Raw genomic sequence first — 43,287 nt, forward strand, 5'->3', positions numbered from 1 at the left:
TGGGATAGTTACACCCAGTTCTTGTGCAGCTTCGATTTTCAATTGTTGCAGTGCTGAGTTTGCTTGAGGTACCACCAAGTTGTTAGAACGAGATCCTTGAGCCATATTTAAAATCTCCCTTCAATCTGTGTCTGTAATGTAATTGCAAGCTTGCAAGATTATTATGGCTCGCGCGCTTCAGGTTATACGGAATTTTATCAAATTTCTATATGGAGGTTTTTCCCAATGAGCAAAGGTTTATCGCTATGGTTTGCATTCTCTTCGATTATGTTGTTAGCGGTTACGGCCGTCATGATCTCTTACTCGGGCTGGTTGGCTTCGCTGCTGTTCGTTCTCTCCGTCGCCAACATCGGCTGGGGATTCGTTATTCGCGCAAAGAAAGAACGTCGGGAAGGTCGTACCACTTCGGAAACCGCTTCTTGACCCTGTAAACTTTTAGGTTAGGTAGTACGAAACAATAATAAAGAGGAGCCCTAGGGCTCCTCTTTATTATGTGAACAATTCATCTACTTTAGGTCACTTGCCTCGTTCTACTACAACGTACGTCTAGGAACAAACCCCATGCGTTCTTTAACCGCATGAAGTGTTTGGGATGCCACCGCTTCTGCGCGACGAGCTGAGGTTTCCAATATGTCGGCCAATTCGCCAGACTCGCGAATCTCACGATACCGTTCCTGTAGAGGTTCAATAACGGATACCACCACTTCAGCCAGTTCTTTTTTGAATGGACCATACATTTTGCCTTCATAGCGTTCCGCTACTTCTTTCAATGTCAGACCTGCGCATTCAGCGTAGATACTCATCAGGTTGCTGACTTCAGGTTTGTTTGCCGGATCATATACAACTTCAGTACCGGAATCGGTAGTTGCACGGCTAATTTTTTTGCGGATCACATCTGGTGGATCAAGCAAGGCAATGTAGCTGCCTGCATTGGGATTACTTTTGCTCATTTTGGAAGAAGCATCGTCCAGAGACATTACACGGGCACCCACCTGTGGAATATAAGGGTCTGGAATCGTGAAATACTCACCATAACGGTGGTTAAAGCGTCCTGCCAGATCGCGTGTCAGTTCCAAATGCTGCTTCTGGTCCTCGCCTACTGGAACAAGGTCAGCATTATACAGCAAAATATCAGCAGCCATTAATGAAGGATATACGAATAGTCCGGCGCCAACGGAATCTTTACCGGAGGATTTGTCCTTGAATTGAGTCATGCGTTCGAGTTCACCCATCGAAGTCAGGGTGGTCATCAACCAGCCCAATTCCGCGTGCTGGGGTACATGGGATTGGAGAAACACATTAGATTTTGTAGGATCGATTCCTGCTGCGATAAACAATGCAGCTACCGCCTCAGACTGCTCACGCAGCGCTGCCGGCTCTTGAGCTACCGTTACAGCGTGAAGATCAACCACCATGAAGTGACATTGGTAGTCATGCTGCAATTTCACAAAGTTTTTAATTGCCCCGATGTAGTTACCTAATGTGAGCTTGCCACTTGGCTGAATTCCGGAAAGTACTGTTTTCATTTCACATAACGCCTCCCTGTGTCTAGTTATGGATGACCAAATGGGAATATTTCTAAACCTTTGGTGGCCATCCAGCTGTTCTTCCTATTCTCAGCGGACGCAAAAAGACCCACATCCGCAAGGGACGTGAGACCGTGGTGCCACCCTTATTCGCATTTCTCCATTCCTCTAGACCTGATTAGATCATTTAGAAGAAATGCCTTCATTTCTCCGTAACGTGGAGGATACGTCCGATTCTACTAAGGATAGTCCAAGATCAGACTGCGCCTGTTCAAGCCAGCACTCAAGGGTCCATTCGGCAAAGAGTTCACACCGGTTCACATCACCCACCGGCTTTCTGTAGAGAGTCCTCTTGACTTACTTGTCCCTGTCATCGTTTTAATTATCATTCGTTGGATATAACACAGCTTTCAGAATTCCATCTTAATGCGTCGAGAGCAGAATGTCAAAATGGAAAGAGCTTTTTTTACCCACCACGCCGAAATCTGTTATGATGGAATTGCTTATCCTGATCACCAGCATTCATTCGGAATGCTAATCGGTAGGTGGCATGTACACAATGACACGCCTGCAATGGCAGAAATGAATAGCCTTTTGCAGACAGATTTCAAGTGGGAAAAGGAGCATCGATATGAAACAAGTGACCAAAGGCCAATGGAATGGTTACGACACGTATATCCTACATAGCCGTGAATTGGAGATTACCCTGCTACCGCGTCTTGGAAACAATATTATTTCGATTCGCGATCTCGTGCAGGGCCGCGATGTCGTTCGCAGTCCGGAAGAAGATGAACTTGCTTTTTATTTGCAGAAGCCGTATCACTTCGGCGTTCCGCTTCTTGTTCCACCAGGCCGCATTCATCGAGGAAAATTCGAATATGAGGGAGTCCATTACCAATTCGATCAGAATACGGCCAATGACAACCATATTCACGGCCTCCACCGCAACCAGTCCTGGTGTGTCAGCGACATCGAAGAAGATGAAGACGGTTGTGCAATTACAACGGAATTATTGACTGAAAATGAAGAACATTGGATGGCTCAGTTTCCGATTCCTCTGAAGCTTGAGATGACGTTCAGACTGCAAAACGCTGTGTTAAGCCAGCGTCTGCGCGTAACCAATCTGAGCTCCACTCCTGCTCCTTTTGGAATGGGATATCATACATGGTTTCTGCTTGACGGCAAACCTGCCGAATGGACACTTCAACTTCCTGTTTCCGGAATTTACGCTCAGAATGAAGAACAACTTCCCACAGGAGAGATTGAATCTCTCGGTGAATGGTCTGCTTTGAACGAAGGCATGAACATGCAGGGACGAAACTGGGATACTATTCTGAAAGCCGTCGAAGGACAATCAGCGGTAGCACACTTGCGCAGGCAGGATGGTTATATGTTGAAATATTCAGCGGATGAAGCATTTTTCAAACATTGGGTCCTCTTCACAAAGGGCGAATCCGATCAATTTCTGTGCATTGAACCCTACACCTGGCTTCCTGATGCACCCAATTTGCATTTAACAGACGAGCAAACGGGACTGATACGTCTGGAACCTGAACAGCCCGTTGAGCTTTTTACACGTATCGAGATTGTTCCGCCAACCGAGTAGTAATCTTGTACTCTCAAGGTCCTTCTATGGGACATAGCCCCTATATTTACCTTTTATTTGCGTAGCCGATCCATACTGGGTCGGCTTTTTTCATGTAATATCTCATCTCTTTTATCCAAATTATACCTTACGCCATATCATGCATATTTCCTCATTCTCTAACCATACTAACATCACCAAGCCATAAGGAGGTGACACACATGTACGGAGGTCAAAACCAAGGTAGCGGAAGCCGCTCCAACAATCTGGTTGTTCCTCAAGCAACGGCAGCTTTGCAACAATTGAAAATTGAAGCTGCACAAGAGCTGGGTGTAACAATTCCCCAAGACGGTTACTACGGTAACTACACTTCCCGTGAGACAGGTTCTCTGGGTGGTTACATCACTAAACGTCTGGTCCAAATCGCTGAGCAACAATTATCGGGTCGTTCGTAAGCTCGTAATTCGCGCTCGTATATGCAACAACAAAAAGCGGCCTTCCTCGGAAGTGCCGCTTTCCTGTGTGCTCATCACAATTAAGAAGTCGACTCCATGCCTGAATCCATGTATGTATTGGTTCTAGGATAACGAATCATCAGGTTCGCCATATTATAGTTGGACTCCATTGTGGCATCAACTAAAATCATGCCTTGTCTTACTGTAAAGTCATATGCAATTTCTCCATGAGTCCAATTGCGCTTGAACTTTAAAGTCTCCAGTGCCATTGCACGGAAAGAAGAGCGCTGGGTTTCGTTTAATCCACCGTCCTCCACTTCCATTTGTCCATCACGTCCAGTTATCGGATTATGTCGAATACCAAACTTTCCAATAACATTATTTCGTATTTGCACAAAAACTACACCTGAATCTAAACCTGATAATTCATAATCAAGCTCTTTGAACACCAGATCCAACTGTCGTGCTAATGAAAGCTGGTCAATTTTTACCATAACGCTCCTCCTTTATGCACTTCATCCTACAAAACAAGGACTTACGACTCATTATATGACAACATATGTGGTCATTCAACAAAGACAAACAAACTTGGGTAAATATAACTATAATTTGCACAATTAATTGCCATTTTGCGTCCTTCAAGCGAGTTATTTCTCTCAATTGCGACAAATTATTTAGCGGGAGCCCAACGTTAAGAAGTACAAAAAAAGACTACAAACCCGTGTGTGTTTACACAGGATTGCAGCCCCATTACATATATAGGAACACTATTTTGTGGATTCTGTCATTTCAAGAAATTGTTCAATATCGGCAATGACCAGGTTCGCTGCATTTTGCCAGAAATCAGGTTGTGTGAGATCCGTACCCAGATGTTTCTGAGCCAGTTCTTCTACCGTCATTCGGCCCGTATCCCGCAGCAAATCATCGTATTTATCGGCAAATGCGGTGCCTTCCTCCTGAGCTCTGGCGTAAATGCCTGCACTGAACATATATCCGAACGTATACGGGAAATTGTAGAATGGCACACCTGTCAGATAGAAATGAAGCTTGGATGCCCAGAAATGCGGATGATCGGATGCAAGTGCACCACAGAACGCTTCCTGCTGTGCTTCCACCATGAGCTTGGACAACTCATCTGCATTCACCAAACCTTTTTTGCGCTGCTCGTAGAACCGATTCTCGAACAGGAAACGAGCATGAATATTCATGAAGAACGCAACGCTTCGTTGAATCTTGTCTTCAAGCAGAGCGAGCTTCTCTTGCTCATCCGTTGCTGACTGAACCAGGGCATCCGCTACAATCAGTTCGGCAAAGGTAGAAGCTGTCTCCGCCACATTCATGGCGTAGCGTTGATTCAAGGCAGGCAGTTCTTCCATAATGTGCTGATGATATCCGTGACCGAGTTCATGGGCAAGTGTCGACACATTCGACGGCGTCCCAGAGAAAGTCATGAAAATACGTGTTGCTTTGCTGAGTGGCAATGAAGTACAGAATCCCCCTGGACGCTTGCCAGGACGGTCTTCCGCTTCAATCCAGCGTTTCTCAAACGCCATCTCTGCAAATTTGGAAAGTTTGGGACTAAACTTGGCGAATTGATCCACAATATTGATAGCAGCCTCATCATAGGTGATCTTTCCACCCGACTTGCCTACTGGTGCATCAACGTCACTCCAGCTGAGTTTCTCTACACCAAGCAGTTTCGCTTTGCGCTCCAAATATTGAACCAAAGCAGGTTTGGCACCGTTAATTACGCTCCACATCGTATCGAGCGTCTGACGCGACATCCGGTTAATCGCCAAAGGTTCCTTGAGAATGTCATCCCAACCGCGCTTCTCATACAATTTGAGACGGAAGCCGGCGAGATGATTCAATGTATCTGCGCAGAAGTCTTCGACATCAGTCCAGGCCTGTTCCCAGTTAGCGAATACGGTCTCGCGTACATTCCGGTCACTATCGCTCAGTTTATTGGCAGCCTGGCCTGCAGAAAGCATAACCGTCTCACCATTTTGTTCAAATGGAATGTTAACCTTGCTTACAATGGTGTTATAGAATTTGCCCCACCCATGGTAACCATCTACGCCGAGATCAAGTGCAAGACCTTCAAGCTCAGGAGACAGCTTCTCACGAGCTTGCGTGCGGCTCTCATTCAATGCAAAGGCAAGTGGCTGAACATCCTCCCGGGCAATCCATGCTTTCCATACAGAGTCTGTTGTCTCACTAAGCGTATTATCGAATTGAGACTTGGTACTGTTCAACATCGCGCTAAGAGAACTAATGGTTCCCTGAAGCTGAACTGCCTTTTTATCATTTTGGTTTTGTGAAGAAAGACAGGAGACAAATGCGGACCCTTCCGAGATTCGTACATAACAGCTTTGCAGCAGTTCCAGGATGGGATCGAACGCATTCGTTTCTTCCAGCGACTTGGGTGCAGGTGTTTCTTTCAAAAGAGCTTGCAGCTGGCGTACATCCTGCTCCAGCTCAATCAAATAAGCAGCGAACGACTCGGAGGCAGAACCTCCACTAAAAATAGACTCCAGATCCCAGACGGGTTGTAATGGTGTTTTCATTTAAATAAGGCACCTCTCTCAGTAGAATGGATAATTAACCTTGAATTAGAACTGGTTTTATAAGCGCTATATCTCTATACTAGAGAAATAGTTTAAGCTATTTTCAGGAGGTCATCGTATGAAACCTTTACAAGTCTCGGCTGACACAGCCGTCAAATTAGCAGAATCTCTGGGTGTTCCCCTCGAACATCTGATGCATATGCCCCAGCATATCTTAATGCAGAAAATCGCCGAACTAGCCAAAGAAGAAGCGGCTAAACCTGCCTCTACGGAAGGCGAGCAAGAATGATTCCCTTTGAGAACAGCTGGCCTTACGATATTGTAATGGGGGACATTTATGTACAGCAATGTCCGTACTGCCATGCGAACAATGTACTGCTGCCGCTCAAACCGAAGGAGCTTGTACTCATTCGTGAAGGCAAAAAGAAATTGCTGGTCTTTCCTTGTTGTAATACCAGTATGACTGTGATCGACAACGATAGTGATTACCTGCTATCCAGTCGTCCTGTCCGCAATTAGAGAACAACCGTCACTTATCAAATGGGGCTGCGTTTCGCAGCCTCTTTGTCTGCTTCAATCATCTCAGCAGGTAACTCCATTTTGCCCGAAATCATCTGTTCCCGCAGCAATGCCCACTGCTCCCGTGAAGCACGAATCATGGCAGCATCGGTAATGCGCTTGTCATGAATAACTCGACCGAACCATTTTACAGCCTCATGGAATCGACCTACCCTGCGGTTCAACTCCCCCAGCAGATACAGCAGCTTGGCTTCATTACCGCCAGTACCCTCCCGTTCAAAAACCTTTACATAAGCTTCAAGGCTAAATTCGAGAAAACGGTTTTCCTGGGTATGATCCTCCATATACCGATACAGCCAGGCAATATGCTGCAGCAGACCAGCGATGACACGATCTTTCTCCTGAATAACTTGAGCACACAGCAATCCAAGCTTGTATGAATCCATCGCCTGTTCAAGTGTTCGCGCTCCGCTATAGTCTCGTTTCACCCAACGATTGCCGATCTGCTCCTTGAAATCCTTGCGCTGTTTATCGTTTAATTGTTCCGTCGAATTCTCCGTCGAAGCGAATCCACACTCCGGACAAATTCGTACAACATAGAAATCCGGATTCTCCCGCTTGTAGTAAGCGCAAAAATCAGAATCCGTCCGGTATGGCCGTTTCAAGCTTGGTCTTACACGTGAGGTGTCATACTCGGTCTCGCAATAATGACATTTCACCTTTACCTTATACAGAGGCTCTAATTCCACTCCGTCCATCCCTCTCCCATATGCGTGTAATCGGAACTAAGGTGTATTCACAAAATGATGTGCTGGCCCCGACAATCGCTGCAGGACGAAAGAATGCAACGGCTCTTCCACACCGACTTGTGTCAACGCCTGATCCATACATGCGAGCCAAGCTTCTGCCCGTTCAACCGTTACTTCAAAATGCATATGGCGGGCACGCATCATCGGATGACCAAAAGCCTCGGAAAACAATGCAGGTCCACCGAAGAACTGAGACAAAAACATGTATTGCTTGTCGATTACCGGCTGAATATCCTCCGGAAAAAGAGGTGCCAGCTTCTCATTTTGCTGAACAATCGGATAAAAAGCTTCAACCAATGCGCGAACGCCTGCCTCCCCACCGAGATTGTCGTAGATGCTCAAACTAGGATTCATTCCGCTTTCCCCTCCTTTCAGGTGTCGAATTTTGACATATATTACACTCCCATGCTTAATTATGAAAGGAGATTGAAGAACAAGGCCACGAACACCTTTATCTTCATTCTATCAAAAAAATCCCAAAAGTCCTATATAACATGTAAGGGTTATGGTCCCACATCACCATGACTCGTACAGGTCTAACTTGTACTGAAGGCACAAAAAAAGCGCCAAACGTAAGGTTTGGCGCACCAGATATTTCATTAATAACTTCGCCAGTCCTCTTCCTCAGAGCGCACAAGCGAGGCACGTATAACATAAACAAAAGCACAAACCAGGATTCCGGTGACAAGACTCATAATCATCACTCCATCCGATATAATTCACCCTCTGGAAAATGAGGTGACGTTCAGGCGTTTTTATCATTTTAGCATACATCTCTTAAAAACACAGCCACTTTTGCAAGCGCTTTCTAAACATTAATTTGTACTGTTTGTCCGCTTTGTCTCATATATTGATGGCAAAGCACGAGCGATCTGCTGCACACTGACCATTCCAAAAATAAAGGAGAAGAATTCATGGCCACTTCACAACGAATCACCCATGTCCTCATCCCACTAGCTCTCCTGATCCTGTGTGTGTTGATGGTGCTGTTTCCTGCGGAAACCTGGCATGCAAGTGTACGTGGACTATCCATTTGGTGGGACGTGCTTTTCCCCTCCCTTTTTCCCTTTCTGGTATTATCCGAGCTACTTCTCGGCTTCGGCATAGTTCATTTTTTGGGTACCCTCTTAAATCCACTCATGCGTCCGCTTTTTCGCGTTCCCGGGAGCGGCGGCTTTGTGTTTGCCGTCAGTTGTGCTTCCGGTTATCCCACTGGAGCCAAATTGACCGCACAGTTGTGGGAACAGAAATTGGTTACTCGGGAAGAAGGTGAACGCCTCGTTGCTTTCACCACATCATCGGATCCCATCTTCATGATCGGAGCAGTTTCGGTTGGTTTTTTTCATAATGTAGCTATTGCTCCAATACTGGTTACATCGCATTATGGTGCTGCATTTCTTGTGGGCCTGCTTATGCGGTTCCATGGCAGCGGCTCAGTAAAGGATCAACCATCAATCATCGATTCAACCTCCGCCTCCGAAGAAGTTCATAGAAACAGGCTAATTCGAGCCATTTATGCAATGCATGAGGCAAGAAAGGCGGATGGACGGGCATTTGGTGAGTTGTTGCGCCAAGCAGTCTCCTCATCTCTTCGCCTTATTATTATCGTAGGAGGGTTAGTTGTATTCTTCTCCGTCATGATGGAGTTACTCGTGCAAACTGGATGGCTCGGCGGATTATACGCAATTACGGAACAATTGCTGCTATATACGGGATTCCCCCCAGCCTTATCCCACAGCCTCGTAGGTGGATTATTCGAAGTCACTTTGGGAGCTAAAGAAGCAGGAGGGGCGGGGATATCCATTCCACTCGTGTATAAAGCTGCTGCTGCTGCCTTCGTCCTCTCCTGGGGTGGATTATCCGTTCATGCCCAGATTATGAGTGTCCTGAGCAACACTCCAATGAGATATGGACCCTTTCTGTTTGCCAGAGCCATCCATGCTCTCATTGCACCCATACTTGTACTTTTGCTGTGGATGCCAATGATGGGTGATTTGGAATGGCCTGTTTTGTTCCAAACTGGTGTCATACCAGAATTATCTTCGTACACACCAGACTGGGGACAGATCCTGTTTTCAGGAGCGGCTGTATTTGGAGGCGTAATCCTTTTACTGCTGATGCTTTCTCTGATGAGTCCCTTTTTCTTAGCCAGCCGTATGAAAAAATGAGCCATCCTGTGCGTTCATATTCAACTGAATATCAATCCAACATTGTGTTCTTCCCTGGAATTGATTATCATCGGTAGTATAATGACCACAAAGGAGCTTTCATCTTGAGATACTATGTTCAAGACCGCGGAGACCAGTTATCGATTGATCTCAGTCAGCAGTTTCATGCGCTGGCCAAAGAGGAAGGGTTTAAGCTGGATGCAGAATCGCCGGAGATTGTCATCTCCATCGGAGGCGATGGTACGATGCTGCAAGCATTTCACAATTTCATCGACCGCATCCCGGACATCGCTTTTGTTGGGGTTCATACAGGCCATCTCGGCTTTTATGCCGATTGGAAGAAGGAAGAATTACGGGAATTGGTTCGATTGATGAGTGGCAAAGGAGACCCTGAACGACTCAAACCCCGAATTGTGGAGTATCCGCTACTGGAGCTTGAGATTCGTAAAAAGTCAGGCAACACTTCTTATATCGCATTGAACGAATTTACGTTAAAAGGTGTAGACGGTACAGTCGTTGCTCAGGTCGACATTAATGACGTTACGTTTGAGATGTTCCGGGGAGATGGGATCTGTGTATCTACACCTTCGGGCAGTACGGCATACAACAAGGCGCTTGGTGGCGCCATGGTGCATCCTACGATCGAGGCTATTCAAATCGCCGAGATCGCTTCAATTAATAACCGCGTCTATCGGACGCTGGGTTCACCGGTTATTTTGCCCAAGCACCATCACTGTGATATCTTCTCACGCAAGGATCAGCGGTTATTGCTTACCATTGACCACGTAAACGTTATGGTGGAAGATCTCATATCCGTACGCTGCCAGGTGGCCCGTCACAAGGTCAGCTTTGCCCGTTTCCGGCCCTATCCGTTTTGGAACAGGGTTCGTACAGCTTTTTTGGACTAAACATGCTCAAAAGAAAAAGCGGTCCTTTTCAGGAACCGCTTTTTGCTTTGGCTTGAGGCTGATCTTTGCTCTTGTGAAGCACAAAGTACGCACAGCCAAAGTTGCAATATTCATTGATGTAGTCCACCATGCTGGAGATCGTGGAATCCTTTGTTGCTTTAGGATGGTTGTCCCGGTAAAAACCTTTCAACCGCAGCTGGCTATAACCCCAGTCCCCAATAATGTAATCGTACCGCTCCAGCACTTCGCTGTAACGGTCACGGAAAACTTCAGGATTCCAGCCTTCTTTGTGGTTCTGCACGATTTCATAATTCTTTCCGCCGATTTGAACAATAACAGGTTCTTTGGGTTTGTCCTGGGCCGATTCTTGGACCAATTCCTGGACCTGTTCTGTGCTATTTTCTTCTTCCAATCCGGTATCCTCCATCATGCGTGTGTTGCCGCCTGTTCAGCATGTTTTGTAGCAGATTTTACCTGTTCGTGCGCACGGTAGGAACTACGTACCATCGGTGCAGATTCAACGTGGCTGAATCCACGCTTTAGTCCTTCCTGCTTCAATGCTGCGAACTCTTCTGGCGGATAGTACTTCTCCACAAACAGATGTTTCTCTGATGGCTGCAAGTATTGACCAATCGTCATAATATCACAATCCACAGCGCGCAAATCATCCATCGTTTGCAAAATTTCATGATATTCCTCACCTACACCAAGCATGATGCTCGATTTCGTCGGGATATTTGGCTGCATTTCCTTGGCGCGAGCAAGCAGTTCGAGTGAACGCTTATATTTCGCCTTGGCACGGACTCTGTCCGATAACCGCTCTACTGTCTCGATGTTATGATTCAAGATGTCCGGTTTGGCATCCATCACAATCTGCAAGGAATCCCGATCACCCAAAAAGTCCGGAATCAGCACTTCTACGCTGCATAAAGGCAAACGGCGACGAACCGCCTTTACCGTCTCTGCAAAGATCGTCGCTCCTCCATCTTTCAGATCGTCGCGTGCCACGCTCGTAATTACGCAGTGCTGCAGATTCATCTGTTCTGCCGCTTCTGCCACGCGTTCTGGTTCCTGCAAATCAAGTTCCGTTGGCAAGCCGGTATTCACCGCGCAAAAACGGCATGCCCGTGTGCAAATGTCGCCCAAAATCATAAAAGTAGCCGTCCGATTGGCCCAACATTCGTAAATATTCGGGCACCGTGCTTCCTCACATACTGTATGCAGCGTTTTGGAACGCATCATCGTTTTCATTTCCTGATAGTTATCGCCGGTTGTCAATTTGATCCGAATCCAGTCCGGTTTCGGTTCTTTAACACGTTTAGCCAATGCATAAACCTTCTTTCTACTGAAGTTAGGCTGTTGCTCGGAACATATTATACCATGAAAGCGCTGGAAAAACCCCCATTTGTCACATCTCATTCATGGTGGATAAAATGAAGACTTTTGAAGAACGCTAGGTTATAGCTTGGTTCACCGGGCACCATGTGCATCATCTCATTGGAAAGGGGGCTGCTTCCCTGTGCAAGATCGCTTTACATCGCGGTTAACTTATTCCTTTTGGATCAAAACATTGCTAGCAGGCACACTGCTTCTCCCATTCTTGCCTGTTGATGTTTACGGTGAACCCACCGCCGCTGATTCCAAACCTCAGGCTGTAAAGCAAAAACCAGCGGACATTTTCGCTTCGCGCCGACATCTGTATGAAAGCATTGGTCAGATGACCCAAATTCCCTGGTACAGGCTCGCGGCAATCGATCAATATGAACGAACTATCTCGCGTGCACATCCGAAGGATCGTAAACATCCCGAACGGCTGACCGGAATATTTATGACCTCCCCAGCTTGGAGAGGCTGGCTAAATCCTGACGAGACAGATCAACAACCGGGTTCCATTGTCTTTTTTAATGGATATGGTCGTGACGGTTCCGGTGACGGTGTAGCAGATGCCAATAACGATCTGGATGTACTTTACAGCATTGCTTCCATAATTCAGAATTATGGGACCAAGTCGGAGGACTTCAACATCGCCCTATGGGAATATTATCATAACTCTAGGGCCGTTCAGCGCATTCAGCAATTCGCGAAATTATATGAGCATTTTGACAACCTCGATCTCTTTGGTCACGCCTTTCCCGTCCCTCTCGGAACCAACTATTCGTATCGCAGCACCTGGGGCACCAAACGAAGCTGGGGCGGGTATCGTATTCATGAGGGCACGGATATTTTTGCACCGCATGGCCTGCCTGTGCGCAGTACCTGTTACGGTGTCGTGGAAATCAAAGGCTGGAATCCGTTTGGCGGCTGGCGAATCGGCATTCGTGATTTGAACAACCATTACCACTATTACGCTCATTTATCAGGCTTCGACAAAAACGCCCATATCGGCGAAGTGGTTACCCCTGGTCAGATTTTGGGCTGGGTAGGCAGTTCTGGATATGGAAAACCGGGTACGCAGGGCAAGTTCCCTCCCCATTTGCATTATGGCATCTATCGAGACAGCGGGTTACACGAATGGTCATTCGACCCCTATCCGCATCTGAGGCATTGGGAGCAGGAAGAACGCAAACAGAAGAAAGCCAAAAGTAAATGAGTCAAAATGAAATTGGCTTAGCGATAAGAAGAGCTTATTTCGTATTAAATTATTTAATGCAAAGCGGGGCCTTCATCATTGAGGCCCCGTTTTTTTTATTCAATATTTGCCTTTGACTCATTAGTGGTTCACATCCACATCAAGCTGTAATCCCCCATTTGGATCAGACAAGTCCGGCTCAACCTCCAGTCCATTTCCGTTCAGACCGTTTGCTGGAGCCTGCTGTTGATTGGGAGAGGTTGAATTAGGCGCCCCTCCATGACCACTGGACACACCAGTCTGACCCGATGGCAGCGCAATCGCGGGTGCATTGCTGCCGTTACTGCCCACCGGCTTGCCCTGATTATCATAGTAGTACATAGGCACATCCCCCACTACCAGCAGGTAGGATATCGGAATTTCCGTATCGACGGTCTCGGGTTCCATGTCAAAGGGCACCACCACCGCGACTTCGGCAATGATGTGAATGTACACTTCCACCAGAATCATGTTAATTCCAGCATTCTGCTGACGCGTGTTCAGATCCACCTTGACGGCTCCCTGAGGCTCAATACGAACCGGTATACTTGGACCAAAGGAGGCCAGTACCGGGCTGCCCAACGCCTGCCCCAGCGGAATTTTTTCTTTTAACATATGCACGTTCTGCAAAGTGGATTGCACGATGTTCATCGTACTCGCAGTGATCCGCATATGCTCATCGTAATTCAGCATGAATCCAGACACTTTCCCAGCCGTATCAGTTTTCCAGTCAATCAATCCTTCGGTGGATTTGCCTTCGGAAACCTGCGCTGTAATTGCCTTGTTGATCGCTTCCGTTGCAATTTGCTTCACTCTGATTTTGGCCAAATGCATGATAGGCGGTTTCATTTTCTTATCCACATAGGCAAAACCCTGCATCAAACAAAACGCTGTTACCAATAAAATAATCAACCACATTTTACGCCTGCCACTTGGCGGCTTGCGGCGTCTTCGGCTTCGCCATCGTCTTCTCATCATCGGGTGTCCCTCCCCTGCGGGATGAGCTATAGGCTATATACTATCCTTATGCACTGTTGTCTCGAAAAAGAAGGACAGCACCTGCTCGTACGGGGATATCATCACTTACAACTAAAAAAGCCTTTCGCCAGCAGATTTTGTTTATCTGCAAGACGAAAGGCTTTTTAATGGAATATGGCTCTAAGGAATCAGACCCCTGTCCACATTTTATTATTTCGGAACGGACTCCCAATCTTTCAGGAAGCGCTCAATGCCGCTGTCTGTCAGCGGGTGTTTCCACAATGTTGGCAGGAGCGAACCCGGAATGGTCGCGATATGCGCACCAGAAAGAGCTGCATCCTCGACATGTTTGATATTACGGATGCTTGCTGCAATAATTTCGGAAGGCAAATCATACGTATCCAGAATGAGACGCAGATCGCGAATCAGCTTCATGCCATCCACCGCAATATCATCCAGACGGCCAACAAATGGACTGATGTAAGTTGCGCCAGCTTTCGCCGCCATCAGGCCCTGTGCTGCAGAGAAGATCAGCGTTACATTGGTTTTAATTCCTTTTTGCGTCAGTTCATGACAAGCATAGAGTCCATCCTCGGTCATCGGTAGTTTAATCACTACATTCGGTGCCCACTCTGCAATTTCATAAGCTTCCTTCAACATATCCTCGGCTTTAAGTCCGATAACTTCAGCACTGACCGGGCCTTTCACAACGCCACAGATCTCCTGAATCACTTCTTTAAATACGCGACCTTCTTTCGCAATCAAAGACGGGTTGGTCGTGACTCCATCCACCAGACCCAGACGTTCGATCCGTTTGATTTCTTCAACATTACCTGTATCCAAGAAAAATTTCATGATATGTTCCCTCCACTTGATGAATTTGTAAACAGCTATACTCATCATTACCCGATAATCCGTATATGTTAACAGTTATATATGAATTAATTTTTTTCTACAGCGTGACCGCCAAATTCATTACGCAATGCTGCGACAACTTTACCTGTGAACGTGTCTGTTTCCAGGGAGCGGTAACGCATCAACAGGGACAACGCGATAACTGGCGTAGCAGTTTGCAGGTCAAATGCTGTTTCAACTGTCCAACGTCCTTCACCGGAAGAATGCATAACCCCTTTAATTTCATCCAGGTTCGCATCTTTGGAGAATGCACGCTCTGTCAATTCCATCAACCAAGAACGGATAACGGAACCGTTGTTCCATACACGAGCAACTTGTTCGAAGTCGAAATCGAAGCCGCTTTTCTCCAATACGTCGAAGCCTTCACCGATGGAAGCCATCATTCCGTACTCGATACCATTGTGAACCATTTTCAGGAAGTGACCGCTACCCGCTTTACCTGCATACAGGTAACCATTTTCAACGGAAGTATCCTTGAACGCTGGCTCAACCACTGCCCAAGCTTCAGGATCGCCACCGATCATGTAACATGCGCCATTACGCGCGCCTTCCATACCGCCGGATGTACCAGCATCCATGTAGTGAATGCCTTTAGGTTTCATTTCTTCGTAACGACGGATGGACTCTTTGTAGTGCGAGTTACCGGCTTCAATGATGATGTCGCCTTGGGACAACAGCGGGCTTACTTCAGCCAGTACAGCGTCAACCACGTTGTGAGGAACCATGATCCACAATACACGTGGCGATTCAAGGGAAGCCACCATTTCTGCATAGGAAGATACGCCTGCTGCGCCATATTCTTTCATTTCATTTACAGCTTCAGCGTTAAGGTCAAAAGCAACCACTTCATGTTTGTGATCAATCAGATTTCTACCCAAGTTCAATCCCATTTTACCTAATCCAATAAGTCCAAGTTTCATTGCTAAGTTCCTCCTGTTATGAACATTTCTAGTTTTATCTGGCCAATTCCAAAATAAGTGCTTAACCATGGCGCAGTAGCCGTTCCGGTTACGAATCGTTCTTTCGATCGCTCTTATCCCCAGATTTCTTTTCATCCCCCTCTAAAGGGGGAAATCCGGGGATAAAGGCGCACGCTTCGCTTCTTCAGAATCGATTTCGTCCCCTACACTACTCGCGCGTAATTGTTACGAACTGATTTAGATTGAGCCGCTAATCTATATCAAAAATTTTCGCGGCCTTCCGGGTATTACCGGAAGGGCTTATGCAAAATTGGAACGGTGTACTTCATAAAAATTTTGTAGAGCAGAACAGATTGTAGTGTTCTCTTCTCTGATGCTGCGTTCTCTTCTCTGATGCTGCTCTTACATTAGACTTACCACCAACGGTAGCCGTTCTCTGCAATCAGACGATCTGCTGACTCAGGTCCTTGCGAACCAGCGTTGTACGTATCCAGTGGCACATTGCCTTCCTGGAATGCTTCCAAGATCGGCTGTACCCACTGCCAAGCCAGTTCAACTTCGTTCCAGTGAGCAAAGAATGTAGAATCTCCACGCATCGCGTCAAAGATCAGGTTTTCATAAGCTTCCGGAATGTTGCGTTCACCTGAGTTGAAGCTCATATGCATAGGTTCCACTTCGCCTTGGTTGAGTGGGTTTTTCGCATTTAATTGAAGCGAGATGCTTTCTTTCGGACCAATTTCAATCGTCAGCAAGTTAGGCTCTGTTGTATTTTCGGATTCATGACCTGTTTTGAGTGGAGCCTTGAATTCAACAACAATTCTGGTCGATTTTTCAGCCAGGCGTTTGCCTGTACGAATGTAAAATGGAACTTCACTCCAGAATGGATCATCGATCCACAGTCTCGCGGCAACATATGTTTCATTCTGAGAACCAGCTGGAATGTCAGGCTCGTCCAAATATCCAACAACAGAAGTACCTTGCAGTTCGCCTGCTCCATATTGGGCACGAACGACTTCGGAAGCGATATTCTCTTTCGTCAATGGACGAAGAGCTTCAGCGATCTTCTGCTTTTTGAATTGAATTTCTTCTGGTGTGCAACGTTTTGGCAAATGCAAACCAATCATCATCAGCAACTGAAGCATATGGTTTTGGAACATGTCACGAAGGGCACCGCTTTGGTCATAATACGCGGCACGCTCTTCGACACCAACCGTTTCACTTGCCGTAATCTGTACATTGGCAATGTAACGATTGGACCACAAAGCCTGAATAACCGGATTCGCGTAAGTGAGGGTTTCAATATTTTGAACCATCGGTTTACCAAGGAAATGGTCAATACGGTAAATTTCTTCTTCCGCAAAGGTATTGCTCAATTTTTCGTTCAGATCACGAGCAGATTGCAAATCGTGTCCGAATGGTTTTTCGATGATGAGTTTCTTCCAGCCTTTGGTGTTACCCAAGCCACTTTCTTGAATGTTCAGTGCGATTGGCTCAAAGAATTCCGGTGCTACCGACATGTAGAACATGCGATTTTCGGGAATATTGAGCTCTTGTTCACGTTTCTGAACCAGTTCCAGCAATTTGGTGTAATCTTCAAGCTTCGTATTATTTAAAGAACAATAACGGAAAGCTCCAATGAAGTCGCGAACCTGAGCTTCTTCTTCCGGTGTTTGACGGGAGAAGGTGTGCAATGACTTTTCGACATTCGCCTGGAAGTCAGCATCCGACAATTCACGCCGTCCAAGACCGATAACGGAGAAGGATTTCGGCATTTTCGAATCAATGTACAAATTATATAATGCAGGGTAAATCTTACGTTTGGCTAAATCGCCTGTTGCCCCGAAGAGGACAAATGTCATTGCGTCCATTGGAGTGCCTCCTGTGATCTGTGCAGTATAGTATATGATGATACAAAATGTTCAAATCCAAGCATGACAAAAGACGGAATTAGTGGGGGAGTTCCCCGCCTTACCTCCGCTTGTGTATCTGACCTGAATTAAACATGGAACATTCCTTCTCTCCACAACCTTAATCAAGGTTATAAATTGTAACCAATTGAATTGACGTTACCCATCTTACACCTGTCGTCACAATTCGTCAACAATCGTGTCCAACCTGTGAACACCAGTGTTTATAGGGTTTTTATTTAATGTTAACGCTTTATGTGGTAACATTAAGAACAATTGGTATGTGACATTTTACACATAGGGCTTGTGGACACTCAGGTTACAATAAGTATACTAATGCTATAATAAGCATAACTAAATCAAAGGAGTACTATTATGAGCGATGATGAGAATGCCAAGCAAATATGCGAAAAGGTGGAACAGTCTTATCAGATCATTGGCCGGAAATGGGTAGCCCTCATTATTCATACATTGATGGAAGAACCCAAACGATTCAGTGAAATTCACGCTTATATCCCGGACCTGAGCAAACGGGTACTTAATGAACGGATGAAGGAACTGGAGGAAGAGGGACTTGTCGTGCGTCACGTGGTTACGGAACGCCCTGTTCGGACAGAATATATGTTGTCCCGCAAAGGCACAGAGCTGGGGCGCGCATTAAGCGCCGTGGAACGGTGGGCCGATAAGTGGCTATAGCACTGTACTGACGCTACTTTTAATAACATCAGCGTGATTTAATGTCTGCTGCTGCGTTCAAAATGCTGCCGATACTGTAGCGGAGTTATTCCTGCAGATTTGCGAAATAATTGAATGAAATAAGATCCATTCGGGAATCCCGCCCGCCTGCCAACCTCCTCAACGGACAAAGTCGTCGTCTCCAGCAGAAGATAAGCCTGCTTGAGTCTTCGAGCTGTGACGTAGTCCGTGATACTGCTTCCTGTTTCTTGCTGAAAGATACGGGAAGCATAAGACTTGGATAAATGAATATCATTCGCCATATGATCCAGTCTGATTTCATCTATGTAGTGCTCTTCAATCCAATGCATCATCTTCTCCGCATGTCTTAATTGACGTGATTCGACCAAGTGTAGTTGACTCGCCTGTTCCCCATCATTTTGTTGATCCATAACATTCAAAAGCTGAAGCAAAAACAGCACCGATTCCTCCCATTCTCCCCCAACCCGACTGCGTGACTGGTGATAAATTCTGTATACCCAATCCAGCTGATCCATAGATGAACTCAAATCAAAAACCTGCTGTTGATTTCTTCCTTTCCATAACCTCGAAAAAAAAGCACGGCGATGCGGGAACGCTTCCAAATATCGGTCCATTACAATGGGCTCTACATAGAAAATGTTCCTTTCATATGGTGTATCTGGATGAACATCGGCATAGACGTGATGCAGCTGATATGGCTGAAAAAAGAAGAGCATGCCTCTACGAATCGGATAGGTATGATTATTCAAAACCACAATGCCTTGACCTCCTTGGACATAGAGGATTTCCCCGCATTGATGCCAATGGTAATATCCTTTGAAGTCGCTCACCGATTTAATTTGATAATCCCACACCAAAGTATTTCCTTCAAATTCCACACGCTCAAACACTCTCGTTCCCCCTTCTTCACAATGACAACAGAGCAACATTTCTTCATATCCTAACACAACTTTTAAGGTTTTTAAAAGATATAATCTCCTTATAGGAAAGCGTTATCTTTACTTTCTAATTAAACCTAAGGAGGTTATCTCATGGCCGAAGCAGAATCCGCTGTAACTACGACATATTGGCAGGAAGTTATGCAGAAGCTGGAAAACAAATTGCCGGAGATGAAAAAAAACATTGGGGAGAAATGTCCTCATTTTGCAGGCGATGATGGCAAGTATGATAACATCAACACCGATTGGTGGGTTTCAGGTTTCTGGCCGGGTATGCTGTGGGTTATGTACGATATGACAGGAGGGGAAAGCTATCGGGAGGCGGCATTGTCATGGGATGAAACGTTGGAGCAATGGTTTATAAGACCAACAGGAGAGCTTCATCACGATGTCGGCTTCCAGTTTCTCTCTACTGCTGTGATTAAACATACAATTACAGGTGATGAGGACGCTCTCAGACGTGGTCTGGAGGCAGCCAATTTCCTTGCAGGACGCTATAATCCTGCAGGGCAAATTCATTCGTGCGTGGAATGAAGACAAATATGGCTGGGCCATCATTGATTGCATGCTGAATATCTCTTTGTTGTTCTGGGCTTCAGAAGTGACGGGAGATCCCCGCTACAAACATATTGCCATTAGCCATGCCGAGACGACCATGCAGTATGGTGTTCGTGAAGACGGATCAACCAAACATATCCTTTCCTTTGACCCGGAGGATGGTCATTATATTGAATGTTTTGGCGGACAGGGATATGCTCCTGAGTCCTCATGGAGTCGTGGTACCTCATGGGGGTTATATGGATTCGCTAATACGTATCGTTATACCCAAGATGAGCGTTTCCTGAACACAGCGAAACGGATTGCACATTACTTTATTGCTGCGCTGCCAGAGGATCATGTACCTTACTGGGATTTCAGACTTCCTACCCTGGATGGTCAATCCCGGGACAGCTCTGCCGCAGCAATCGCTGCATCCGGTCTGCTGGAACTGGCCGCCGCCGTTCCTGAAGGTGAAAAACGACTCTATGCCGATGCAGCCGAACGAATTCTGCGTTCCTTAACAGAGAACTATGCGGTCTGGGATCGGCCAGAGCATGAGTCGATTCTGCTGCATGCCACAGGCAGCGGCAATTCCTTCATTGATGTCTCCCTGATCTATGGAGATTATTATTATCTGGAGGCCATCGCGAAGTTGAATGGATGGAAACATCGGGTGTATTGATTTTGTTTTGTGAATAGGACACCAATAAAATGAAGCCAGTTCTCACAATATCTGTGGGACTGGCCTCTTTTTTTGTTATTTAACTAAGACTCCAACTTTCTCCCTAGCGTAATATCCACATCCTCAAAGTTCTCCACCGCTGTCTTTTTTTCATAAAAATGCACCGCATTTTGCATAATCCCTTTCCTTGTATAGAAAGCATCCTCCGCCTCTAGTGGAAAGGTAACCTTCCCCCCCGTACTGGCTGATTTATAGATACCTACAATGAGTTCCAGTGTATCCCGTCCACTCTTCCCATCCACCAGAAGCGGTGATCCTGTCTCAATGGCGTTTAGCACATTCTCTACTTGCCCTGCGTGACCCACATGAATAACATCCGGTAATTCTTCAACAAGTTTCTGAATCTGTTGTTCGAGATCCGGATTGGGTTCTGGGAACCCATTAGTTCGTGCCGTTGAAGCAACGACCTTCCAAGGTGCAGATACCCTTGCTTCTTTACCCTGAAAAATCAACTGCTGTTCCTCTCCGTGGTGTACCACAGAACTGGTAATCATGCCAAGTGCTCCTTCGTGGAAACGTAGCATCGCCATGGAAATATCCTCTACTTCGGCATTATCATGCGCCGTATTCGCCATCATGGCCTGCAATTCCACCGGAGGACCCATCATCCAAAGCATCGCATCAATATGGTGTACCGCATGATTAAGAGTACAGCCTCCGCCTTCCTTTTCCCATGTGCCACGCCACCACAGATCATAATAATTATGCCCTCGCCACCAGAACGAATCGACCTGTACGTGAACTATGGGACCCATAAGTTTGCTATCCAGCACATCTTTGAGTTTCATCATCGGTGTCGTAAAACGATTCTGCGCCACAACCGACAGCAACTTACCGCTCTCTTGTGCCGCTTCCATCATCATATCCGCCTCTTGTAAAGAAGAAGCCATCGGTTTTTCGACCAACACATGTGTTCCTTCATGCAGAAAATCACATGTGATCGGTGCATGTGTATACGGAGGGGTACAGACGGAAACCAAGTCAATGTTTTGATCCAACAATTCATGATAATCGGTAAACGCTCGTGCTCCTTCCAATCCATATTCGTTAATTCGTTTCTGTGCTTTTTCCGCATACATATCCACCACAGCTACGATCTCGCATCGTTTAGGAAATGCCAAATACGCTGTAATATGCGCTGTGCTGATGGCGCCTGCTCCAATAATGGCTACTTTCAACATGGGTGCATACCTCCCTTATTCCCTTCACAATACACAATAATAAAGCGCTTTTATGCGTTCATCTTGTGATAAAATGAAACTATATTGCGCTCTTGAAGGGGAGGCATTCCTAATGCCCATCATCACTGAGGATCAATTTAATCTGGCACACCGTCGTACCTCCACGACTGAGTTCCGAGAAGTTTTCCACGCCCATTCACAGATGGAGATCACGTACATTCATGATGGATATGGACAACTCATAACAGAAGGTCAGGCATTTCCCCTTGAACCGGGTACATTGATGATATTCCGCCCTTTCCAGCTGCATCAGGTCCAGATTCAAGTCACCAAAGAGCATCCCTTTATTCGCAGCGTACTGATGTATGAGCAGCACCTGCTGAACCCGCACTCTCGGCAATTTGCCGTATCGAATCGTTTTACAATGGACCTTCTCGGGCAAACATCCCCGCTTCAACCGATCCGTCTTTCCGCTGCGTCCCCTCTGGTTCAGGTGATTGAGCAATTTGCCGATATTCTACCTACGTTACTTCCACATGAAGCGGAAGAGGATACACGACTCTTTTTACTTGGACTACTCGCACAACTGCGCTACCTTTGGAAAGACAGACAGTATCTTAGCTCTACTGCGCTCCCAACGGGTTCTCCCGTTCTGCATCCTCATGCCGAAGCTGTCATGCAGTGGATTGAAGAGCACTACAACGAAGCTTTTCGTCTGGAGGATATCGCAGATACACTGCATCTCTCGCCTTATCATTTGTCCCATATATTTAAAAAAGCTACCGGCACCACCATCGTTGCTTACGCCCAAGCTACTCGTATTCGTCATGCTTGTGTGTTACTCACAAGTACCACACATACTGTTCCGGAAATTGGCCACCGTGTAGGCATGTCCAGCCCATCTTACTTTTGCAAAGTCTTCCGCAATGCAACAGGCACCACGCCGCATCAGTATCGACTTAACGTGCAGGGCCGATAAGAAGGTCATCCAACGAAACGAAAAGGAGCAAAAGGTGTGACATCCTTTCGCTCCTCAGCTCCTGAACACTACCCAAGTTACTCACCCGGCTTGCGTACATCCAGTCCCAACTTCTCCAAGAAGGGGAAAATGCGCTCGCGTACCTGCTGCAGTTCTTCCTTCTGCTCCGCAGTCAATCGCTCTTCATGGATGTTACCATCCTGATCCATCACCATGGCTTCATACTGCTTCATCTGTGCATACAACGATTTGAACTCGGTAAACTGCTCCTTGGAAAACTTCGTTTCTGCCATTGCCAGCTGTTCCTCCCAGAATTGCTCCTGGTCCATAGGTTCTTTTGGAGAGTCTCCACTAGCTGCTTCCAACTTTTTGAAAAATGGTTCCAGTTCTGCGGTGAGACGATTAAACTCTATCTGTTCTGTGACACTCCATTGCTCGGGGTGCATCTCTCCCTGTTGATCCGCATACTTCAAAGCCATTTGCCCCATTTGCTTCATCAGACCCATAAATTGATTGAATTCCTCTGCGCTTAAATGTGACTTGGCTGTCTGCAGCTTCGCTTCCAGTCTCATATAATCCTCTGATGTTCCACCCACCGCTGATATATTCTCCTGTGAACCATACATTCCGTCAGCAAGAAAGGTATACCCCGCGTAAGCTCCCGTGGGAATGATGAGTACAGCAGCCAGCAGCATAGTAACTAGCCATTTTTTTCGATGGTTTTTGAGACGTGATTCACTTCGAATAGCATTCATGATTTTATGTTTTGTTCCCTCGGGAATGATCCAGTCTTTGGTCTCTTCCTGGTAGGCTGTTCGCAGCTGTTCATCTAGATTCATGCAGTTCCTCCACCTTTCCCCGAATACCCGGATTTAACTTCTGATTCTGCCTCAGCTTGGTTAATGCCGCATGAATACGTGATTTCACCGTTCCTAGTGGAATTCCCAATATGAATGAAATCTCCTCTTGCGTGTACTCGTTCAAATAGTGAAGAGTGATCACCTGCTGCAGCTTATACGGCAATCCGTGCACCTGTTCGAGCAGAGGACGATTTGCCAGTTTGTTAATTAAGTCACCCGAAAAATCATACTCCAGCCCAGTATCAGACTTCTCCATCCGCTTGCTATAACGAAATTGCGTCAATCGTCTACGCCGATAACTTCGGACCTGCCGCATCGTCACACCCATTAACCAAGGACGAAACGCTCTTTCCGAATCGTATCGCTCTAAGGAGCTGAATGCCTGAATATAAATTTCCTGTACCAGATCTTCCGCGTCTGACGGGTCCTGGATCAAAAAGCGGACAGTACGATACACATCCTTCACTGTTTGCTCATATAACTCGCCATAAGCTTCGTAATCGCCAGCCCGGGTTAATTCCACAAGTTTTATGTACTTTTCTGCCTCACTCATCATCCATCCCCTTCCTCCTTACACTATATATTGGCATACCAGCTCCATATCGTTCGATTTATTTATTTCCACTTTCTCCGACCATGCAAAAAAAGCCCATTCCTCACTCATCGTTCAAGTAGGAATAAGCTATATTTCTTACTTCATATGCTAATGAAGTATAATATTCATATGCTAAGAGGTAAATTTTCATGGGCTAAACCATCCGCTGTCTCATCGCCTCAAACAATAAAATCGTCGCTGCCATCGCGGCATTAAGTGACTCTGCCTGTCCTTGCATCGGAATCGTAATCGCATCATCCACCAGCCGTGCTGTGGTTTCCGATATGCCCTTGCCCTCATTACCAATTACAAGCCACACCGATTGTGTAAAATCATAGCTGTAACACGAATGCTCGGCCTGCAAAGATGTACTCACCAACTTTACGCCCGCAGCTTTCGCTTCAGGCAGCAACGATTCCAACTGACCTTCTACAATTGGCAAATGAAATAGTGAACCCATCGTCGAACGGATCGTTTTCGGGTTGTAAACATCGGCACAACCCGCGCCCAGCACTACGCCTACCGCTCCTGCTGCATCCGCACTGCGAATGATCGTTCCCACATTACCGGGGTCCTGAACATTGTCCAATACCACGACCAGTCCCTTGGAAGAAGACAACAAGCTTTGCAGCGGCTCACGACCTTTATGTACAACGGCAAAAACAGGTTGGGGTGTCATCGTATCCGTACACTTGGCGATAACCGCAGGAGATACACTGATCCATTCCACACGCTGAAGTGGAGCCTCCACTCCAGCCAGTTCCTTGGGTACTCCCTGCTCCCCATCGTAAACAATACATTCCAGATCTGCCCCGGTACGCAGCGCTTCCTGTACGAGATGAATGCCTTCAATAATATATTTATGTTGACGGGTACGATGCTTTTTCTCCAGCAGCTGTGCCCATTCCTTCACACGTGTATTTTGCGGTGATACAATATCCATCTTTCCATCCTTCCCGTCTGCGGGATTTTTTATCAACATGTTACATGACGTATTGAAATTTTCCGCCTAAAGGTTGCTCCATCATCCCATCATTATACTTATCACTTTGGATACGCCAGCTCCATTTTCGTCAAATGGTCCTTATGGCCAACGATGATCAGCACATCCCCATTCTCAATCCGATCCTCCGCATACGGAGAGATATTCATCGAATTCCCACTGCGGATCGCCATCACGTTACACCCAAAGCGTGCACGGATATTTAGCTCCAGCAGGTTTTTACCGATCATTTGCTCGGAAGCTCTCATCTCCAGAATGCTGTAATCCTCTGACAACTCAATGTAATCAAGAATGTTTGGTGACGTCAAATGATGGGCTACGCGCAATCCCATATCCCGCTCAGGATAAATGACCTTATCCGCCCCGATCTTCTGCAATACTTTACCATGAAGCTCATTTTGTGCTTTTACGATCAGAACAGGCACACCCATATCCTTCAGAATAAGGGTCGTAAGAATACTCGACTGAATATCCTCACCAATCGCCACAACGACGACATCAAAATTCCGTATGCCCAGCGCCCGCAACGCTTCCTCATCCGTTGAATCTGCCGATACGGCATGTGTCACCACATTGGACATTTCCTGGGTCCGCTGCTCGTCCGCATCAATTGCCAGTACGTCGAATCCCATACCGCTCAGCGCATTGGCTACACTTGATCCGAACCGTCCCATGCCAATCACCGCATATTGTTTCTTTGCCATTAGGGTAACCTCCCGCTGCACTTCAGCATTACGCATCTATTGTTAGTCGCTTTTCAATTAAGGGGTGAATATTCACTTAAATATCCTTCGTAGTATACCACAAAGCCCAATAAACTTGAATGCGCTCACGCTTCCCAGGGAACAGTATTAGAGCAGCCGAATATACGAGGAGGGACTTGCGATGCCAATTACATTAAGCCTGCGTGAAGCGATTGTTCATAAGGTTCATGACAAAAGTGATGATCAGCTCCGGGAGATGATCGAAGGTTCTGTAGATGGACCGGAAGCAGCATTACCCGGCCTTGGTGCCATTTTCGAAATGATCTGGAAGAACACGGAACCTGCGAAGCAGGAAGAATTAATTCAAATTGCGCAGGAGCATCTGCACACCATTCCCGTTCAACCCATCAGTTAACTGAAGCCTTGGAGGGAAAGGTACCATCATCACGTTGTTCTGTCTGCAAAAGAAAGATTTTGTCTCATTGGTCTGGATTATACTTATACCCTGCTCCAAGAGCTGGGTAGTTAAATCCCCATAGACTAATTAGGCTCCCCAAGCAAACAAGGTACAGCCACTGAGCAAACCTCAGGAAGCTGTACCTTGTTTGTATATGTCTGATGCTCCTAAGAAAATCAGTCGCCGCTGGAAAAAGATGTTCAATTGAATAATTTAGCGATTTTATCAAACAATGCCGTTATTTCTTCATTTCCAGCAGTGGATGCGTCCGTATTTCCCCATGCATTCTTAAGTGCAGAAAGTAGATCATTTTCTTTATCCTTAACCCCTGACCCTGAGCTGGAAATGAGAATTTGCAACTCACTTAGCAAGGATTTCTGTTCATCGACAGTAAGCTCATTGTTAAATGTGCTATCTTGGTTCTCTTCGTTAGTGACAACGTTGGTCTCCTCTTTCTGTGTACATAAATTAGGATCGGCACACTTCACATTAATCGGCACCCAAACTGAATTTACCCTGAGAGCAAACTGAATAATGACTGAATGTTACTCGCCCTTCTCCCCTATGCGTGAAACCTGAAATAGTACAAAGAACTAATTGAACGACAAAAAATGACCTAAACCCCTCTCATCAGGAATTCAGGTCATTTTCTTCTGCTGTCTTTAGTATTTCAGGGAAATCGGCTTATGGAGCTGTCTCCAGGAATTTCGCCGTCGGGTTTTTGTCCATTGCGGTTCTCATCGCATATTCATTTTCGAACAAGACTACATAGTTTCCTTTTTTATCTTTCACCAGAGCGGAGTTGATCCGGAATTTACTTGGGTCCAGATTCTCGTCCACGATCCAGCGAGCGAATTGATAAGGCATACGCTGCAATTGCACGTCTACCCCGTACTCGCCTTTCATCCGGTATTCAAATACCTCGAATTGGAGCTGACCTACTACGCCGAGCAATGTTTCGTCGAAACTCACGGTGTTGAACACCTGAATCGTACCTTCTTCGGTCAACTGGTCAATCCCTTTTTGGTACTGTTTATGTTTCAATGCATTTTTAACCGTAACTTTGGCAAAAATCTCTGGTGAGAACGTCGGCAATTCGTCAAAAATAACCTCGCTGCCTTGGCTCAATGAATCGCCAATCCGGAAGATACCCGGATCGAATAGACCAATAATATCGCCTGCATAAGCCTCTTCTATAATATCCCGATCCTGTGCCAAGAATTGCTGTGGCTGAGACAGCTTGATCTCTTTGCCCACACGATTATGCTTCACGCTCATACCGCGTTGGAATTTACCAGACACAATCCGAAGAAATGCGATACGATCCCGGTGTGCCGGATTCATGTTCGCCTGAATTTTGAAGACGTAACCGCTGAATTTCTCATTCGTTGGCTCAATTTCACCCGCTGTACTACGACGCGGTTCCGGTTTCGGCGCGAGTTGCAGGAAGTTCTCAAGGAACGTCTGCACGCCGAAGTTATTGATGGCACTACCAAAGAATACAGGTGTCAGTTCACCGCGCTGTACCTTCTCCATGTCGAACTGGTCTCCTGCAACATCCAGAAGCTCCAGGTCCTGACACAGTTGATCATGCAGATAATCTCCTGCCATCTCACGAATGATCGGATCTTCGTATCCTTCTACCTTTTGAACTTTAATCGTCGAGTGGTCGTCCCCTTGGAACAATTCCACCTGATTTTTCATCCGATCGTACACTCCACACAGCTCACGGCCTGTACCAATCGGCCAGTTCATCGGAACAGAACGAATACCCAGTACATTTTCGAGTTCTTCCATCAGATCAAACGGACTTTGTCCTTCACGGTCCAGCTTGTTGATGAATGTAAAGATCGGAATACCGCGCTTCGCACAAACCTGAAACAATTTGATCGTTTGTGCCTCGACACCTTTTGCCACGTCAATCAACATTACCGCGCTATCGGCAGCCGTTAGTGTGCGATACGTATCTTCACTGAAGTCTTGGTGACCCGGTGTATCCAAAATGTTGATGCGATGCCCCAGGTAATCAAACTGCATTACGGAAGACGTAACCGAGATCCCCCGCTGTTTCTCGATTTCCATCCAGTCACTTGTTGCATGTTTGCTTGCTTTCCGAGCTTTTACTGAACCGGCAAGGCGAATCGCCCCCCCAAACAGCAACAGTTTCTCGGTCAATGTCGTTTTACCCGCATCCGGGTGAGAGATAATGGCAAACGTCCGGCGTTTGTCCACTTCCTGTTGAAGAATGTTATCTGCAGCTTTGCTCATAGATTCTATCCCTTTCATCCGTTCATTCACGTTAATCCGGCGAGGCCGGTCTGCCATTCAATCTTTATGCAATCCGGCTATGCCGGTTGATTGTACATTTATCTTTTCGCTCACTAGGCATTTAGCATCCTATATTAATTTTACACATTTACAACGGAGTTCATCCTCCCTAAGCATTGTGCTTCCATTCATGCCGTAGACCTGAATTATAATCCAACTTTCCTATTGTACCATAATCTTTACCGAAAATAACCGATTACGTACAGCAGATTCATCTCTTTTCCGATTGCAAAAAAAGAGCACCTTTCCGCCATCATTATGGCATCCAGGTACTCATTATTCATTTCGCTTCTCACTCTTAGAAAATTAATGCGTCCAGTGCGTATTGTCCTCCACCTGTCAAAGCCAGTGCTACACCAACCACCAGAATCGCAAGGTTATATTCAAACCCGTTCTGCGTGGACCAGTATCCGTTCGCACCATGAACCTTTACAATGGCAATAACCATAGTCAGAGCAATCAGAATGCCTCCTACCGGTGTAAGCAGACCCAGAGCCAGCAGCAATCCGCCGCCAAATTCAGCGAGCCCTGCCAGCAACGCTACCAATGCGCCGGGTTTCATCCCCATCGATTCAAACCAGCCGCCAGTTCCCTTGATTCCGTATCCCCCGAACCATCCAAACAGTTTCTGAGCCCCGTGCGCCATGAACGACAATCCAATCACCAAACGAATCAATAACAACCCTACATCCAACATTTTCTTTTCCTCCATTCAATATATACAAAATAGTATTCTTAGATTAAAGATATTATGCTAAATTTTTTTCTTCATGAATGTAGTCCGTAACCCCTTCACGTGGTTCATATTTCATCTCATGAATGATGTACTTAGCCGATGGATTCATCGGGTTTCGTATGTCTTTGCGTAATTTCTTTATCTCTTTGTTGAGTATAAGTTATATACTTACTTTTTGTCAATAGCTTAATTTTAATTATTTTTATCCTTTTTATATACCCATCTCTCCATCAAAAAAAGGCTTGGAAAGTTCGCGTATCTGCGTCCTTCCCAAGCCTTAGTTCTGCAGGACAGCTCCTATCATCCATCAGATGATTTGTTCTCGCCTGATGCCCTATTATTTACTACAGGTAACTCCATTCAGCATTTAATTGTTCACTTGCCACACGACACTGTCTTCGTCCTGACCGTTCACCGGCCACCAATGGAATCCATCCTGCTCCAGCAGTTTTCCAGTCGCTTCCGGCCCCCATGTACCTGCCGGATACGTGTGCAGCTCACCATGATTCTCCGCCCAAGCCGCCGCGATCCGATCAACGAAGGACCATGCTGTTGCAACTTCATCCCAACGGGTAAAATAAGTGGAGTCTCCTTCTGCCGCATCATGCAACAGACGTTCATACGCCTCAGGCGAGTTGATTCCGATCATGCAGCTCTGACAGAAGTCCATCGCCAGCGGCTGAATCTCGGAATCTGAACCCGGTTTCTTGGCATTGATTTTGATATAAATGCCTTCCATCGGATTCACCCGGATGACGAGCAGATTGGGCTCCAGCTTATACTTTTTGCCCAGATAGACGTTGCTCGGCATAGATTTGAATTCAACCACGATCTCAGTCGTTTTCACCGGCAGACGCTTGCCTGTCCGAATATAGAATGGCACACCGGCCCAGCGGAAATTATCCACAAATACACGTGCGGCAAAGTAAGTCTCCGTATTGGATTCCGGATCAACCTTGTCCTCCTGACGATAACCGGGAAGCTGCTTGCCACGATACTCCCCTTCCGTATACTGCCCGCGCACAACGTTAGTGCTTACTTCTTCATCAGAAGTGAATGCACGCAGAGAACGCAATACCTTAACCTTCTCATCGCGAATGTCCTCGGGGAACAAACGGCTTGGCGGCTCCATGGCAATCATCGTCAGCATCTGCAGCATATGGTTCTGTCCCATATCGCGCAATGCACCTGAATGATCGTAGTATCCACCGCGTTCTTCCACACCGACCGTCTCTCCCAGGGTAATCTGAACATTCGCAATATGTTTATTGTTCCAAAGCGGCTCGAAAAAGGCATTTCCAAAGCGAATCACTTCGATATTCTGCACCATTTCCTTGCCCAGATAGTGATCAATCCGATAAATCTCTTCCTCACGGAACACTTCACGGATCTGCTCGTTCAGATGCTCTGCAGATTGCAGATCATATCCAAATGGTTTCTCAATCACAAGTCGATTCCACCCACGGCTCTCCAGCATTCCGCCATCGCGTAAACTATATGAGACGCTGCCAAACAACTCAGGTGCCAGCGCCAGATAGAACAGGCGGTTACCCGGTGTATTAAATTTCGCTTCCAGGCTCTCAGTCTGCTCACGCAATTCTTTGAAACCGTCCACGTTATTGATATCTAGTGATTTATACTCAAAATGTTCGACAAAAGCATTCCACTCATCGGGTTCCCCCGCCGGATAACGGCAGAACTCTTTAATGGATTCATAGATGTCTTCCCGGAATTCTTCTGGTGACCTCGGACGACGCGCTACACCAATAACCGCAAAGTCTTCGGCTAACTTGCCTTCGCGGTAGAGACTGTAGATAGCCGGAAACAGCTTCCGGCGGGCCAAATCACCCGTTGCTCCAAAAATGAAAAATACTGCACCTGGTGTCTGCACTTCATCTTGCATTTGTTTTTCGACCATGGGCTCCTCTTTCTTTCCGGGAAGACATCTCCACACTCTCCCCGAGCTATGTAATGGTGTTATATACGCAACATACAACCGTCAATTACCAGCAAATTTCCTTCTTGGATGTGATGCCATTTTAGCATAAAGCCCCATGGGTTGCACTAATTTTCCCAAGAAATATAATCATTATTTTTCCACAATTCATGGAAATTTCATCTATAAAAATTCATGATCAAGCTTATAAATTCGCTTTAATAATGCATTAATATTCAATCGTGATCACCGGGAAACCTACTGTAACCCGATTGGTCCCCTTTTCATCATCCTGGTGGACCGCCAGCTGCATGTTCAAGTGATGCGCACCACTCTTAATCGCTATTGGCAGATCCGATGCGTCATAAGACACGCTGGCAGTGCTGTTATCTGTATAACGTTCTATCGCTTGCATGTCCATATCTCCAGACAGCTGTTCCTCGATTTGCTGCAATTGACTGCTGGCGCCTCTTTCCGTTGCAGCTGTGCCCTGCACAGCGAAATTCCATGCCGCCTTCATTCCCGAGTCTGTGAGCAACTGGGATACCTGTTCATGTAATGTGGTCAATAAACGTTGGTCCGTATATTCATTGCCTGATAACTGAACGATCGCGTAGTATTCATTTTCTCCCGTTACGACAACATTAACTAGAATGCCTGCGTGCTGAGCATCCGCAACCAACTCGCTACGATACACATCATGCCCCGTCTGAAGGACGCGCTCAGGATGTTGCAATCCCAGCCGCTGTGCGAGCATCTCTGCTTGCTCTTCTGCATCTCCATGGCCTTCACCTTGCCATTTAATCACTAGACGCTCCACATGATCAATTGCCGTATCTGCTGTCTTCATCAATTGTTCCAGCTTGTCTGCTTCGGATTCCGTCTTCTCAGCGTACACATGTGTCATGCCTACAAGTATAATGATTGCTAATGCCAGTATGCCTGCCGTCATCCATCGATTTAACATTTGAATCCTCCGCTCTTTCTTTCATTCTATGAATCTATCAACAGCATGCCCCCATTCCTCATTTACTAAACTTCTTTTTGGTATACAAAAAAAGCCCCATCCACCATCTTCATGGCTGATCGGACCTTATCGTCTCAACACTCACACAATTCATATCCTACTCCGCAAGTCCATTCTTATATGCATAAATGGCTGCCTGTGTACGGTCATCCACGCCAAGTTTGGCCAGTATGTTCGTCACATGGAACTTGACCGTCTTGATTCCGATGATCAGATCATCTGCGATGTCCTGGTTTGACTTTCCTTTGGCCACCAACCGGAGTACATCCATCTCCCGATCAGTCAATTCCTCATGAGCAGGTGTGGCTGCCTGTGGCTGTCGGAAACGATTCATCATTTTGGAAGCCACTTGTGACTCCAAAACCGATTGCCCTCGAGCTGCAGCACGGATCGCATCTGCCACCTCATTGGCTCTGGATGTTTTCAGCAGATAGCTGAAGGCTCCTGCCTCAATGACCGGATACATTTTTTCATCATCCAGATAACTGGTTAGCACAATGACCTTGCATTCCGGATACATTTTGAGCAGCTGCCGGGTGGCTTCAATCCCGTCCATCCCTTCCATCACAAGATCCATCAGGACAACATCAGGTTTATACTCCTGTGCCAATCGGATGCCTTCCTCACCGCTGCCCGCTTCCCCCACCACTTCAATACCGTCTTCGGTATCCAGTACCGCAGCGAGGCCAATGCGTACCATCTCATGATCATCCACGAGCAACACTTTGATCGACGTTTCCGCTTCCGTCTCTATTCCCGTCTCCATTGACATATTCTTCCTCGCTTTCATCGTTCATCAAAGGTATCGTTATCTCAATTCGTGTTCCTTTGCCCGGCGCCGTTACAAATTGAATGGCTCCGCCAATTTCAGTCACACGTTCACGCATATTGGTCAGACCATAGGAGGCCTGTTTCTGATCGTCAAGATCAAATCCCTGGCCATCATCACGAATCAGTACCCGAATGGCATCCATCCGGCGCTGAAGCCGAATTTCCATCTTTTCCGCCTTCGCATGACGTAATGTATTGGACATCGCTTCCTGAACAATACGAAAAAGATGATTCTCAATGCCTTTGATCAAATGGATGTCTTCATCCATTTCGAGCACGATATCCATAGGTACTTTTGTTTTCAACTCCATCACCAGATCACGCAAACCTTGTTCGAGATGTTTACCCTCCAGATAGACAGGTCGCAGATGCAATAGCAACGCTCGCATCTCGGACTGTGCTACCGACGCCATCTCTTCGATCAGGGCCACCTGCCGCTGGGCACGTGCAAAATCCTTTTCCATTCTGCGTCCAACCGCTGTTGCGGTCATGGAAATGGCGAACAGCTGCTGTGATACCGCATCATGCAATTCCCGTGCCAGCCGCTGCCGTTCCTCCACAATGGCCGTTATTCTGGCCTGTTCAGCTAATTGCGCGTTATTGGTAGACAGCCTTTGCAGAGAAGAGACCTGATCTTCCCACTTTTTGCCGATTCGTCCAAGCTGTTCACTTAATCGACCTACATCATCAATGCCGAGGTCCGGCACAGTACGTGAGAGTGACCCCTTTTCCCATTGCAGCAATGTCTCTCGCAACAGTTCAAGCCTTCGTTTGACCCGATAACTCTGATAGAATCCGAAGGCCGCACCCATACCGATCAAGAGCAACAGCAATGCCAGACCCGATTGAATCAGATGCCTCCATCCTGCAAACGGGGCAAGATAACCATATGTATACAATACATACAAGATTACAATGAGCACAATGAAAACAAGGAGGATCCCTTCACCCATACTTCGGGTTACCATGTCGGTATGTCGTTTTGTCTTCATCCGGGTCTCCTCCTTCTTCACTTATTTAACTTATTACGGATTACTGATGTTTAGGTCGCCAACAATATAAGAAATGACAAATTTTGCTTTATGTTCACTGGACTCATATCCAGGAGTTCTCCATACCAATTTGTTCATCATGCCGCTATCCTGTTCTCCATTAACACTTATTCGTCCAAAGAGTACAGATGCCTCAATTTCCACACCATAATCCTCAGGTAGCGTCAGACGAACATTTCCCATAACCCCTTGCAAAAGTACAATCGTTTGTTTCTCTTCCGGGAGGGAGAGTGACAGATCTGCATTGATCTCACCCATAGCATGCCATAGGCTCATGCTGCGCAGTGTCCATGGGGACTGATCCCAATAGTAACGAGCCATGAAATTTTGCTTGCGCATGACATGCCCATCTAGATGAATCTTTTTGTTTTTAGAATAAAAATAAGCCAGTGAAGCCAGTACAATCAAAAATACAATCATTAGATTATCAAGCAACAACAGAGCGGCACCGATACCGAGGTATCGATAGCCTTTGTGTGTGTCACCCTTACGAACTTGTACCATACCTATCGTTAACAGAATCAGTGCGGCGACGGTCAGCAGGTTAATACTTCGGTTCAGTAACATCAGCATGCCGATGACAATGATTACAACAGCAAGCCATTGACCCTTCTTATTCATCTCTGCCGCACCTCCTCTGTAAGTTGATCTTCCCAATTCGACGGAAAAGCCATATCAGGCTTTGAACACCTGTATGGCTTAACCTTTGTTCTAGAAACCGTTCTTTATTCACGATTTATAGAATATCATATTGTCTGCTGAGCGAACAGTTATTCTTTTGAAGTACCGCCCGTTTCATTCTTGGCACCATTGCCGATTTTGTTTTTCAGAGCTTGCAGCTGTTGATCCACTTTGAATTGCTTTTCGGTATCTACAGGATTAGTGTACGTAGATTGTGTGTTACGATAAGGTGCACGGATCACATCAGCTTCTGCTTCCATTTGCATGATTTTCTCTTCCATTCGGTGGAATCCAAGGGATGCGCCACCACTCTCGATGGAGTGCAAGCTGTTGATTTGGGACATTTGTTTTTTAGCTTTCGCCATTTGTGCACGGGATACGAGTTCATTACGTTTGTTACGCATTTTGTAGAACTCATCTTTCATGTCATGCAGCTGTTGCAGCAAATCTTTGGCTTGAGCTTCGGATTGAGCATGAAGTTCTCTGTATTCCGTAATTTTTTGATCGAAGTAAATTTTCTCTTCCAGCAATTTACGGGCCACTTCTTCCTGACCATTAGCCAGTGCAGCCTCTGCCTGAGACTCACGTTGTACCGATGTACGTTCTGCTTCGTCCAGACGCTGTTTCATGCGACGCTCATTCGCCATTTGTTTGGCAACTGTTACCTCTGCCTCATGAATTTCCGCCTCCATGTCACGCAAATACTGGTTCAACATTACAATTGGGTCTTCCACTTTATCCAACATATCATTTACCGACGCTTTAGTCATATCCTTAATCCGTTTAAATACTCCCATTTTACTTTTCTCCCTTCTCGTAACGAGATAATTTTTGGCGAAGCTCTTCAACTTCTTTTTTCAATGCTTTTTTCTCAATATCTTTCATCATGGAATCAAGTTCACTTTCTTGCTGTGATCCTGCTCCGTAGGCGTTATTGTCGTAAGAACGTGGACCAGACTGAGGTCTGCTGTTGTATCCTGGGCCAGGACCGAAATTTCCAGGGCCTTGTTGATTGTGGTTATTTTGAAAAGGACCTCTTGGCGGCTCGTGATCAAAGTTATTGTGTCCTCTACCAGCGCCAGGGCCCGGACCATAGCCGTATGGATCATAAGGTGGATATGGCTCTTTTGGTACCACCAATGCTGCGATGAAGTAGATTAACAACGACGTGCCGCCAGTTACGAAGATACTGATGACGAAGATGATACGCAGCAAGGTTGAATCCATGCCGATCGACTCGGATATCCCGCCACACAATCCTGTCAGCATCCGGTCACGCGTTGAGCGATATAATTTGCTCATGTGCTTACTCCTTTCGTTTACTTGTATCCTCTTGCGTGATCAGCACTATAAGTGTATGGATCAGCATGATAGGATTCTTTTGGCACTACCAATGCAGCGATGAAGTAGATCAGCAATGATGTACCCCCCGTAGCGAAAATACTGATGAAGAAAATGATACGCAGCAGCGTGGAACTAAATCCAAGGTTTTCAGAGATGCCGCCGATCAAACCTGTCAGCATACGATTGCGCGATGAGCGGTAAAGTTTATTCATGTGTCTACTCCTTTCTGTCATTGTTTAGCTTTTGTTTCAGTCGTTCCAGTTCTTTGTCCAGTGTAGAGGATGACATGGTGCCAGACGTTCCTGCCCCATCCTGACTCATCCGACGCAAATCCCGGAGACTTTGTGCCTCATATTCGAGATCAGATACCTGATCGTCCAGCCGGTTGAACATACGGGGTACATTCTGACCGTTGTAGTGACCTCTCTGATTCATTCGTTGCTGCAATTGAATCGTCTGCATACGAGCGTAGTAATATTGGCGTTTGCTGTATACATTTTGATATTCCACTTTCAGTTGGTCGATCTGTTCATCCAGTTCCTGTAATGCCGCATTGCTTTGTGCGTACAATTCATTGTATTGCTCCATTTTTTCCTCGTGGAGGATTTTCTCCTGCAGAGCAAGTTTAGCTAAATGCTCCTCGCCTGCTTTCAGAGCCATGGAAGCTTGTTCTTCCCGTTTGTGTACCATACCTGCTGCCTGATCCGCTTGTTGTTTCATTTGTCTGGTATGGGTTGCATATTGATGACGAAGCTTCTCGGCTTCACCGATGTCTTGGCGGGTCGAGACCAGAAACTGGTCAATCAGTTTGACTGGATCCTGACTTTGCTCCAAATGTTCATTCAAGTTAGCTACGGTAATATCCCGCATTCGACGAAATACACTCATTTTGTCTGTCCTCCTTATCATAATCGTGAAAGCTTAGTAACGGCCACGACGACTGCGATTACTCAACATGGAGAATCCGAAGATGATTAACCCAATCGCGATGATCGGTCCGATCAGCCATGCCAGTTTACCCAGCAATGAGAGGATACCGATGAAGAGAACAATCCATCCAAGCAGTACATTTCCTCGTTTAACTCCGTAATAGCCAAGTGCAATCATCAGAATCGGAATCAGATAACCCATTAAATGTCCCAGTAGGGGAGTTAGCTTTCCGAAGAGGAGAAGTGCACCCAATGCAATCAGTACAATCGCCCAGCCATTTCCTTTATTCCATCTCATAATTATTGTTCACCACCCTTTCGGTTCATTAATTTTGATTTGTGTGTTTGTTTGTTCGTTTGTTTCTTGTTTAACCTTATGTCCTTATTCTAGGGGAAACTGCGACTTTTCAAAACAGACCGTGGACGGTTTTTCATCCTAGACTCAGGTCGGGGATCAGTTTGGACCTTTGACTGTCCCTGGATCAGACCAACGACCACTATATCGAATAAAGGCCTTAAATATCTCTTATTACCTTTCTTCGAAACTGGTTCACCCCGTATGAATATGACGTCCCTACCTCTTATCTACGTTCTCCCTCGACTGACGTTTCCCATTACGTCTTCCATAAAAATCAAAGAGACCTGATATACACTCTGGACTTATTCATCATCTTAATTTTCAATTGAATTTTATTACTTTTTTATCTAAATAAACAAAATTTATATTGTTCTATATGTAAGCGTTTACTAAAATAGGAAGTGTTACTAATCCAAAAGTCAGGAGTGGACCTGTGCGATCATTCAGCTATCTACATAAAATGATAGTCTTCGGAATCTTATTAAGTACCCTGCCCATTCTGTTGACTGGAATCGCCGCTTTTATCTATTCTTCGAAACAAACGGAGCTGTATCGTGCTCAAGCCAATGAACAACTGTTAATCCAAATGCAAACCAATGTGGAACACAAACTTGCAACCGTTAGCTATATGCTCGATCAGGCCGTTCGATCACCGGACACGCTCCATTCTCTGTCTTCATCTCCGTCGGTACAAGGCACCGAGCCTTTGTTTGCTGAGAAGTTACAGACCGAATTCAAGAATATGAGGTCATGGGAGCCTCTAATGGATATAACGCTCGTAAATCAGACCCAGGATTGGCTTATCGATCATGCTGGCTTGTACCTTAATACTGATTTTCCAATGGCTCTGCCCATGAAAGACTTGTTATCGAACACACTCACATCTGGTTGGCAGCTTACACCTTCATCCGTGTTTAACAATAATGAGCGCCAAGTGAATTCAGGCTGCATCTATCATATTGCACTTGCCAGATCGATACCCGATGTAAATGTTTCTTCTGACGCTGCCCTGATTGCGGGAATTCCCGCGTGTTCACTGCAAAAATCACTGGAAGAGGATTCACCAGACAGTTCTACGGCAGGACTAATCATTCTGAATCGTGAACAGCGTATCATGGTTCATCCTGATCCCCGTAATATTGGACAGCCCATGGCTGCAGCAGGAATAAAAGATAGCGAATCGGGTACCAATTTTAGTGAGCTGTTATCTATACGTGGATCCGCTGCCTCTTCAGGCCAACGGGAGGTCCGTATTGCAGATACATATTACTCGCTGTCCTATACGCATTCTGCTCTAAAAGGGTGGACATATATTCTCATTTCGCCTACGAATATTCTAACTCACGAGTATGTTCAGATTGGATTACACACTATATATATCAGTTTCGCCTTGCTACTGCTTTCAATGTTGCTCTCATGGATAGGTTCGAGACGAATGCATATTCCGATTCGCAAAATTCTTGCACAACTCGGTGACAAACGATTACCCAAAGATCGCCCTGAAACCAAGTCTGCACATCATATCGATGAATTCGAGCAAATCAGAGCTGGCGTTTCGCAGCTATCCGCATCTCAATCCCAGCTTGAAAACAAATTAAATCAATATAAGTTGCAGATCCGTACTCATTCTCTAATTAACCTGCTTCTGGGCAAAATTGTACCGTCCACTCTTCATGACATACTCAGAGAGAATGGTTATGATTCACAGCTTCAAGAGTGGCAACAAATAGCCGTCATCGCAGTCCAGGCCGATCTCGTAAATCACATCAAATATCATGCCAAGGATCGTGATCTGTTATTGTTTGCTGTTCAGAATATACTGGAGGAGAGTGTTCATGCGGAACAACAGTTACTTCCTGTGGTATATGAGCAGGCTGTAGTTACAATCATCGGTACCACTGAACAAGATCGTGTTCGTTTTTCACAGCATCTGTATACGTTAACGGAACAACTCCAACATCAGGTCAGTCAGATCCTTAGTCTTCAGGTAAGCATTGGCTTTAGTCAGCCCCACGCCTCCCTATTTCAGATACCGCAGGCTTATACGGAGGCTCTTGAAGCGCTCAAGCATCGAATGAAACTGGGGGCAGGCATCATCTTTCAATTTGAGACGATCGATAATCGTAATTCTCATTGGGCGCTGCCTTATCCCGAATCACTGGAGTATACGCTGATACAGACTATCCAAAACGCCGATGAAGCCCGAGCCTCATCTCATCTCCATCAGTTACTTGAAGTGTTGTTTGGCATGGAATGCACACCGGAAGAATATCAGGTAGCACTTACCCGATTGTTAACACATATTTTGCAGATGATACAGGAATCCGGTATACGACTGGGACAGATCTCCAAAGGCCATGGGTCTATCTTCAATGAACTTCATGCGCTGCAGTACGCTGCCGAGGTTGAACATTGGTTTAACGACCATATCATCCTTCCGATCATTCTCATTTTAAAGGAAAGACAGTACGCCCAATATCAGCATATCTCTGAGAAAATGATCGCCATCATTCATCAAGAATACGATAAAGATTTGACTTTGGAGGAATGCGCATCCAGACTTCACTACAATGCAAACTACTTAAGTAGTGTATTCCGCAAAGAGACAGGCTGTGCATTCAGTGAGTATCTGACGAAGTACCGCTTCACTATGGCTAAAAAATGGCTCGACGAAAGCGAGCTAACGGTCAAGGATATCGCTGCACGGCTTCGTTATAACAACCCGCAGAACTTTATCCGTTCTTTTCGAAAATGGGAAGGGATTACGCCCGGCCAATACCGGGAACGTAAGCAGAAGCCAGATCTATCCATGAAGCAGTAAACGGCTCTTTTGAGGATGAAGTCCGACGCTTCTATCAATTCCTATCTATTAAAAGATGTAACTCTATTATTTAGCCATAGAAAGTTGTTCTATATATGACCATACAAAAGGGAGCCAGTAAAACGGCTCCCTTGCAACTACGTATTAAATGAAATAAATCTGAGTTTACTTAAACTGCTTAAATAATTTACTGCTCTTTGGTACGTACCACTTTCATATTCGGTTGCTCCAATTGAATCAGGATTTTACCGAATTTCCCTCCGCGTGAGAATGCAACCACTCCCTCCTTATACGTGTCTCTGATATATTGCTCAGCTAGGGCAAGTGAACCTTCATCCGTTGGCAGTTCATGCGTGCTAAGCCATTCCTGAAGTTTATCGACGACTTCTTCCACAGACATCTCAAAATAACTTGTTTCTTTAGTGATCAAGGTGGTGTAGGAATAGTCTTTCAGGTACAGCAGCTGTTGTATATAACCCATGTCTCCTGCATTGTATGAAGGGTATACACCCAGAACCTCTTTAAGCTCATCTAATAGTGTGTCTTCTTTTGGCCCAGCCATCGTGCTGATATACACATACTTTCGAGCAGTGCTGATTGCTTGTTCAATCGTTTCCCAATCCGACATTGCTGGGCACATAGATGCAAATGCAAAGTCAAATTTCCTCTCCCAACCCTTATCCTGAATCGATATTTCCTCGAAGCGTTCTGACACAGTATTTATACTGGATTGTAAAGACGGAGGAATCGTCTCTTTCATTAATGAATTGAGCAGTTCCGATGGCTCTACAGCTGTAACTGTTGCTCCTTTGGTTGCAAAAGGGATCGTAAAGATGCCTGACGCTGCTCCAATATCTAATATTGATAAACCGTTAAAATCAACTCCCTGATTTTCAATCCAGCCTATGATGCGTTCGGATCGCTGTTTACCCGCTTCAGTAAACGACTGTTGATGATATCCTCTAGCCCATTGTTCAAATGCCTCTGTAAGGTCAAACGCTGTGCTTTTCATATTGTATTTTGAAGCTGTGGACTGATCTCTCCACGCTTCTTCCCATACAGATAGATCGAATAAAATTTCAGAATGCTTGGATACCCGTTTTTCCTCAAACACGTGACTTCACTCCATTTCTTTGTATAAAAAATATAAATTCGTAAAGAGGATATTTTTTTGATAAGCATTTGCTATATGAATTTAAAAGAGCTATAATATCCGTAATTAACCGAAATAAAATAAAAGACTTTACATATCTACAATATACCTATTAAAGTTGTACGTCAATACATAAACAAAAATAATTCCATCTTCTTCTACAAACAATAATTCAAATAATATCTGCCAAATAAAAAAAAGCCCATTAGAGTTTTCATCTAATGAGCTTTTACTTACTTGCTTGAATACCGGCGAGAGGACTCGAACCTCCACGGTTTCCCACTCGATTTTGAGTCGAGCGCGTCTGCCATTCCGCCACGCCGGCATATGATGCTTTTATGAAAATATACTGGAGGCGCCACCCAGATTCGAACTGGGGATAAAGCTTTTGCAGAGCTGTGCCTTACCACTTGGCTATGGCGCCATATTTTGGAGCGGACGACGGGAATCGAACCCGCGACCCTCGCCTTGGCAAGGCGATGCTCTACCGCTGAGCCACGTCCGCAAAATGGCTGGGGATATAGGATTTGAACCTATGCATGACGGAGTCAAAGTCCGTTGCCTTACCGCTTGGCTAATCCCCAAAAAAACAAAAGGGCGATCGAGGGGAATTGAACCCCCGAATGCCGGATCCACAAACCGGTGCGTTAACCACTTCGCCACGACCGCCACAATACAATATGTTTTTAAAAACTTAATTGGCAGGGGCAGCAGGAATTGAACCCACACCAACGGTTTTGGAGACCGTTGTTCTACCTTTAAACTATGCCCCTATAAAACTGGTGGAGGATGATGGATTCGAACCACCGAACCCGTACGGGAGCAGATTTACAGTCTGATGCGTTTGGCCGCTTCGCTAATCCTCCAGGATTAAATGGTGCCGGCGAGAGGACTTGAACCCCCAACCTACTGATTACAAGTCAGTTGCTCTACCAGTTGAGCTACACCGGCATATTAAGTTTTGATAAAAATGGTGGCTCGGGACGGAATCGAACCGCCGACACGAGGATTTTCAGTCCTCTGCTCTACCGACTGAGCTACCGAGCCATAATAAAGTTTAATCTTGAAACGTTACACTTTATCTAGGGCGTTCGGTGCCATATAGCAGATTTAGTGAACAGCTTCCTCATGTGAAGATTAAAATGGCGGAACCGACGGGATTCGAACCCGCGATCTCCTGCGTGACAGGCAGGCATGTTAGGCCAACTACACCACGGTTCCAGATCACTTTCTTGATAGAAAGTATAATTGCGGGGGCAGGATTTGAACCTGCGGCCTTCGGGTTATGAGCCCGACGAGCTACCGGGCTGCTCCACCCCGCGTCGTTATTTAAAATCTATATGGTGGAGGCTGAGGGGTTCGAACCCCCGACCCTCTGCTTGTAAGGCAGATGCTCTCCCAGCTGAGCTAAGCCTCCGAACAACACATTCATGATCTTATCATAAAACTGCTGTAAAAATCAACTTCTTTTTTTGAAGTTAGATATGACCCGTAGGGGATTCGAACCCCT

44 protein-coding genes, 12 tRNA genes, 1 pseudogene and 1 other annotated feature are annotated in these 43,287 nt (G+C 45.9%); of the genes and pseudogenes, 13 read left to right on the forward strand and 44 right to left on the reverse strand.

The features are described from left to right. The coding region (locus tag AMS66_RS34140; protein ID WP_236703616.1) for a small, acid-soluble spore protein, alpha/beta type at nt 1-105 on the reverse strand (105 nt) is incomplete at its 3' end. 120 nt (nt 106-225) lie between these two features. Here AMS66_RS34140 and AMS66_RS24510 point away from each other — a divergent pair. Continuing rightward, a complete protein-coding gene (locus tag AMS66_RS24510; protein WP_053783270.1) occupies nt 226-423 on the forward strand; it encodes a hypothetical protein in 198 nt (65 codons plus the stop codon). 110 nt (nt 424-533) lie between these two features. Here AMS66_RS24510 and trpS read toward each other — a convergent pair whose 3' ends face one another. Continuing rightward, nucleotides 534-1,526 (reverse strand): tryptophan--tRNA ligase, encoded by a 993-nt coding sequence (gene trpS, locus AMS66_RS24515; protein WP_053783271.1) that lies wholly within the window; start codon nt 1,524-1,526, stop codon nt 534-536. Between the two features lie 117 nt (nt 1,527-1,643). After that, nucleotides 1,644-1,909: a binding site (T-box leader), on the reverse strand. 248 nt (nt 1,910-2,157) lie between these two features. On the opposite strand from trpS, the gene AMS66_RS24520 reads away from it, so the two are divergent. Together AMS66_RS24520 and AMS66_RS24525 are read left to right on the forward strand one after the other, a co-directional pair. After that, nucleotides 2,158-3,132 (forward strand): aldose 1-epimerase, encoded by a 975-nt coding sequence (locus tag AMS66_RS24520; protein ID WP_053783272.1) that lies wholly within the window; start codon nt 2,158-2,160, stop codon nt 3,130-3,132. 200 nt (nt 3,133-3,332) lie between these two features. Then, on the forward strand, nt 3,333-3,566 hold the full coding sequence (locus AMS66_RS24525) for an alpha/beta-type small acid-soluble spore protein (RefSeq protein ID WP_017692382.1): 234 nt from the start codon (nt 3,333-3,335) through the stop codon (nt 3,564-3,566). 80 nt (nt 3,567-3,646) lie between these two features. On the opposite strand, the gene AMS66_RS24530 is transcribed toward AMS66_RS24525, so the two are convergent. Both AMS66_RS24530 and AMS66_RS24535 read right to left on the reverse strand, forming a co-directional pair. After that, nucleotides 3,647-4,060: a hypothetical protein gene (locus AMS66_RS24530; RefSeq protein WP_053783273.1), complete on the reverse strand. Its 414-nt coding sequence runs from the start codon at nt 4,058-4,060 to the stop codon at nt 3,647-3,649. 273 nt (nt 4,061-4,333) lie between these two features. Continuing rightward, a complete protein-coding gene (locus AMS66_RS24535) occupies nt 4,334-6,133 on the reverse strand; it encodes a M3 family oligoendopeptidase (RefSeq protein WP_053783274.1) in 1,800 nt (599 codons plus the stop codon). 118 nt (nt 6,134-6,251) lie between these two features. On the opposite strand from AMS66_RS24535, the gene AMS66_RS32010 reads away from it, so the two are divergent. After that, nucleotides 6,252-6,422 carry a YycC family protein gene (locus AMS66_RS32010; RefSeq protein WP_064506463.1) on the forward strand — a complete coding sequence of 57 codons (171 nt, stop codon included), beginning with the start codon at nt 6,252-6,254 and terminating at the stop codon, nt 6,420-6,422. Then, nucleotides 6,419-6,652 carry a hypothetical protein gene (locus AMS66_RS24540; RefSeq protein WP_053783275.1) on the forward strand — a complete coding sequence of 78 codons (234 nt, stop codon included), beginning with the start codon at nt 6,419-6,421 and terminating at the stop codon, nt 6,650-6,652. Before AMS66_RS32010 ends, AMS66_RS24540 begins: the two co-directional genes overlap by 4 nt. Before the next feature lie 17 nt (nt 6,653-6,669). Here the strand turns inward: AMS66_RS24540 and AMS66_RS24545 are convergent, their stop codons facing one another. Together AMS66_RS24545 and AMS66_RS24550 are read right to left on the reverse strand one after the other, a co-directional pair. After that, nucleotides 6,670-7,401, reverse strand: a complete 732-nt coding sequence (locus AMS66_RS24545; RefSeq protein ID WP_082350891.1) for a DUF2225 domain-containing protein — start codon at nt 7,399-7,401, stop codon at nt 6,670-6,672. Between the two features lie 36 nt (nt 7,402-7,437). Next, on the reverse strand, nt 7,438-7,815 hold the full coding sequence (locus tag AMS66_RS24550; RefSeq protein ID WP_053783277.1) for a globin domain-containing protein: 378 nt from the start codon (nt 7,813-7,815) through the stop codon (nt 7,438-7,440). Between the two features lie 560 nt (nt 7,816-8,375). Here AMS66_RS24550 and ylbJ point away from each other — a divergent pair. Together ylbJ and AMS66_RS24560 are read left to right on the forward strand one after the other, a co-directional pair. Next, nucleotides 8,376-9,629 (forward strand): sporulation integral membrane protein YlbJ, encoded by a 1,254-nt coding sequence (ylbJ, locus tag AMS66_RS24555; protein WP_053783278.1) that lies wholly within the window; start codon nt 8,376-8,378, stop codon nt 9,627-9,629. A gap of 104 nt (nt 9,630-9,733) precedes the next feature. After that, complete coding sequence (locus AMS66_RS24560; protein WP_024634403.1) at nt 9,734-10,537, forward strand: NAD kinase; 804 nt, start codon at nt 9,734-9,736, stop codon at nt 10,535-10,537. Nucleotides 10,538-10,565: 28 nt separating this feature from the next. Here the strand turns inward: AMS66_RS24560 and AMS66_RS24565 are convergent, their stop codons facing one another. Both AMS66_RS24565 and lipA read right to left on the reverse strand, forming a co-directional pair. After that, nucleotides 10,566-10,967 (reverse strand): YutD family protein, encoded by a 402-nt coding sequence (locus AMS66_RS24565; RefSeq protein ID WP_236703604.1) that lies wholly within the window; start codon nt 10,965-10,967, stop codon nt 10,566-10,568. Then, nucleotides 10,964-11,863 carry a lipoyl synthase gene (lipA, locus tag AMS66_RS24570; protein WP_053783279.1) on the reverse strand — a complete coding sequence of 300 codons (900 nt, stop codon included), beginning with the start codon at nt 11,861-11,863 and terminating at the stop codon, nt 10,964-10,966. Before lipA ends, AMS66_RS24565 begins: the two co-directional genes overlap by 4 nt. Nucleotides 11,864-12,056: 193 nt before the next feature. Between lipA and AMS66_RS24575 the strand changes: the two genes are divergently transcribed. Then, nucleotides 12,057-13,127, forward strand: a complete 1,071-nt coding sequence (locus tag AMS66_RS24575; RefSeq protein WP_053783280.1) for a M23 family metallopeptidase — start codon at nt 12,057-12,059, stop codon at nt 13,125-13,127. Between the two features lie 120 nt (nt 13,128-13,247). Here AMS66_RS24575 and yunB read toward each other — a convergent pair whose 3' ends face one another. From yunB to zwf (AMS66_RS24595), 4 genes are all read right to left on the reverse strand, one after another. After that, nucleotides 13,248-14,123, reverse strand: a complete 876-nt coding sequence (gene yunB / locus AMS66_RS24580) for a sporulation protein YunB (RefSeq protein ID WP_053783281.1) — start codon at nt 14,121-14,123, stop codon at nt 13,248-13,250. Nucleotides 14,124-14,333: 210 nt separating this feature from the next. Further along, nucleotides 14,334-14,978, reverse strand: a complete 645-nt coding sequence (gene fsa / locus AMS66_RS24585; protein ID WP_024632668.1) for a fructose-6-phosphate aldolase — start codon at nt 14,976-14,978, stop codon at nt 14,334-14,336. Nucleotides 14,979-15,064: 86 nt separating this feature from the next. After that, a complete protein-coding gene (gene gnd / locus AMS66_RS24590; protein WP_053783282.1) occupies nt 15,065-15,958 on the reverse strand; it encodes a phosphogluconate dehydrogenase (NAD(+)-dependent, decarboxylating) in 894 nt (297 codons plus the stop codon). Between the two features lie 413 nt (nt 15,959-16,371). Next, the gene (gene zwf, locus AMS66_RS24595) at nt 16,372-17,826 is read right to left on the reverse strand and encodes a glucose-6-phosphate dehydrogenase (RefSeq protein WP_053783283.1); all 1,455 of its coding nucleotides are present in this window, start codon (nt 17,824-17,826) and stop codon (nt 16,372-16,374) included. A gap of 414 nt (nt 17,827-18,240) precedes the next feature. Between zwf (AMS66_RS24595) and AMS66_RS24600 the strand changes: the two genes are divergently transcribed. Next, nucleotides 18,241-18,561 (forward strand): winged helix-turn-helix transcriptional regulator, encoded by a 321-nt coding sequence (locus AMS66_RS24600; RefSeq protein WP_024632671.1) that lies wholly within the window; start codon nt 18,241-18,243, stop codon nt 18,559-18,561. Nucleotides 18,562-18,599: 38 nt separating this feature from the next. Here AMS66_RS24600 and AMS66_RS24605 read toward each other — a convergent pair whose 3' ends face one another. Beyond that, nucleotides 18,600-19,472 (reverse strand): AraC family transcriptional regulator, encoded by an 873-nt coding sequence (locus AMS66_RS24605; protein ID WP_053783284.1) that lies wholly within the window; start codon nt 19,470-19,472, stop codon nt 18,600-18,602. A 141-nt stretch (nt 19,473-19,613) separates the two neighbouring features. On the opposite strand from AMS66_RS24605, the pseudogene AMS66_RS24610 reads away from it, so the two are divergent. Next, nucleotides 19,614-20,742: pseudogene (locus tag AMS66_RS24610) on the forward strand (glycoside hydrolase family 88 protein). A gap of 83 nt (nt 20,743-20,825) precedes the next feature. Here the strand turns inward: AMS66_RS24610 and AMS66_RS24615 are convergent. Beyond that, nucleotides 20,826-21,983 carry a Gfo/Idh/MocA family protein gene (locus AMS66_RS24615; RefSeq protein ID WP_053783285.1) on the reverse strand — a complete coding sequence of 386 codons (1,158 nt, stop codon included), beginning with the start codon at nt 21,981-21,983 and terminating at the stop codon, nt 20,826-20,828. A gap of 112 nt (nt 21,984-22,095) precedes the next feature. On the opposite strand from AMS66_RS24615, the gene AMS66_RS24620 reads away from it, so the two are divergent. Beyond that, complete coding sequence (locus tag AMS66_RS24620) at nt 22,096-22,962, forward strand: AraC family transcriptional regulator (protein ID WP_053783286.1); 867 nt, start codon at nt 22,096-22,098, stop codon at nt 22,960-22,962. A gap of 77 nt (nt 22,963-23,039) precedes the next feature. On the opposite strand, the gene AMS66_RS24625 is transcribed toward AMS66_RS24620, so the two are convergent. The 4 genes from AMS66_RS24625 to AMS66_RS24640 form a co-directional block, all read right to left on the reverse strand. After that, nucleotides 23,040-23,801: a DUF3600 domain-containing protein gene (locus AMS66_RS24625; protein ID WP_053783287.1), complete on the reverse strand. Its 762-nt coding sequence runs from the start codon at nt 23,799-23,801 to the stop codon at nt 23,040-23,042. Next, nucleotides 23,788-24,375, reverse strand: coding sequence for a sigma-70 family RNA polymerase sigma factor (locus tag AMS66_RS24630; protein WP_053783329.1), 588 nt, complete (start codon nt 24,373-24,375; stop codon nt 23,788-23,790). The genes AMS66_RS24625 and AMS66_RS24630 overlap by 14 nt, the downstream gene beginning before the upstream one ends. Before the next feature lie 196 nt (nt 24,376-24,571). Then, complete coding sequence (locus AMS66_RS24635) at nt 24,572-25,360, reverse strand: TrmH family RNA methyltransferase (RefSeq protein ID WP_053783288.1); 789 nt, start codon at nt 25,358-25,360, stop codon at nt 24,572-24,574. Between the two features lie 101 nt (nt 25,361-25,461). Further along, entirely contained in the window at nt 25,462-26,124 is a 663-nt protein-coding gene (locus tag AMS66_RS24640) for a potassium channel family protein (RefSeq protein ID WP_024634143.1), read from the reverse strand. A gap of 181 nt (nt 26,125-26,305) precedes the next feature. On the opposite strand from AMS66_RS24640, the gene sspI reads away from it, so the two are divergent. Next, the gene (gene sspI, locus AMS66_RS24645) at nt 26,306-26,539 is read left to right on the forward strand and encodes a small acid-soluble spore protein SspI (RefSeq protein WP_024634144.1); all 234 of its coding nucleotides are present in this window, start codon (nt 26,306-26,308) and stop codon (nt 26,537-26,539) included. Nucleotides 26,540-26,781: 242 nt separating this feature from the next. Here the strand turns inward: sspI and AMS66_RS24650 are convergent, their stop codons facing one another. From AMS66_RS24650 to AMS66_RS24710, 13 genes are all read right to left on the reverse strand, one after another. Continuing rightward, nucleotides 26,782-27,081, reverse strand: coding sequence for a hypothetical protein (locus AMS66_RS24650; RefSeq protein WP_236703606.1), 300 nt, complete (start codon nt 27,079-27,081; stop codon nt 26,782-26,784). 184 nt (nt 27,082-27,265) lie between these two features. Further along, a complete protein-coding gene (locus tag AMS66_RS24655) occupies nt 27,266-28,849 on the reverse strand; it encodes a peptide chain release factor 3 (protein WP_053783290.1) in 1,584 nt (527 codons plus the stop codon). A 358-nt stretch (nt 28,850-29,207) separates the two neighbouring features. Further along, entirely contained in the window at nt 29,208-29,606 is a 399-nt protein-coding gene (locus AMS66_RS24660) for a DoxX family protein (RefSeq protein WP_053783291.1), read from the reverse strand. Nucleotides 29,607-30,012: 406 nt separating this feature from the next. Continuing rightward, nucleotides 30,013-31,563, reverse strand: a complete 1,551-nt coding sequence (gene zwf, locus AMS66_RS24665) for a glucose-6-phosphate dehydrogenase (RefSeq protein ID WP_053783292.1) — start codon at nt 31,561-31,563, stop codon at nt 30,013-30,015. Between the two features lie 247 nt (nt 31,564-31,810). Then, the gene (locus AMS66_RS24670) at nt 31,811-32,548 is read right to left on the reverse strand and encodes a YwmB family TATA-box binding protein (protein WP_053783293.1); all 738 of its coding nucleotides are present in this window, start codon (nt 32,546-32,548) and stop codon (nt 31,811-31,813) included. Nucleotides 32,549-32,705: 157 nt separating this feature from the next. After that, nucleotides 32,706-33,374: a response regulator transcription factor gene (locus tag AMS66_RS24675; protein WP_144424600.1), complete on the reverse strand. Its 669-nt coding sequence runs from the start codon at nt 33,372-33,374 to the stop codon at nt 32,706-32,708. After that, nucleotides 33,316-34,431 carry a sensor histidine kinase gene (locus tag AMS66_RS24680; RefSeq protein ID WP_053783295.1) on the reverse strand — a complete coding sequence of 372 codons (1,116 nt, stop codon included), beginning with the start codon at nt 34,429-34,431 and terminating at the stop codon, nt 33,316-33,318. The genes AMS66_RS24675 and AMS66_RS24680 overlap by 59 nt, the downstream gene beginning before the upstream one ends. Nucleotides 34,432-34,464: 33 nt before the next feature. Beyond that, nucleotides 34,465-35,112, reverse strand: a complete 648-nt coding sequence (liaF, locus tag AMS66_RS24685; protein WP_053783296.1) for a cell wall-active antibiotics response protein LiaF — start codon at nt 35,110-35,112, stop codon at nt 34,465-34,467. Between the two features lie 149 nt (nt 35,113-35,261). Next, nucleotides 35,262-35,969, reverse strand: a complete 708-nt coding sequence (locus AMS66_RS24690) for a PspA/IM30 family protein (protein WP_024634152.1) — start codon at nt 35,967-35,969, stop codon at nt 35,262-35,264. 1 nt (nt 35,970) lies between these two features. Then, the gene (locus AMS66_RS24695) at nt 35,971-36,474 is read right to left on the reverse strand and encodes a PspC domain-containing protein (protein WP_053783297.1); all 504 of its coding nucleotides are present in this window, start codon (nt 36,472-36,474) and stop codon (nt 35,971-35,973) included. Nucleotides 36,475-36,491: 17 nt separating this feature from the next. After that, nucleotides 36,492-36,728, reverse strand: a complete 237-nt coding sequence (locus tag AMS66_RS24700; protein ID WP_053783298.1) for a PspC domain-containing protein — start codon at nt 36,726-36,728, stop codon at nt 36,492-36,494. Nucleotides 36,729-36,732: 4 nt separating this feature from the next. Further along, the gene (locus AMS66_RS24705; protein ID WP_024634155.1) at nt 36,733-37,404 is read right to left on the reverse strand and encodes a PspA/IM30 family protein; all 672 of its coding nucleotides are present in this window, start codon (nt 37,402-37,404) and stop codon (nt 36,733-36,735) included. A 33-nt stretch (nt 37,405-37,437) separates the two neighbouring features. After that, nucleotides 37,438-37,743 carry a LiaF transmembrane domain-containing protein gene (locus tag AMS66_RS24710; protein ID WP_053783299.1) on the reverse strand — a complete coding sequence of 102 codons (306 nt, stop codon included), beginning with the start codon at nt 37,741-37,743 and terminating at the stop codon, nt 37,438-37,440. A 493-nt stretch (nt 37,744-38,236) separates the two neighbouring features. On the opposite strand from AMS66_RS24710, the gene AMS66_RS24715 reads away from it, so the two are divergent. Then, nucleotides 38,237-40,624, forward strand: coding sequence for a helix-turn-helix domain-containing protein (locus AMS66_RS24715; protein WP_144424601.1), 2,388 nt, complete (start codon nt 38,237-38,239; stop codon nt 40,622-40,624). A 187-nt stretch (nt 40,625-40,811) separates the two neighbouring features. Here the strand turns inward: AMS66_RS24715 and AMS66_RS24720 are convergent, their stop codons facing one another. From AMS66_RS24720 to AMS66_RS24780, 13 genes are all read right to left on the reverse strand, one after another. Beyond that, on the reverse strand, nt 40,812-41,738 hold the full coding sequence (locus AMS66_RS24720; protein ID WP_053783301.1) for a class I SAM-dependent methyltransferase: 927 nt from the start codon (nt 41,736-41,738) through the stop codon (nt 40,812-40,814). A gap of 285 nt (nt 41,739-42,023) precedes the next feature. After that, nucleotides 42,024-42,102: transfer RNA gene (locus AMS66_RS24725), tRNA-Leu, on the reverse strand. A gap of 25 nt (nt 42,103-42,127) precedes the next feature. Next, nucleotides 42,128-42,201, reverse strand: a tRNA-Cys gene (locus AMS66_RS24730). 6 nt (nt 42,202-42,207) lie between these two features. Beyond that, nucleotides 42,208-42,282 (reverse strand) — tRNA-Gly (locus AMS66_RS24735). Nucleotides 42,283-42,286: 4 nt separating this feature from the next. Then, nucleotides 42,287-42,361: transfer RNA gene (locus tag AMS66_RS24740), tRNA-Gln, on the reverse strand. Nucleotides 42,362-42,373: 12 nt separating this feature from the next. Continuing rightward, nucleotides 42,374-42,446: transfer RNA gene (locus AMS66_RS24745), tRNA-His, on the reverse strand. 30 nt (nt 42,447-42,476) lie between these two features. After that, nucleotides 42,477-42,550 (reverse strand) — tRNA-Trp (locus AMS66_RS24750). Nucleotides 42,551-42,557: 7 nt separating this feature from the next. Then, nucleotides 42,558-42,643 (reverse strand) — tRNA-Tyr (locus tag AMS66_RS24755). 9 nt (nt 42,644-42,652) lie between these two features. After that, nucleotides 42,653-42,728: transfer RNA gene (locus AMS66_RS24760), tRNA-Thr, on the reverse strand. Between the two features lie 20 nt (nt 42,729-42,748). Beyond that, nucleotides 42,749-42,824 (reverse strand) — tRNA-Phe (locus AMS66_RS24765). A gap of 96 nt (nt 42,825-42,920) precedes the next feature. Next, nucleotides 42,921-42,998 (reverse strand) — tRNA-Asp (locus AMS66_RS24770). Nucleotides 42,999-43,025: 27 nt separating this feature from the next. Continuing rightward, nucleotides 43,026-43,099, reverse strand: a tRNA-Met gene (locus AMS66_RS24775). 19 nt (nt 43,100-43,118) lie between these two features. Continuing rightward, nucleotides 43,119-43,194 (reverse strand) — tRNA-Val (locus tag AMS66_RS24780). Between the last annotated feature and the right edge of the window lie 93 nt (nt 43,195-43,287).

It is taken from the genome of Paenibacillus xylanivorans, from assembly GCF_001280595.1.
Taxonomy (GTDB): Bacteria; Bacillota; Bacilli; order Paenibacillales; family Paenibacillaceae; genus Paenibacillus; species Paenibacillus xylanivorans.

Excerpts from the sequence above, each read along its gene's own strand:
- liaF (WP_053783296.1), bottom strand. The coding sequence starts at position 35,112 with ATGAATAAGAAGGGTCAATGGCTTGCTGTTGTAATCATTGTCATCGGC.
- AMS66_RS24670 (WP_053783293.1), bottom strand. The coding sequence starts at position 32,548 with ATGTTAAATCGATGGATGACGGCAGGCATACTGGCATTAGCAATCATT.
- AMS66_RS24690 (WP_024634152.1), bottom strand. The coding sequence starts at position 35,969 with ATGGGAGTATTTAAACGGATTAAGGATATGACTAAAGCGTCGGTAAAT.
- yunB (WP_053783281.1), bottom strand. The coding sequence starts at position 14,123 with ATGATGAGAAGACGATGGCGAAGCCGAAGACGCCGCAAGCCGCCAAGT.
- AMS66_RS24680 (WP_053783295.1), bottom strand. The coding sequence starts at position 34,431 with ATGAAGACAAAACGACATACCGACATGGTAACCCGAAGTATGGGTGAA.
- sspI (WP_024634144.1), top strand. The coding sequence starts at position 26,306 with ATGCCAATTACATTAAGCCTGCGTGAAGCGATTGTTCATAAGGTTCAT.
- AMS66_RS24705 (WP_024634155.1), bottom strand. The coding sequence starts at position 37,404 with ATGAGTGTATTTCGTCGAATGCGGGATATTACCGTAGCTAACTTGAAT.
- AMS66_RS32010 (WP_064506463.1), top strand. The coding sequence starts at position 6,252 with ATGAAACCTTTACAAGTCTCGGCTGACACAGCCGTCAAATTAGCAGAA.
- AMS66_RS24520 (WP_053783272.1), top strand. The coding sequence starts at position 2,158 with ATGAAACAAGTGACCAAAGGCCAATGGAATGGTTACGACACGTATATC.
- AMS66_RS24535 (WP_053783274.1), bottom strand. The coding sequence starts at position 6,133 with ATGAAAACACCATTACAACCCGTCTGGGATCTGGAGTCTATTTTTAGT.
- AMS66_RS24550 (WP_053783277.1), bottom strand. The coding sequence starts at position 7,815 with ATGAATCCTAGTTTGAGCATCTACGACAATCTCGGTGGGGAGGCAGGC.
- AMS66_RS24655 (WP_053783290.1), bottom strand. The coding sequence starts at position 28,849 with ATGAGCAAAGCTGCAGATAACATTCTTCAACAGGAAGTGGACAAACGC.
- AMS66_RS24510 (WP_053783270.1), top strand. The coding sequence starts at position 226 with ATGAGCAAAGGTTTATCGCTATGGTTTGCATTCTCTTCGATTATGTTG.
- AMS66_RS24565 (WP_236703604.1), bottom strand. The coding sequence starts at position 10,967 with ATGATGGAGGATACCGGATTGGAAGAAGAAAATAGCACAGAACAGGTC.
- AMS66_RS24615 (WP_053783285.1), bottom strand. The coding sequence starts at position 21,983 with ATGTTGAAAGTAGCCATTATTGGAGCAGGCGCCATCAGCACAGCGCAT.
- AMS66_RS24620 (WP_053783286.1), top strand. The coding sequence starts at position 22,096 with ATGCCCATCATCACTGAGGATCAATTTAATCTGGCACACCGTCGTACC.
- AMS66_RS24600 (WP_024632671.1), top strand. The coding sequence starts at position 18,241 with ATGAGCGATGATGAGAATGCCAAGCAAATATGCGAAAAGGTGGAACAG.
- AMS66_RS24695 (WP_053783297.1), bottom strand. The coding sequence starts at position 36,474 with ATGAGCAAATTATATCGCTCAACGCGTGACCGGATGCTGACAGGATTG.
- AMS66_RS24640 (WP_024634143.1), bottom strand. The coding sequence starts at position 26,124 with ATGGCAAAGAAACAATATGCGGTGATTGGCATGGGACGGTTCGGATCA.
- AMS66_RS24675 (WP_144424600.1), bottom strand. The coding sequence starts at position 33,374 with ATGGAGACGGGAATAGAGACGGAAGCGGAAACGTCGATCAAAGTGTTG.
- AMS66_RS24700 (WP_053783298.1), bottom strand. The coding sequence starts at position 36,728 with ATGAATAAACTTTACCGCTCATCGCGCAATCGTATGCTGACAGGTTTG.
- zwf (WP_053783283.1), bottom strand. The coding sequence starts at position 17,826 with ATGGACGCAATGACATTTGTCCTCTTCGGGGCAACAGGCGATTTAGCC.
- zwf (WP_053783292.1), bottom strand. The coding sequence starts at position 31,563 with ATGGTCGAAAAACAAATGCAAGATGAAGTGCAGACACCAGGTGCAGTA.
- ylbJ (WP_053783278.1), top strand. The coding sequence starts at position 8,376 with ATGGCCACTTCACAACGAATCACCCATGTCCTCATCCCACTAGCTCTC.
- AMS66_RS24530 (WP_053783273.1), bottom strand. The coding sequence starts at position 4,060 with ATGGTAAAAATTGACCAGCTTTCATTAGCACGACAGTTGGATCTGGTG.
- AMS66_RS24710 (WP_053783299.1), bottom strand. The coding sequence starts at position 37,743 with ATGAGATGGAATAAAGGAAATGGCTGGGCGATTGTACTGATTGCATTG.
- AMS66_RS24625 (WP_053783287.1), bottom strand. The coding sequence starts at position 23,801 with ATGAATCTAGATGAACAGCTGCGAACAGCCTACCAGGAAGAGACCAAA.
- AMS66_RS24525 (WP_017692382.1), top strand. The coding sequence starts at position 3,333 with ATGTACGGAGGTCAAAACCAAGGTAGCGGAAGCCGCTCCAACAATCTG.
- AMS66_RS24660 (WP_053783291.1), bottom strand. The coding sequence starts at position 29,606 with ATGTTGGATGTAGGGTTGTTATTGATTCGTTTGGTGATTGGATTGTCG.
- gnd (WP_053783282.1), bottom strand. The coding sequence starts at position 15,958 with ATGAAACTTGGACTTATTGGATTAGGTAAAATGGGATTGAACTTGGGT.
- trpS (WP_053783271.1), bottom strand. The coding sequence starts at position 1,526 with ATGAAAACAGTACTTTCCGGAATTCAGCCAAGTGGCAAGCTCACATTA.
- fsa (WP_024632668.1), bottom strand. The coding sequence starts at position 14,978 with ATGAAATTTTTCTTGGATACAGGTAATGTTGAAGAAATCAAACGGATC.
- AMS66_RS24630 (WP_053783329.1), bottom strand. The coding sequence starts at position 24,375 with ATGAGTGAGGCAGAAAAGTACATAAAACTTGTGGAATTAACCCGGGCT.
- AMS66_RS24635 (WP_053783288.1), bottom strand. The coding sequence starts at position 25,360 with ATGGATATTGTATCACCGCAAAATACACGTGTGAAGGAATGGGCACAG.
- AMS66_RS24540 (WP_053783275.1), top strand. The coding sequence starts at position 6,419 with ATGATTCCCTTTGAGAACAGCTGGCCTTACGATATTGTAATGGGGGAC.